The sequence below is a fragment of the Myxococcus sp. AB056 genome (assembly GCF_006547365.1).
GTDB classification, from domain to species: Bacteria; Myxococcota; Myxococcia; order Myxococcales; family Myxococcaceae; genus Myxococcus; species Myxococcus virescens.
On record NZ_VHLB01000009.1, the window covers coordinates 114676 to 155887 of the forward strand.

Consider the following 41212-nt stretch of genomic DNA (forward strand, 5'->3'; position numbering starts at 1 on the left):
GCGACGTGGAGGCGGATGGCGAGGAGGCCCTGGCGGAACAGCTGGGCCCGGTGACGGTGATGAAGGCCCCTCACCACGGCTCACGGACGTCCTCCACGGAAGCCCTGCTGGCGCGCACACGCCCACGGCACGTCGTCTTCTGCGTGGGCCGGCGCAACCGGTACGGCTTTCCCCACGACGACGTGGAGGCGCGATACCGGGCGCTGGGAAGCGAGTGCTGGAGAACGGACCAGCATGGCGCCATCACCGTGGAAAGCGACGGCCAGGACGTCCGCCTCCTCAGCTTCCTGCCCCACGAGCCTTCTCCCCGGGTCACACCGGTTGCGCGGACTGGGGGCCCATCACCAGATTGGGGCCGATGATTCCAGAGGATATCGACCTCCAGCAGCTCACCGCCGACCTGAAGAACGCGCTCGGCCCGGGAGAACCCATCGGGTACCTCCGTGGCAAGTCCGTGATGCGCAACCTGCTCGTGGACATGCGCGGCTTCTCGCAGTTGGAGGCGGAGGAGCTCATCGACACGATGGAGACTCGCGGCTTCCTCCGCTTCCTGGGGGACCCCACCGAGCGGTCCGTCGCGGACGCGCACTGGGACATCAGCCCCCACGCGTGAGCACGGGCGCCCTATTCGAACACGAGCCAACCGAAGCGCGGCAGCGCATGGAAGTCGCCGACGAAGAGGGGCGAGAAGGACTGCCCCTCCACCACGCGGCGGTCATGGTGCTCCAGCCGGTAGAGGTTGAAGCGCCAGCGGTCACCCGGCTGGGGCGGGATGTGCGGGACTTCGGCCAGCCGGTCGAAGGGAATCTGCATCTCCACCGACCAGCCCTCGTCGTGGTCCGAGGCATCATCCAACGTGCCCCGCACCTTCACGGCGGACGTCATTCCTGAATCCCAGGAGCGGTCCATGCCCTGCCGACGGGCGGGGAAGTACGCGTCGAAGATGACGTTGTGCGGTGACACCTGGAGCTCGTTGTACGTGCGGCCATCCGCGTTCGCGTCGAGGAAGATTTCCACCACCTCCTCCTCGTAGATGGGGTCATCGCGCTTGCGCAGCGTGCCCCACACGTCCGGGTCATCCATGTCGAAGGCCACGTAGAGGAACTTGCCGTCATGGACGAGCCGCGCCTCGGTGCGCTGGCGCGCGGCGCTCCCGTCGAAGCTCCGGCGCAACACCACCGGCTTGGACAGCTTCCACGCCGCGTCGTCGAGCACGCCGTCGATGGTGGGCGGCTGGCTCACGCGTGGGACGGAGTACTCGGGCAGCTCCTGCGCGGCCCCGCCCAGCTGAGGCCCCAGCATCCGCTGCGAGCCGTCATGCGCATTGGCGTCGTCCACGGGCAGCCGGGAGTTTCCCCGCCAGAAGCCGAGCATCACGCGCGCGGGCGTACCCGGCATGGGCACCGAGTGGACGTCCTCGATGACCTTGCCCACCGGCCATGACGCCAGCGGCGCGGCGCCCCCCTGCACCTCATGGTCCGCGTTCGTGAGCATGCCGCCACTGGCCGGGTCCACGACGTGAACGAAGAAGGCGAAGCCCTGCGGCGGCGGACGAACCGCTTGGAAGTAATGGGCCAACCTCACCTGCGTGCCGGGCGCGGCCTTCTCCGGTGACACCTTGGAGCCCAGGTACACCACCGCGCCACCGGCGAACGTCGCGCCGCTGCGGAACGTGAGGTCCGCGGGCGCCGCGTCCAGGGTGCGGAGCTGCGTGGGCGCGGGAATGCGAGGTGTCTTCTGACGCGGCCCGGCCTGCTCATCACGACAGGCGGTGACAAGACAGGTGACGGCCAGCAGCGGAGCGAGGACGGAGGACGGGAGACGCATCGGGGCCGCGCATCCTAGCGGGCTTCGCGTCCAATGGGTTCACCACGAGGTGGGCGAGCAGGCAACCATCGTGCCCCTCTCGCCCTGAAGTCCCGGCAATTGTCATGCCTAGCGGTGGCTCCCATCTTCTCGCCTCAACCAGCGGTTCAGGCCCAAGGGAGGCGCGAATGAAGACTCTACTCAAGGTGGGTGCGGTGGTGGGTGTGCTGGGAGCAGGGAGCGCCATGGCACAGGAGCGGCTGGAGTCCTCCGCGGACATGCGTGGACTGACGTTCCTGGTGGGCGGCGGTGTCGAGGGCTACACGAGCGCGCTGGGCTCCGACATCAACCCGGGCCTTGGCTACGGCGTGACGGTGGCCATCAAGCCCACGAAGGTGCTGGGCATCGAGCTGGGCTACTCGGGCGCCCTCAACGAGTTCGACCAGCGCGTGGTGACGGGCGCCCGGAGCGGCCCGGACCTGGTACGAAACGGCGCGCATGTGGTGGCCACGCTGGGCCTGGGTGCCGCGCCCGTGCAGCCCTACGTCCTGGGCGGCGTGGGCATCAGCCGGTACAACGTGCGGGCCCCCACGGTCGCCTTCGCGGATGACACAGCGGGCAACATCCCGTTGGGCGGCGGCCTACGCGTCCACATGGGCAACTTCACCGCCGATGCCCGGCTCCAGTACAGCTTCCTCCTGGACCAGCAGTTCGCGGCGAACGCCCCGCCCGGTGACGTCACGATTGGCGACCGGAACTTCAGCAGCGGCGGCAGCTACGCGGGCACCGTCAACATCGGCGCGACCTGGTAGCGACGCGGCCACCTGTGCCTGGGCATGGAGCGAGCCCGGACACCCGGCCTCCGCCGAGCGCCCCCCGTCGCAGAATGCCGGCTTCTGCGAGGGGTGAGCGCGACGCACGCCCGCCGTCAGACGGGGTGGCGCTAGGAGACGACGCCGCATTAGGACGGAGGCATGCGCCCTTTCCTCACGGCGGAGTGGCGGTATCTCGTCATGCTCAACTACGAGGTGGACCCGGAGGTACTGCGCCCCCTCGTCCCTCGTGACACGGAGCTGGACACCTGGCAGGGCCGGACCTTCGCCAGCATGGTGGGCTTCCGGTTCCTCGACACGCGCGTGCGGGGACTGCCCGTGCCGTTCCACCGCAACTTCGATGAGGTGAACCTGCGCTTCTACGTGCGCCACCTCGGCCCTGAAGGCTGGCGGCGAGGCGTGGTGTTCGTGAAGGAAATCGTCCCGCGACAGGCCATCGCCACCGTGGCGCGCGTGCTCTACAACGAGCCGTATGTCGCGCTGCCCATGCGGCACGTCGTGGAGATGGAAGGCGCGCACACCGGCGCCCCTGGCCGCGTCGAATATGCGTGGAAGGCGGGGGGAAAGTGGCAGCACCTGGCGGCGACGACGCTCGGTCCGCCGCAGGCCAGCGAGCCTGGCTCGGAGGCGGAGTTCATCACCGAGCACTACTGGGGCTACACAGCGCAACGGGACGGCGGCTGCGCGGAGTACCGCGTGGAGCATCCCCGCTGGTCCGTGTGGCAGGTGGACACCACCGCGCTCGATGTCGACGTGGAAGGCATGTACGGCGCGAGGTTCGTCCCCTTCCTGCGCGGCAAGCCCAGCTCCGCCTTCGTCGCGGACGGCTCGGCCGTGGCCGTGTATCCCGGCACACGAACGGGCTCCGGTGCCAGCCAGTCGCCAGCCGCCGAGAAGCCGCGCGCCGCCTGAGCCAGGTCCGCGTTTCCTCCGCGGGTGTCTCGCGCTTCGGACGGCCCCATCGCCACCGGGACGCACATGGACGGCAAGTCCGCGGAACCCTGGCCTCCTGGGACGGCCGGCCCGTTGCTTCCGGGCTGCCCCATGCGCTTCGAATTCGAACACCTGGGCTCCACCACCCCCTTCGAGCTCTCCGATGGCATCCACCTCCTGGGAGGCGGCCCGGATGACCACATCCGACTGGAGGGCCTGCCCCCGAGCCTTCTCAGTCTGCGCATCGAGGCACAGCGGCTCATGGTCGAGGCCGCGCGCACCTTCTCCGTCAATGGCGTGCTGGTCCCCCCGGGTGTCCCGAGGCTGGTGATTCCCGGAGAGGCGCTCGGCCTGCCCGACGACATGGGACTGCGCGTGCTTCAAGAGGCCGTCAGTGAGCGCGGGCTGGGCACCGTGGCGCTCCTCAAGGGACTGCTGACGGGAACGGATGAACCGGCCCCATCGCGCGCGGCCACCCTCACCTGCCTCACGGGACTGGATGTCGGGCGCGTCCATGCGCTCGCCGAGGCACAGACGGACATCGGCCGGGGCAGCGACGTGGCGATGCGGCTGAGAGACCGGGCCGTATCCAGGACGCATGCGCGCGTCCTCCACCGCGAGGGGGGATTCTCCCTGGAGGACCTGGGCAGCCCCAACGGCGTCTTCCTCAATGGCCAGCGCGTCGAATCCCGGGTTCCGCTGGCGGATGGCGACGTCATTGAACTGGGCCGTTCATTGCTCCGCTTCCAGGCCGCCGTGGAGGAGCCCCCTCCCGCCGCCGCGCCTGCTGGCGAGCAGGAATCGTCCGCTGGCGCGGTCAGCCCTACTCCCACCGAAGTCACGGTGGAGTGCACGCCCGAGGCACCTCCCAGCGTGCCCAAGCCTCGCGGCGAATGGTGGCTGATTGGACTGGGCGCGGTGGCCGCCTCCGTGGGCGTGGCCGTCACGTGGCTGCTCGCAACGGGAAGCTGACGCGGGGCTCAGCCTGGAATGGGGCCCAGCCCCGCGCGCTCCACGAGGAGCCGCGCGAGCTGCTGATGGTGCCTGAAGAAGCTGGTGAAGTGGACGAGGCCCGCCTTGCCCCGGATGGCGTAGACCGTCACGGGCCCAGGCAGGACATCGAGCTTGCGGATGTCCGCGAAGGTGAAGCGCCGCGTCCGCACCATGCCTCGGTAGGTCAAGCCCCGGGCATCCACCACGATGTGCGTGCGCCCGTAGTACATGAGCGACACGGCGAAGAAGAGGACGAAAAAGCCCGCTGAGAGGAAGGTCTTGAGCGGGACCTCATCGAAGAATCGGAGGAGGTACACCAACACGGCAACCCAGAGGAGACCCGCGGCGGCCATGGCCGCTGCGAGGACCCGTCGGGGTCTGAAGACCTGCCGTCCGTTCGGTTCCGCGTCGCGCCCGGTCATTTATGGAAGCTAATGCTTGGGGCTGACACGGTCCACCGACCCACAGGCGTCCTGCCTGCCGGTCAACGCAGGCGCGCCGCTTTCTGTCGGGATTCCTCCTGAAGCTGGGGGCGGACGTCCGCGGAGGAGGAAGCGGCATAGCGCTCGTAGAGGTCGCGTGCCTCCAGCGTGCGGCCCATCGCGCGGAAAGATTCGGCCAGCCCGTAAAGCGGAGACGCCGAGCCGGGCTCCAGCTCCAAGGCGTACTGATAGTCCGCCGCGGCTTCCGCGTAGCGACGCAGGCCGATGTTGGCGCTGCCTCGCGCGACGAAGGCCACGGCCAGCATGGGCTCGAGTTGGATGGCCTGGGTGAGGCTGGTCAGCGCGCCACTGAAGTCCTTGCTGGCGATGCGCTGTACGCCCTGCTCATACGCCCGGCGCGCCAGCGCGCGCGTCGTGTCGGCCACGGGGCCGGAGCCCGGTGCCTGTCCCGCGGCCTGGGGAGAAACGCCCGCCTGCGCCATCTTCGCCCGCGCGCGGTCGATGTTCTCCTTCGCGCTCTGCTGGATGGCCGCGTCCTTCGTGAGCGCGGTGGCCCGCTCCCACTGCGCCACCGCCTGCCCGTAGTAGCCCAGCACCGCCAAGGCGTTGCCCAGCTTGAACAAGGCCTCCACATGGCCCGCATCCGCGTGGGACGCATCCAGGAAGGCGAAGGCCGCCTCGCGGTAGCGGCGCTCCTTCATCAAGGCGTCGCCGTCACGGATGCGCGACGCCGCCAGCGCCGGATTGGACGTCACGGATTCCACGGCGGGCGCCGCCGAGGGCGTCGCAGCGGCCGGCGCGGTGGCCACCGCGAGCGGCTCTGCGCCCATGGCCTTCAAGTGTTCGGTCGCCTTGCGGACCCAGACCTGCTCCCCCTTGCGCTGCTCACGGGCGATGTACGCCTGGTACGCGGGAATCGCCTTGTCCTTCTGGCCGAGCTGCCGGTAACTCTCCCCCAGCCCGTAGAAGCCGTCCGCGTCGCCGGGCTCGAGCTCGGTGTAGCGCTCGTAGGCCTGTGCCGCGGTGGCCGCATCGCCCGTCTTCCGCGCGGCATAGCCCAGGTTGAACCAGGCCATCTTGAAGCCAGGGTCGGCCTTCGCGGCGTCACGAAAGAGCGTGAGCGCCTCCTGCACCTGCCCCTTGCGGAAGAGCACGCTGCCCAGCCCATTGAGGGCGGAGGGATAGCCGGGCGTGTCAGCCAGGGCCTCGCGGTAGGCGGTGGCCGCGTCATCCCAGCGGCCACGCGCCAGCGCCGACTCCCCGCGCAGGAATGCGGCCCGGGCCGCGGCGGATGGCTCCGCGGCCCCCAGCAGCATTGCCGCGGACAGCGCGATGACGAAGCTGCGCAAGACGACCATGACGGCTCCCGGGGTATCGATCCGGAAGCCGTAGCAGAAAAACCAGGGCCGCGTCAGCACGCCCGCGAGCGACGCCAGCCCTTCGCCTCCGCTCAGCTCCGGAACGGGTTCTGGAGCAGCACCGTCTCACCGCGGTCGGCGCCCACGGAGACGCACACCACGGGGACGCCGCTGACCTCTTCCACCCGGCGCACGTAGCGCTTGGCGTTCTCCGGCAGCTCGTCGAAGGTCCGCACACCGGCGATCTGCTCGTCCCAGCCCTGGAGCGTCTCGTAGATGGGCTTGACGCGCGCGAGGTCCTCGTAGTCGCCGGGCAGCTCCGTCACCTTCTGGCCGTCCAGCTCGTACGCGGTGCAGATCTGCAGCGTCTTGAGGCCGCTGAGCACGTCCAGCTTGGTGAGGGCCATGCCCCACAGGCCGTTGACGCGCGAGGCGTAGCGCAGCACCACGCCGTCCAGCCACCCGCAGCGACGGGGACGGCCGGTGGTGGTGCCGAACTCGTCGCCCATCTTGCGCAGCTGGTCGCCGATGGCGTCGTGCAGCTCCGTGGGGAACGGACCGCCGCCCACGCGCGTGGTGTAGGCCTTGCTGATGCCCATCACCTTGTCGATGGCCGTGGGCCCCAGGCCCGAGCCCACCGCCGCGTTGCCCGCCACGCAGTTGGAGGACGTCACGAAGGGATAGGTGCCGTGGTCCACGTCCAGCAGCGTGCCCTGCGCGCCCTCGAAGAGGATGCGGGCGCCGCGGCGCACCTGACCGGACAGATAGAGCGAGGCGTCGTGGACGAAGGGCTTGAGCCGCTCGCCCAGGCCGGTGAACTCCGCCAGTATCTGCGGCACCTCGAGCTGCGGCACCGGGTCGCCCGCCTGCGCGCACAGGTCCTTCAGCTCGTCCAGCGCCGCCGGCAGCCGGGCCTCGATGCGCGTGCGCAGCCGGTCCGCGTTGAGCAGGTCCCGCACGCGGATGCCGCGACGGGCCACCTTGTCCTCGTACGCGGGGCCAATGCCCCGGCCCGTGGTGCCAATGGCGCTGCCGCCGCGCGCCTTCTCGCGGAAGCTGTCCAGCAGCTTGTGCCACGGGAAGATGACGTGGGCATTGTCGGAGATGAGGAGCTGCGCGTCGTCCTTCAGGAAGCCGCGCACCTTCAGCGCGTCAATCTCCCCGACGAGGACGGCAGGATCCACCACCACTCCGTTGCCAATCACACACGTCTTCCCAGGGTGGAGGATACCCGAGGGAATCAGGTGGAGAACGGTCTTCTGCCCACCCACCACCAGCGTGTGGCCCGCGTTGTTGCCGCCCTGGAAGCGGACGACGACCTGGGCGTGTTCGGTGAGCAGGTCAACGACCTTGCCCTTCCCCTCATCTCCCCACTGCGCTCCGATGACGACGACGTTCGGCATGGTGCTCGCCGCTTAGCACGCGCGGGGGGCCGGGTGACAGTGTTCCGCGAAGCCACAATGCAGGGCCTGGCAGGCTGCCTTCTCCCTCCCATCCCATTCACCCCTCGCTTCACCGCGTGCCACGGCCCGTGCTGCCCCCGCGAGCCGCCCGGCTGCCTCCTCCAGGCCCCTCGTCCCGGACAGCCACTCAGGCTCTGGCTGGGACTCTTTCAGGAAGACGACTCCCACCCGCACCGGCACCCCTTCTCGCACCATCCGCCGAGCCACCAGCCCCAGCGCCGCCAGCTCGTAGGTGTACGCGGCCGCTCCCAGCGGATGACGCCCGCCGTGTTTGAAGGTCACCACCACGGCCTCCCCTTGGGGTGACTCCCACAGCAGGTCCACCGCCCCCTCGACACCCACCTCGCCCTCCAGGGCAAGCATGAACGGAAGGCTCCGGTGAATTGTCTGTGACGGCGCGCTCGCCAGTTGACGCGCGAACGATGACGTCAGGAAGCGCTCCACGGTGCGCAGCACCTCGCCCATGCCCTCTTCGTCCGGCAGCGCGCCCGCGTCACGCAGCAGCGTCTCCAGGTGAGCACTGCGCTCCGAAGTGTCCACATCCGGCGCCGCGAGTCGGAGGTCGACGCCGCGAAGCAGCCGCTGCACCAGGTCCTCCGGACGCTCGACAGGGAGCCAGCCGTCGGGCTCCACCAGGGGCGGCGCGCCACGGGGTGGCACCTCCCAGGGCCACGGCGCACCGCGAAGCCCCAGCCTGTGCACGTAGTGGAAGCGGCGCGGACAGGCAATGAAGTCCTGCAACGCCTCCGCGGAAGCCACGGCCGCACCCAGTGATTCGGCGTACGCGACATGCTGCCCCCGCACTCGCAGCAGCGCGGCTTCGACGCGCGCCTCGGCGAGCAACAAGGCCTCTGGACCGGGCGGCTCCGGATCCGCTGGCGGCGGGAGCGAGTCGACGTCCAGGTCATCGACAAGGCCCCGCAGCTCCGCGTCCACGTCCAAGCGCCCGTCGATGAGGTGCCACCAGGAGTCCTTGCCACCGCTTCGCTCCGCGCCGCCCGCCAGCACCAACATGTCCTTGGCGCGCGTGAGCGCGACGTAGAGCAAGCGGCGGTACTCGGCGCCCTCGCGTGCCTTCAGCTCCGCGCGCACCGCCTTGAAGCGGCTGGAGGTGTAGTCATCATCCAGCGAGTCCGGCACCCACGGCTGCAGGGAGATGCCGTGCGTGCGCTCGAAGTGGACACGCCCCGAGGTGCCACGCCTCCGGCTGCCCATCGAGGGCACCACCACCACCGGCCACTCCAGGCCCTTCGCGCTGTGGATGGTGAGGAGTTGCACCGCGCGAGGGTCGCTCGCGTCCAGCAGGTCCGCCTGGGCCTCCGTGGGGTTGTTCTCCGCCAGCATTCGCAGCTCGCGCGCGAAGGCCACGCAGCCTCCCGTGCCGCGCTCGTCCCGGCGTGACGCCAGCGCCAGCAGCTTCTCCACGTTGGCGCTGGCCTGCTCCGCGTAGGGCGAGCCCGCGAGCGCCTCGCGGTAGCCCGTCACGTCCAGCGCGGACACCAGCAACTCGCGCACGCCCAGCCGGTCGCGCTCGCGTCGCAAGCCGGGAAGCGCGGCGAGGAAACACTCCAGGCGCTGACGCTCTCGCTCGGACAACGACGCCAACACCTCCGGGTCCGTCAACCGGGGTGACGACAAGGATAGGGGCGCGTCCCCCGCCAGGAGGAACAGCGACGAATCCTTCAGCCCCACCAGGGGCGAGCGCAGCACCGCCGCGAAGGCCAACGCATCCTCTGCATCCGCCAACAGCGCGAGCAGCGAGGCCAAATCCAGCACCTCCTGCGCGCCGTAGAAGCCACGACCGCGCAGCACGCGGTGCGGGACACCGTGGCGGATGAGCGCCTGCCGGTACACCTCCAGGTGCGTGAAGGTCCGGAAGAGCATGGCCACATCGCCGCCTCGGGCGGGACGCAGCCCTTCGCCGTCCTCGCGCGCCACGGACGGTGGTGCCCCTGGCGCCAGCAGGCACCGCAGCCGGCGGGCAATCGCATCCGCGTCCAGCCAGCGCAGGTCCGCCGACGTGTCCGCTTCTTCCAGTTGCAGCCGCTCCACCACCGGCGCGTCCGTCAGCGACGACCTCGCCGCAGAGAGGTCATCCTGCTCCGGGACGTAGATGACTTCGAAGGGCCGAGGCGCCCCGGAATCGGCGGCGACGAGCACCCCCGCGAAGGCGCGGTTGAAGAACGACAGCAGCCCGGGCACCGAGCGGTAGTTGTGTTGGAGGAACCCGCGCGTGCCGCCCTCATCCACCAGCTTCGTCGCCAGCACGGAGAAGACGGATACGTCCGCGCCACGGAACTCGTAGATGGACTGCTTGCGGTCACCCACCGCGCAGAGGAAGGCGGGCTCCAGCGGCAGCGCCGTCACCAGGTCCACGTCCGGCGCCAGCTCGCGCGGACCGTCTTCACGCCGCTCCGCCAGCAGCAGCACCAGCTCCAACTGGAGGCGGTTGGTGTCCTGGAACTCGTCCACCAGCAGTGCGCCGATGCGCTCCTGCACCTGTCGGCGGAACTCCGGGTGCGCCCGGAGCAGGTCGCGCGACTTCACCAACAGGGACGTGAAGTCCAGCACGTTGCGGCGGGACAGCTCCGTGTCGTGCCGCGTCTCCACGCGCGTCAGCAGCTCGCGGAACGTCACCTCGAAGGGCGCGGTGCGCCAGGCGGCCCAGGCATCATCCAGCCGGGGCACGGAGCCATCGCTCTTGCCGAAGATGCGCCAGTAGAGCGCTCGAATGGGCCCCGCGGCCCCCTTGCTGAGCCGCGAGAAGTTGCGGCCGTCCGCCTTGAAGCACGCGCGCAGCCAGGGGTAACGCTCGCCCTGTCCGAAGTTCTCCGGCGTCATGCCGTTGAGCCCGCGCTCCAACCCACCCAGCAACCGGCTCCACTCGCCCTTCGCATCCAAGCCCCGCGCCTCGGCGCACAGCTCCAGGCACTGCGTGATGGACGACTCCAGCTCCGCGCGCGCTTCGGCGGCGTCACTCACGGCGGCCTTCTCCGCGCGCAGCCCTTCCTCGCGCAGCTTGCCGTAGACGGACATCAACGCGGCCACGAGCCCGTCGGAGAAGCCCGAGCCGGAGAAGCCCAGCTCCTGGCACAGCTCCCGGACCTGCGCGTCACCGACCTCCAGCGCGTCCAGCACCACGCGCTCGCAGACGTCCTGCACCAGCCCCGCCGCCTCCAGCGAGTCCAGCACCTCGAAGTTCGGGTCGATGCCCACCGCGGGCGGCGCGCGGCGCAGCAACTGGCCGCACAGCGAATGGAAGGTCCCCACCGTGGCCGCGCCCAGCTCCTCACGCAGTTGCCGCCAGGCATCTGGAAGGGGAAAGGGCTTGTCCAGGCGCGCCAGCGACGCTCTCAGCTCCGCTTCCTGGTCCAGACGCGTCTCGCCCTGGGCCAGCGCGTCCAGTCGCTGGCGGACGCGTGAGCGCATCTCCGCGGCGGCCTTGTCCGTGAACGTGAGCATGCACAGCCGTGACGGGCGCACCGCACCGCCGGCCTCGCGCGCGCCAGCCATCAGGTGCAACGTCATGGTGACCAGGCTGTAGGTCTTGCCCGCGCCGGCGCCCGCCATCAGGGCGAGGTTGCGCTCCAGCGCGAAGAGGGACGGCTCGCCGCTCATCCACCGTCCTCCGTGACGCGCCTGTCCGTAATCCGGCACACCGCGCGATAGCCACACGTCCCGCAGTCCTGGGGCCGCGCGGCGAACTGGCCCTGCCGCAGCGTGCCCACCAGCGCCTCCACGGCGTTGGGCAGGTTGAGGCCCTCCTTCTCCGCCACCTTCGCGCGGACCTCGGGGTCCTTCGACAGTAGCTCGTCCAGCTCCGCGTCGGAGATGACCTCGGACAAGCGGATGGCCATGCCCGTGCGCAGGGAGAACCACGCGGCCTGTCGCGCGTCCTTGTGGCCACTCTCGCGCGCCGCATAGAGGTACAGCGGGAGCTGGAAGTCCGACGTCAACAGCCGCTCCTTCAGCAAGCGCCTGTCCAACTTGCCCGACTTGTAGTCGATGACGCCCACCTCGCCGCCCGACTTGTCCAGCCGATCGATGGTGCCCTCGAAGTACACGGGCTCCTCGCCCGCGTGCAGCACGACGTTGCTCCACTTGTCGTCACGGGCGGCGGGGCCGAAGCGGAACTCGAAGTTCTCCGGCGTCATCGCGTCGAAGGGCAGGCCGCGCCGCTCGTCCACGAGGATGCGGCGAGCCATCGCCCGGGCCCGCTCGTGCGCAAGCTTCCACAGCTCGGGGTGTCCCACGTGGTGCACGCGCTCGAAGTCCTTGATGGCGGCCTTGAGCGCGGCGTCCAGCACCTCGTCAGGGACTTCCTCCGGCGCCTTGCCCAGCAACTGCTTCTCCTTCAGGGCCGCGAAGACCTCCTCCACCACCTTGTGCCAGAAGGTGCCACGGCCCCGGGCGTCGAACTCCTCGCCCGGCACGTCTGGTTCGGCCACCTTCAGGCCATACGAGAGGAAGCCCTGGAAGCCGCAGTTGCCAAAGCGCGCCAGCGCCGACGCGGAGAGCGGCCGGGTGATGTCGAAGCGGAACGTCTCGCGCAGGGACTCGCGCTGCGTGTCGAGGTCCACCGAGCCGGAGTACGGGCCGGGCTGCACTTTCGGATCGCCGAAGAAAAACAGGCGCTCCATCTCCACTTCGGACAGCTCGCGCGCGCCCGCGTACCAGGCCTCGGACGCGAAGCGGCGCCGGAGCACCGAGGCAGCGGCGTCGGGCTCGGTGACCCGCAGCTTGGGCTGGGACAGGGCTTCCAGCGCCACGCAGCGACGCAGCTCGGACTCGGTGAGCACCTCGTCCAGCGGTGGAATGGGTGACAGCGAGCGCGGCTCCCACTTCAGCGCGGTGAGCCGGCGCACCTCTTCCAGGAACGCCGACGGCACCTGCTCCTGGCCTCCCGCGGACTCCACCGCGAAGGACAGGCTGACGGTCGCCTCGGCGGCGGCCAACGCGCTGGCGAACAGCAGCCGGTCCTCGGTGAGGCGCCAGGCCGCGCGCTCGTCGAATTCGCCGCCCGTGAGCCGAAAGACGTCGCGGCCCAGGTGCTTGTTGAGCGCCGCGCGCTCCGCGTCCGCCAGCAGCGGAGACGGTGCGTCACGCCCGGGGAAGCGGCCTTCCGTCAGTCCCGCGAGGAAGAGGTGCTGGAAGGAGCGGCCCGGCAGCTCGGCCACGTCGAGCACCTCGACCGCGGCGCCACGGGGCCCACGCGGAGGAAGGTGCGCGTCCGCCATCGCGTCACGCAGCCAGCGACCAAACGTGCGGCGGCGCATCTTCGGTCCGCCGCCCACCGCCTTCATCATCCGCGTCAGGCCCTGCACCCGAAGGCGGAGCGCTTCACGGGCGGCATCATCCCGTGCCCGAGCATCCGCCGCGCGCGCCCCCAACCCACCCTCCTCGCGCGGCGCCAACGCGCCTTCTGAGTCCACGAGGCCCAGCCGCTCCACCACCTGCCACCACGCCGCGAGCAACTCCACGGCAATGCCTTCTTCGGGAATGCGGCGGCACGCTTCCACCAACAGCAGGCAACGCTCCCGCAGCAGCTTCACGGCGTGGACGCGGCTGCTGTCCTGCGCCTTGCGCGTACCGCTGAGCGCGAGCATCCGCCGGGCCAGCCCGTCCAGCCGCACGTCGTAGGCGCCCCGGTTCCGCAACGCACCCAACCGGTCATCACGCACGGCGGCCTGGGCGAAGAGCGTCGCGGGCGCGTCCGGCCCTCCCTGAGACAACGTGGGCGCATAGCGGCTGCCCATCAGGTCCGCCATGCGCTCCACCGGGAAGCCATCCTCCACGAGCAGCGGCAGGTCCAACGCCAGACGCACGGGCCCGGCGAGTCCCAGCGGCTCGCCGAAGGGCAGGCGCACCGGCACGCCCAACTCCCCCAGCGACTCCGCGAGCCAGCCCGCCTCGGGCCCCAGCTCGCGGTACGCCACCGCGATGTCGCCGGGCGCCACGCCTTCGGCCAGCAAGCGCCGGACGTCCCGGGCCAACAGACGCGCCTCGTCCCTTGCCGTGGCCACCTTCCACACGCGCAGGGACGGCACCGCGTCCTTCAACACGTCGCGCGGCGCCCTAGGTGAAAAGAGGTGGCGCCCCAGGTCGATGAAAGGCCGGCCCTCGAAGGTGACGTCCGCCTTGAAGAGGTCCACGTGCGTCATGGAATCGCCGCGGTTCTCGAAGGCGCGGAACAGCGCCGTCAACGCCGCGTCCGCCGCGGGCGAACCACCCACCGGCGTCTCCACGCGCAACGTCACCCGACGGGACTCACACGCCGCCGCCAACGCCAGCAACAACTCCAGCCCCGACGGCCGCACGTCGTACACGCCGTGCAGCACGAGCGTGCTCAGCCCCTCCCACCCCACGGGCCATGCGCCTCGGCCCAGCGCCTCGCGTGCACCGCGCAGCACATCCTCGCGGTCGGCGAGACAGAGCTCCGCCATCCGCTGCTCGTACAGGTGGTACAGGCGCGCAATCACGCGGATTCGCGTCCTGCGCTCCTGCGGCAGGACTTCCACTGCGTCTTGAAGCTCCCGAGCGGACAGGCGCCCGGCCTTCAGGTCCAGCACCACGTCCAGCGCGGCGCGCGCGAAGGCGGGCTCTCGCACATAGTCGCCGAAAGGCGTGGGCCCCAGCTCCAATCCCAGGGAGGCCACCACCGCTCGCGCCGCCACCGCCGGGCACGGACGCCGGTTGAGCTCCCGCGCGCCGCCCAGCGCCTGCAGCATCTCCTCCCAGGTCAGCAGGTGCGCGCCCACGCTCAACCCGCTGGCGTCGCCCATGGCCCGCAACGCGGCCTGGCGCCGGCCGGCGTCGGGGAACACGTGGAGGGTGTGGCCAGAGCGAAGGGGCATGCGGGGCGGATTCTAGAACGACCGGGCGGGTGACTTTCATGCTCCATTCAAGGCCCGCCGCCCAGGTCCTTTCCGTGCCTGCCCGGCCGCTGTCCGCGTATTCCCGGCCAGTCCATCGATATTCGCGCCGGGCCTCCCGGATTCACAGCGAGTCGCGAGGGCTCATGAGCGCACCTCCAGTGGCAGCTCCAACTCGAGCTGTGTGAGCGGAGTCGCCCCCAATCCCGCCCCCAGGAAGAAGCGCGCCAGGGGGCCTTCCGGCACGACGGCGCTTACGGCCAGCGGCTTCCCGGGCCACCGGGCGGCCAGGGCCCCCAGGAGCCTGCGGCCAGCACCCTGCCTCCGGGCCGAGGGCTCCACCCCCACGGACCGGACGACCAGCGTGGGCGCCGACACATCCGCCACCATCGCCACCGCGGGGCCCAGCCGGAACGCACGCGCGGGCAACGCCAACCCCATGACTGTCGCGGGAGCCAGTTGCCAGGGCAATCCCTCGGGAAGCAGCCGCGCGCACTCCCACGGGTCCACTTCCTCCAGCGCGGAGGCCCCCACCCAGGGCTCGGGCGTCCCCATGAAGCCCACCAGCCGGCGCACGCGCTGGAAGCCCAGCCGTTCGTAGAGCGACACCGCGGGTGCGTTCTGTTCGATGACCTCCAGAAGCATCCGGGTGTCGCCACGTGCTCGCGCATCCTCCAGCAGTGGGCGCAGCATGGCACCTCCCAGTTTGCGATTCCGCCAGGTGGGAACCACCCCCATGCCCGCCACGCGGCTCTCCCGTCCCCGGCGCGCCATCAACACGAGCCCCACGGGCTCCCCATCCACGCGCGCGACGCGGCTCTCCTCGAGCGAGATGTGCTCACTGCGCACGCGTGCATCGAACAGGCTGGGGGCATCCGGCACCGTGACGAAATACCCCTCGAAGGCGCGAGCAAACAGCGTGGAGAGGGTGCGCAGCGGCAGTTCCGAGGCGGGAGTCAATTGCATGAGGGGGCACGCATCCAAAAACCTGCGGGTCGAGTCAACGCACGAAGTCACGGGACTTCGCTGGAACCCGAAGGGTTTGCGCCCCTATGCTGCCAGCCGTGCGCCTCCCTTATCGAGCGTTTGCCATTGCCGTCCTGCTGAGCGTCGTCCCCTTCGCCCCCGCCGCCGCGCAAGGCGGCTCGGACGAGCCGCGGCTCCATGAGCTCCGCTTCGACTGGACCCGGGATGGCGTCAGCACCGGCGTGGCGGGCGTGCTGTGGATTTCCAGCGAGGCGTTCTTCAAAGACAACCTGGCCCCGGCGCAGTGCCGCTGGTGCGACCGCGCGCCGGATGGGACGGACCGCCTCAACCGGCTGGACCGCTGGGGACGCGGCATCGTCGGGTCGACGCCGTCCGCTCGCAAACGGGCCCACAACTGGAGCAACATCGTCGGCTTCGGCGCGCTGCCGGCGGGAGTGCTGGGCATCCAGTACGCCATCGGCCATGGCTCGGGCGCTCCGAGTCGCTACTTCGCCCAGGACGCCACCATCATCGTCCAGAGCGCGTTGTTCGCCTCCCTGGCGAACCAGACGGTGAAGTTCATCGCCGGTCGCGAGCGACCCTTCGTCCACATCCTGCCCGAGGACCAGAAGGCGCTCACCGACCATCCCAGCGACAACAACCTGTCCTTCTACAGCGGCCACACCAACCTCGCCTTCTCGCTGGTGGTGTCCGCGGGCACTGTCGCAGCGCTGCGCGGCTACAAGCACCAGGCGTGGCTCTGGGCGGTGGGCCTGCCCGTGGCCACCTCCGTGGGCCTGCTGCGCATGGGCGCCGACAAGCACTACCTCACGGACGTGGCCACCGGCGCATTGCTCGGCTCGGCGGTCGGCGTCGCCGTGCCCCTGCTGCTCCATGGCCGGAAGGGCGAGGCCACGCCGAACATCCAGTCAGGGCAGATCCAGATGGCGCCCGTGGCCAGCGCGCGGATGATGGGCATCTCCGGCACCTTCTAGTTCCGCGCCGGCATCGCCTCTCCGAGGCCAAACTCCGCGGGGGCGCCCTCTCCCTCTGCGGCCAGCGGGGGCAGCGAGCTCATGTCCCAGCGCTGGCCGGCGGTCCATGAGACGGCGCCCGTCACACCCCAGCCCGCGCGCAGGGCCTGACGGTCCTCGTACTCCAACCAGAAGATGGACTCCTGGGCCCTGGCCGCCTGGTCCAGGCAGGCGATGCGGGTGGCCGGACGTCCCGGGCCCTCCAGCGTCACCGCGAAGCCCTTGTGCGAGTGGCCGCACAGCATCCACTTCGGCAACACCGTGTCCACGAGCCGCCGCGTCACGGGATTGCCAATCCAATACGAGGGCAACGGCCTTGGCGGTGACGGGTTCTCCTCCCTCGCGCGCTGGACGATGCCTCGCGGCCATTCGTGGACCAGCATCAGGTCCACGTCGCGGAGCTCCGCCACCTGTTCGACCTCTGGCGTGCGGAAGTAGCCGGCCTGCTTCACCATGTCCGGCGTGGAGGGTGGCTTCAGCGGCTGGTCGACGAAGCGCGGCGCGTGGATGCCCGACAGGTACGCCACCCGCAGTCCGCACAGCTCGCGAACCCCGGCTCGGCCCAGGTACGTCACGTTCGGCGCCAGCGTGCCGCCCAGCTGGAGGTCGTGCAGCGCCTCGAAGTCCTCGTTGTTGCCCCCGATGAAGTACAGGGGCCGCTTCACTTGCCGGAGTCCATCCGCGTATTCCGCGAACTCGGCGGGCATGGCTCGCTTGGCGGCCTTGCGCCGGTGGTCATCCGCGCGGCGGAAGGCTTCGACGTCGCCTACCGCCAGCACCAGGTCCACCCGGCGGCCACGAGCCTGCTCAAGCGCGTCCAGCCACGTCTCCACACGGTGGAAGCGGCCATGGATGTCGCCCACGGCCGCGACAAGTAGGGGTTCCGGCATCTTGCTTGAAAGGCTGCACGCGCCGTACCGCCCTGTCGAGTCGAGATCATCTCATGTCGCCAATGCCTGACAGAACGCAACCTCCCCAGGCGGCCAAACCCCGGGCGCGAAGGATGACGCACCCCGTCCAACCCGTGCCATTGAAGTCCGAAAGCGGCCAGACAGCGGCCACCCGGTATGGGAGTTTGCCCTCCATGAACGGCCTGGACGCCAGCGCGTGCTACCGCGCGATGCAGACCCGAGATGCCCGCTTCGACGGCCGGTTCTTCACCGCCGTCCGAACGACGCGCATCTATTGCCGACCCATCTGCCCGGCCCGGACGCCCCGGTTCGAGAACTGCACCTTCTATCCGAGCGCCGCCGGGGCCCAGGAGGCAGGCTACCGGCCCTGCCTGCGCTGCCGCCCGGAGACGTCACCGGACCTCGCCTTCTGGCGGGGCACCTCCAACACCGTCGCCCGGGCCCTGGCGCTCATCGCCGAGGGCGGCCTGGATGACGACGGCGCCGGGGTGGAGGAGCTCGCGGGCCGGCTGGGCGTGGGCGACCGGCAGTTGCGGCGGTTGTTCCAGCAGCACCTGGGGGCCTCGCCCGTAGCCGTCGCCCAGACGCGGCGCGTGCTGTTCGCCCGGCAACTCCTGCACGAGACGACCCTGCCCATGGCCGAGGTGGCACTGGCCTCGGGGTTCCGCAGCGTCCGCCGCTTCAACGACGTGTTCCGCGCCCTCTACGGACGGCCGCCCAGCGCGCTCCGCAGGAGCCGGGCGCCAGTGGCCGAAGCCGCCGCGGGAGTCACACTCTTCATCCCCTACCAGCCCCCCTATGACTGGGAGGCGATGCTGGCGCACCTGGAGGCGCGGGCCCTGCCGGGACTGGAGCACCTCGAGGCCGGGCGCTACCGGCGGACGGTGGCGACCGCAGGCGGTCCCGGCGCCGTCGAAGTCTGCCGAGCCCCTGGACGCGACGGGTTGCTCGCGACGCTCCGCCTCCCCCAGGTCCAGGCCCTGCCCACAGTGGTGGGGCAGGTCCGGCGCGTCTTCGACGTGGGCGCGGACATGGACGTCATCCGGGAACACCTGTCCCGCGACGCCTGGCTGGCGCCGCTGGTGGCCCTGAGACCGGGGCTGAGGGCACCGGGAGGCTGGGACGGCTTCGAGCTCGCGGTCCGGGCCGTGTTGGGACAGCAAGTCACGGTCGCCGCGGCGCGCGGCCTGGGTGCGCGGCTGGTCGCGGCGTATGGCGAGCCCGCTGGCGTCGAATCGACGGGAGACGCGCGTCTGACGCACAGCTTCCCTCGGCCGGAGAGACTGGCGCGGGAGGACTTGAGCTCGCTCGGGATGCCCGCCGCAAGGGCCCGGACCTTGTCGAGCCTGGCCGCCGCGGCCGTCGCGGACCCGAGACTGTTCCAGCCGCGCGCCACGCTCGAGGAGACCGTGGAACGCTTCAAACGCATCCCCGGCATTGGAGACTGGACGGCGCAGTACATCGCGCTGCGCGCCGTGCGCGAAACGGATGCCTTCCCTTCGGCGGATGTCGCGCTGCTGCGCGCGCTCACGGGCGCCGACGGCGTGCGTCCCGCTCCGGATGAAGCGCTCCGCCGCTCCGAGGCCTGGAGCCCCTGGCGAGCCTATGCCGCGCAGCACCTCTGGGCCGCGGATGCCGCTCGGCCCGGGCCCGTCCCCCACCTTCCCCGTTCCCCTACGCGACAGAGAGATGACGATGCCCCCGCCGCTGCGTTTGCTCATGGACCGCGCCCCCACGCCCATCGGCTTGATGCTGGTCGTCTGTGACGAAGCGGGCTGCCTTCGCGCGCTCGACTGGGAGGAGTACGAGCCTCGGATGCTCCGGCTGCTGCGGCTTCACTACGGCGAGAATGGCTATGTGCTCGTTCCCGCGAGCGACCCGTTCGGCAGGACGACGGCGATGCAGACCTATCTGCGCGGAGACATCAGCGTCATCGAATCGCTGCCCGTGGCCACCGCGGGCACGCCCTTCCAGCGAGAAGTCTGGCGCGCGCTGCGTGACATCCCCGCGGGCTCCACGACCAGCTACGGCCAACTGGCCCAGCGAATCGGACGGCCCAAGGCCGTGCGCGCCGTGGGCATGGCCAACGGCGCCAACCCGATCGGCGTGGTGGTCCCCTGCCACCGGGTGGTGGGGGCCAACGCGTCGCTGACGGGCTACGGCGGGGGCCTGGAACGCAAGCAATGGCTGCTCGACCACGAGCGCCGCCATGCATCGCGCGGGACGACGCAGCCATCAACGCGCTGATGCCGTCGGACGCCTCGTCCTGAAGACAAGACGCCCGGCGGCATCACGCTCGGCGCGGGCTCAGCCGCAGCCCAGCGGGTACGTCACCTCCACCAACGAGCCCGCCTCGGGGGCCGAGGCACGGTCGAAGAGGATGGCATTCTCGCGGGCGTCGTACTCCCAGCCGGACGTCACGCGGACGCCGTCCACATCGACGACGATGCTGCCCGGATCTTCCGGCGTCTCGGACAGGGGAAACTTGCGGTTCGCGCCAAAGGTGCTGTCGGACAGCTTCTCCAACGAGCTGGCCCAGTTCGGCGTGCAGATGCTTTCCACCACGCCGCCCGTGGCCTCCGCCAGTTGGATGTAGCGGCTGCCCGAGCTGCTGGACGTGGGGCACCGGGCCAGGTCCGCTGGCCCGACGATGGCATTGACGCTCAGCTTCGAGCGGTCATTGCCCTTCAGCGCCAGCAGGTACGTCTCGTAGAAGGACACCGGCTGCGCGCTGAAGTCTTCCTCGTCCGACACGAAGATGATGGCCAGGCGGGCATCCTCGCGCAGGAAGCCCGCGTTGCCGTCGTTGGGCTGCGCGGTGCGCGGGTCATCCTCGTTGTAGAGCAGCGGGTCCGCCAACGCGCGGTAGGCGGCCTCCAGTCCCTGCTCGTTCCAATGGCAGACACCCACGCGGGTGTTGCTGGCGAAGACGCCCGCGGCATCCGGCGTCGCCGGGGTGATGATGCGCGGCCGGGAGCCGTCCACGGGGAACAGGCGGCCATTGTCTCCGCCCTGCGAGCCGCCCGGGCACTCGGACCAGCCGCCCGGCGACGGGTCCAGGCCCGTGGTGGTGACGCCGATGCGGTAGTCCACCGCGGCGCCGTCCGCCGCGCTCAGGAAGGCCGCGAAGTTCTGCCCCAGGCTCTGCTGCTCCTCCATCATCGACCCCGAGTTGTCGACCACGAAGAGCACGTCCACCTTCGCCTGTGACTCCTGGAAGAAGCGGTCCGTCTGCTCCGCCTTCGTCACGCCCTGTCCGACCATGCCCACCGTGTAGACGGAGCCGTCCGCCAGGGTGAAACGCAACGCCGCGGTGTCAGCACCGTCATCCACCGGGGCGTACGTCGCCGACAGCGGACGCGTGCTCTGGCTCGCCAGGGTCCACGGGGCGTTGCCGCCACCATCCAGGGTGAACTCGCCCGCGCCCGCGTCGAACGCCACCTGGCTCACCTGGATGGGCCCGACGCACGAGTTCACGGCCACCAACTCCCGAGTGCGCGGGCCGCACGCCAGCTTGGTGAGGCCGAAGTCCACCGTGGTGGGCTGCACCGCGAAGCACCCCACGACGCCCTCGCCCCGCAGCTCCACCAGCGGGTGTCCCTGCGTGGGGCTGTTCACCCAGGCCTCGGCCAGCCCCGAGAAGCCTCCTTCTTCGGACGGCTTGAAGCGGACCAGCAGCGTCGCCTTCGCGCCCGGCTCCAGCACGCCGTTGCGCACGGGAGACGCGGAGAACACCCCGTCCGAACCCTGGGCGAGCTGCATCGACGCCAGGTAGCACGCCTCCGTGCCCGAGTTCCGCAGCGTCACCCCCAGCGCCACCTCCGCGCCCACCGGCACCTTGCCGAAGTCCAGTTGCTGGGGCAGCACGTACTGGCACGGCGCGAACACCCGGCTGCGCCCCTCCAGCGCCACCGCCTCCGTGGCCGCGGAGCCGCTGTCACGCACCGTGACGGAGAGCTGTCCCTGGCTGGCGCCCGTGTTCCCCGCCTTGGGCCGGAAGGTGACGCTCACCCGGGCATTCTGCCCCGCGGGCACCATCACGCTGGCGGGCGCCTGGGCCAGGGTGAAGTAGCCGCCCTGGTGCGTGTCGAGTTGGAGGTCGGTGACGCTCACGTCCTCACGGCAACGGTTGTAGACGGTGACGTCGCGCGTCGCCGTCATGCCCTCCGCCACCGTGCCAAAAGCCAGTCGCCGAGGCAGCACCGTCACGCACGAGCCGCCACCTTCACCCGCCAGCGACACCTTGGGGCCCGGCGCGCTGGAGCCCTGCTCGCGCACGCCAATCTCCACCCGCCCGTCACGCACCTTGCCCACCGCCGCTGGCGTGAAGGCCACGCGCAGCTCCACCGCCGCGCCCGGCGCCAACTGCCCGTTGGCCACCACCGGCTCACTGGCGATGTGGAAGACGCCCTCCGAGCTGTCCACCAACTGCGAGCCCGAGAAGCTCAGCGGCTGCGTGCCCTGGTTGCGCACGGTGATGACCTGCTCCGCCGTGGCCCCCAGCGCCACGCGCCCGAAGTCCACGCGCAGCGGCGTCACCTCCAGCCTGGACGCCACGCCCGTGCCCGTTAGCGGCACCACCGCCGGCGCACACCCGTCACACACCACCACGTGCAGCGCCGCCTCGGCCGCGCCCAGCCGGCGCGGGGCGTAGGCCACAGGCACCACCAACGCCTCGCCCGGAGCCAGCGAGGAGGGCAGGCCCTGCCCGGCGGTGAACTGGTCGGCGTCCGTGCCCTGCACCGACAGCGTCAGCGGACTGTCCACGTCCGATGGGTTGCGCACCGTCACCTCGCGCATCTCCACCAGGCCCATGGCCACGTTGCCGAAATCGAGCGCCTCCGAGGGCACCTCGATGAAGGCCTTCACGCCGCGCCCGGACACCGGCACGCGCCCACCGACCTCCGCGTCCGTGATGATTTCCACCACGCCCTGAATCTCGCCCTCTACCTGCGGCAGGAAGTGGATTTCGATGTCCTGCTCGCCACCCGCGGACAGGATGAAGGGCTCGAAGGGGGGAATGTTGACGTTGGGCACGCTGGAGACGGCGCCTTCCACACGATAGGAAGCCCGGCCCGCATTGGCGATTCGCAGCTTGAACGTCTTGGTATGCCCCAGCGCCGCGGGACCGAAGTCCACAGTCTCAGGCCGGACGACGAAGGCGCTCTTTGCCCTCTGAGAGGCGGGCCGTTCACACGCCCCTCCCGCCACCATCACCGCTACCAATGCCACCAGCCCAAACGCCCTGCGCATAACGTCCTCCCCGCCCCACCGGGAGACGCCAGGAACACACCCTGGTTCACCTCACGGCTCAGCGGGGGGCCCTTTGCAACCCCGGTGCCCGGTCCGCCCACAGAGAGGCGAGGGGCGCTCCCACGCGGCACCCCTCTGACCTCGCAGGGAAACGCCAGAGCCCACCCGGGAAATGCGGGTGTCCTTTCGCAGGACACTCCTGAAATTCCTTCAGGAACTCCAGGTGCCACACAGACGAATCCTCCGTCTGGGCGGGGCAGGCAGCCAGGCGTCGCGGCTTCGCCCACTCTGAGTGGACCCGGAGGGGCCCGAGGATTTCAGGGACGCCTCCCCGCCTGAGGGGTCGCCAGATGTGGGATGCGGAGCGCAACCCAGGACGTTCCCCTGCATCCAGTGCGGTTCCGGCATGTTTCCCCCTACCGGAACACTTATTCAGTGGTAGATCGCCCGCCCATGTCCGAGCCCGACGTCATTTCCCTCAGAGGCGCCAAGGAGCACAACCTCAAGAACGTCTCCTTGGACATTCCCAAGAAAAAGCTCGTCGTCTTCACCGGCGTGTCTGGTTCGGGCAAGAGCTCGCTCGCCTTCGACACCCTCTACGCGGAAGGCCAGCGCCGCTACGTGGAGAGCCTCTCCGCCTACGCCCGGCAGTTCCTGGGGCAGATGGAGAAGCCGAAGTACGACACCATTCGCGGCCTGTCGCCCACCATCTCCATCGAGCAGAAGGCGGCCAGCAACAACCCCCGCTCCACGGTGGGCACCGTCACGGAAGTGCACGACTACCTGCGGGTGCTTTATGCCTCCATCGGAGTGCAGCATTGCCCCAACTGTGGCGTGAAGGTGGGCAAGCAGAGCGCGCAGCAGATTGTCGATGAAATCCTCAAGGCCCCCGCGGGCACCAAGCTCCAGGTGCTGGCGCCGCTGGTGACGAACCGCAAGGGCGAGCACAAGGACCTGCTCGCCGAGGCCCAGAAGCGCGGCTTCTCCCGTGCCCGCATCGACGGCGCGCTCAAGAGCCTGGAAGAGCGCATCGAGCTGGACAAGAAGTCCAAGCACGACATCGCGCTCGTCATCGACCGCGTGGTGCTCAAGCCGGACGTGAAGACGCGCCTCACCGACTCCGTGGAGACGGCGCTGCGCGAGGGCAAGGGCACGCTCATCATCACCGACGAGAAGGGCACGCTCGCCTCCGACCGGGTGATGTCCGAGCTCAATGCCTGCGCCAAGTGCGGCCTGTCCTTCGGTGATTTGACGCCCGCGTCCTTCTCCTTCAACAACCCCCTGGGCATGTGCACGGACTGCAACGGTCTGGGCACCAAGCCGGAGATGGACCCGGACCTCATCGTCCCGGACACGTCACGCAGCATCCGCGATGGCGCCATCGAACCGTGGGCCGGCAGCATGAACCGCGGCGAGGGCTGGACGGCCGACTTCGTGGAGAGCCTGGCCAAGGCCTTCAAGATCGATCTGGACGTGCCCTACGCGAAGCTGAGCAAGCGCGAGAAGGACACGCTGATGTACGGCGCCAGCGGCAAGTCCTTCACCGTCGCGTGGGGCGAGGGCGGCAAGTACAAGATGGAATGGGAGGGACTGGTCGAGCGCATGATGCGCAACTTCAAGACGACCACCTCCGAGGCGCGCCGCACCGAGCTCCAGAAGTACTTCAGCGACAAGCCCTGCCCGTCCTGCAAAGGCGAGCGCCTGAAGCCGGAGAGCCGCGCGGTGAAGGTGCACGGGCGCAGCATCGTCGAGCTGAGCCGGCTGACCATCTCCGACTCACTGGGCTTCCTGGGCGACATGGCCCTGTCCGCGCACGAGCGGAAGATCGCCACCGAGCTGCTGAAGGAGATTCGCAGCCGCCTGTCCTTCCTGGTGGACGTGGGCCTGGGCTACCTGATGCTGGACCGGACCGCGTCCACCCTGTCGGGCGGTGAGAGCCAGCGCATCCGGCTGGCGTCGCAGATGGGCAGTGAGCTGACGGGCGTCATCTACATCCTGGATGAGCCCTCCATCGGCCTGCACCAGCGCGACAACGGCAAGCTGCTGCTGACCCTCAAGCGCCTGCGGGATTTGGGCAACTCCGTCATCGTCGTGGAGCACGACGAGGAGACGATGGAGGAGGCGGACTGGCTGGTGGACTTCGGTCCGGGCGCAGGCGAGCTGGGCGGCCAGGTGGTGGCCCAGGGCACGCCGGAGCAGGTCATGGCGAACGAGGCCAGCTCCACCGGCGCGTACCTCTCCGGGCGGCAGGAAATCGAGATTCCACAGGAGCGCCGCAAGCCGGACCCGAAGCGCAAGCTGGTCATCCAGGGGGCGCAGGAGAACAACCTGAAGAACGTGGACGCGGAGATTCCGCTGGGCGTCTTCAGCGCGATTACCGGCGTGTCCGGGGCGGGCAAGTCCACGCTCATCAACGAGATTCTCTTCCCGGCCCTGGCGCGGCACCTCTACGAGAGCCGTGAATCCCCGGGCAAGCACAAGGCCGTGCTGGGCATGGAGCACCTGGACAAGGTCATCGACATCGACCAGCGCCCCATCGGCCGCACGCCGCGCAGCAACCCGGCCACGTACACCAAGCTCTTCGACAACATCCGCGAGGTGTTCGCGATGACGCCCGAGGCGCGCGCGTTCGGCTACGGGCCGGGCCGCTTCAGCTTCAACATCAAGGGCGGCCGCTGCGAGGCGTGCGAAGGCGACGGCGTGAAGCTGGTGGAGATGCACTTCCTGGCGGACGTCTACGTGCCCTGCGAGGTCTGCGCCGGCAAGCGCTTCAACGAGGCCACCCTGCGCGTGCGCTACAAGGGGAAGAACATCGCCGAGGTGCTCGACATGAGCGTGCGCGAGGCGATGGAGCACTTCGGTGCGCACCGCGACATCATGCGGGTTCTGCAGACGCTCCATGACGTCGGCCTGGGCTACATCCGCCTGGGGCAGCCCTCCCCCACCCTGTCCGGCGGCGAGGCCCAGCGCATCAAGCTGGCCCGCGAGCTGGCGCGCGTGGCCACCGGCCGCACCCTCTACATCCTCGACGAGCCCACCACCGGCCTGCACTTCGAGGACATCCGCAAACTGCTGTCCGTGCTCAACCGACTGGTGGAGGCAGGCAACAGCGTGCTCGTCATCGAGCACAACCTGGACGTCATCAAGAGCGCGGATTGGATCATCGACCTGGGCCCCGAGGGCGGCGCGGGCGGCGGCAGGATTCTGGCCGCTGGCACGCCCGAGCAGGTCGCCGAGGTCGAAGGCAGCCACACCGGCCGCTACCTGGGCCACGTGCTGACCAAGGCCCGCAGGGCCCGCGTGGGCGTGCGAGTGGACGACCCGGTGCCCGTGAAGAAGGGCGCGCGGGGCTGACGACGCACCGCGCAATGCCTCCTGGGAAAATGGAGCGGGGGGACGGGGGTGCCTTCATTCACCCCCATCCCCTCGCACCACCTTGGAGGAAAGACATCATGGGAAATGATAGGGATATTCCAATGCCTGTCAAACTCAGCCAGGCGACTTGAGTTGTATCAACAAACACACACGCCCATCGGAATGACGCAGGCAGTCGTGCGGGAGATTTCCGGCGTGGGTGCGGCCAGGAAAGCGCCGGGTGGCGCGGCGGGCCCCTTTCGTTCGGTGGAGTCCCGGCGGCCCGTTGGGTAGGGTGCGACTTCTCGGAATCTAGGAGCCCCCACCTTTCGTCACGAGGGAGCACCCCGTCGTATGGCCCAGGCACCCGCCGCGCAGAGCAACAAGTTCCCGCCGCAAATCCCCTTCATCATCGGTAACGAGGCGTGTGAGCGCTTCAGCTTCTACGGGATGCGGAACATCCTCACGGTGTTCCTCATCGACTACCTGCTGCGCACGCAGATACCGGACAACGCGCTGCGCGAGGCCGAAGCGAAGAGCCTGATGCACACGTTCATGGCGGGCGTGTACTTCTTCCCGCTCATCGGCGGCTACCTGGCGGACCGGTTCTTCGGGAAGTACCGCATCATCCTGGGGCTGAGCCTGGTCTACTGCCTGGGCCACGCGTGCCTCGCCGTCTTCGAGAACAACGTCACGGGGTTCTTCACGGGCCTGGCGCTCATCGCCATTGGCAGTGGCGGCATCAAGCCCTGCGTGGCGGCCATGGTGGGGGACCAGTTCAATGAGTCCAACAGCCACCTGGTGAAGAAGGTCTTCGCCATCTTCTACTGGACCATCAACTTCGGCTCGTTCTTCGCGTCGTTGTTCATCCCGCTGCTGCTCAAGCACTTCGGGCCGTCGGTGGCCTTCGGCATCCCCGGGGTGCTGATGTTCATCGCGACGTTCATCTTCTGGGCGGGCCGTCACAAGTACGTCCGGGTGCCGGCCACGGGCGCCAACCCGCACAGCTTCTTCAAGGTGGTGGCCAGCGCGCTGCGCAACCGCGGCCAGGGCGGCGGCTGGCTGGACGGCGCGAAGCGGGAGCACCCCGAGGAGGCCGTGGACGGCGTGAAGGCGGTGTTCCGGGTGAGCGCGCTGCTGCTCCCCTTCGTGCCCTTCTTCTGGATGCTCTTCGACCAGAAGGCGTCCACGTGGGTGGTGCAGGCCCGGTCCATGGACCCGCAGGTGGGGCCGTTCACCTTCCAGGCCAGCCAGATGCAGTTCATCAACCCGCTGCTGGTGATGATTCTCATCCCCTTCCTGACGGCCGTCGTCTACCCGGCCTTCCAGCGCTTCGGCTGGGAGCTGACGCCGCTGCGGCGCATGCCCCTGGGGCTGGTGGTGGGCGCGCTGTCCTTCATCATCGCCGGCATCTTCCAGGTCACCATGGAAGGCGGCACGACGCTGAACATCGCGTGGCAGATTCTGCCGTACATCGTCCTGACGCTGGGCGAAATCCTGATGTCCACCACGGGCCTGGAGTTCGCGTACACGCAGGCCCCGCGCGAGATGAAGGGCACCATCCAGAGCGTGTGGCTGGTGACGAACACGCTGGCCAACGCGGCGGTGGCCATCACCGCGAAGCTCAACGTCTTCACGGGCTCCGGGCAGTTCTTCTTCTATGCCGGCTTCGCCCTGGTGGCCGCAGTGGGAATGGCCCTGGTGGCCCGCCGCTACGTGGTGCGCGACTACTACCAGACGTCCGCGCCCATCCCCACCGAGGAGCGCTCCGCTGCCGGTGTGACTCCCGGCTCGGCGAAGTCCGCGTAGCCAGGCGGTCAGCCCGCGCAGTGAACGCCGGTGCACCCATGAGGTGTGCCGGCGTTTGTGTTTCAAACGTGGCGCCAGCGGTCCGCGAACAGAAACGCCGGCGCCCCCATCGGGACGCCGGCGTCTGGACTTCAATCAGCGGGGAGTTCGCGACCGCTCAGGCCGCCGCCACCGAGCTGCCCTGCTGCTCGGGGGTGGGCGCGGCGGGCTTCACCTCGTCCGTGCCGTGCATCATCCGCTTGAGGATGGGCGACACGACGAGCAGCAGCACGCCAGCGATGCCCGTCCCCACGGTGATGAAGAGGAACACGCGGAACTCGCCCAGCCTCCCCGAGTACCCGCCGAAGACGCCGGCCAGCTTGTTCGCCGCCGCGTTCGCGAGGAACCACACGCCCATCATCGCGGAGACGATGCGCGCCGGCGCCACCTTGGTCACCATGGACAGGCCCACGGGCGACAGGCACAGCTCACCCATGGTGTGCAGCAGGTAGGCCATCACCACCCACCACGCCGCCGCCTTGCCCGTCGAGGCGCTCTCGCTGGAGGCGCCCAGCATGAAGAGGAAGCCGGCGGAGAGGAACAGCAGGCCCATGCTCATCTTCACCGGGATGCTCGGAGCCTTGCCGCGCGCGGACAGCCAACTCCACAGGCCGGCGAAAACCGGCGCCAGCGTGACGATGAAGATGGAGTTGAAGTTCTGGAACCAGGTCGTGGGCACTTCCCAGCCCAGGATGCTGCGGTCCACCTTCGCGTCCGTGTAGAGGTTCATCAAACCGCCGGCCTGCTCGAACCCCGTCCAGAAGGCGACGACGAAAAGCGCCATGATGAAGATGACGAGGATGCGGTCGATCTCTTCGCGGGTGAAACCCTTCTTCTCCGGAGTGCCCGGCGTCGCCTCGGCGGCGGCCACCATCTTCTCCGGCACCAGGCCCACCGTCCCCAGCAGCTTGCTCTGCAGCGACAGGAAGGCGACCAGGCCCAGGAACATGCCCACGCCGGCGGCGCCGAAGCCCCAGTGCCAGCCCACGCGCTCGCCCAGCGTGCCGCAGATGAAGTTGCCGAGCACCGCGCCCAGGTTGATGCCCATGTAGAAGATGGTGAAGGCGCTGTCGCGGCGGCCATCACCGGGCGCGTACAGCCCGCCCACCATGGTGGAGATGTTCGGCTTGAAGAAGCCGTTGCCGATGATGAGGAATCCCAGGCCCGCGTAGAACATCGTCACGCTGGGGAGCGCCAGGACGAGGTGGCCTATCATCATCAACACGCCACCGAGCACCACCGCCCGGCGCTGCCCCATGTAGCGGTCCGCGATGAAGCCACCGGCGATGGGCGTCAGGTACACCAGGCCCGTATAGGTGCCGTAGAGACTGAGTGCATCCGCGTCGGACCAGCCAAAGCCTCCGTTGACCTTGCTCGTGAGGAAGAGCACGAGCAGGCCACGCATGCCGTAATAGGACATGCGCTCCCACATCTCAGTGAAGAACAGGAGGTAGAGCCCTCGCGGGTGCCCCTTGCGGGCGTCAACCGCGGCTACGGTGCCTTGCATGCAGGTCGTTTCCTTGAAAAAGGAGAGGTGCGACGAAAAAGGAGCGTGACTGTAGCAGACACGCGGGCCGTGCCCAGGAGGACACCTGAGCGGGTAGGGAATTCCCCTTCTCCGTCGCCCGGACGCCGTGGGCTCGGGCGGGGCCTTTGCGTCCTGCGTCAGCCCAGGCGGCCGACGCGCGGCTCGGACGCGAGGTCGGGCATGCCTCCCGTGACACGGGGCGCCACGGGGCGCAGCGGCAGGCGGACCTCCACCTGCGTGCCCTCCCCCGGAACACTGCTCAGGTCGATGGTCCCGCCGTGCTGGATGATGATGCGGCGGCTGAGCGCCAATCCCAACCCCGTCCCCTCGCCCGCCGCGCGGGTGGAGAAGAAGGGCTGGAAGAGCCGCTCCATGTCCTCCGGGCGGATGCCCACCCCGTCATCACCGATGGTGACGATGGCCTCCTCCGCCGTGCTGGCCGTGGAGATGCGCACGCGGCCCTTGTCGCCCACCGCGCGCAGGGCGTTGTCCAGGAGGTTGAGCCACACCTGGTTCAGGGCGCCTGGGTTGCCCCGGATGGGCTCGCTGCAGTGGTACGCGCGCTCCACCTTGACGCCCGACGGCACCTTCCACGCCAGCACGCTCAGGGTGGAGTCCAGCGACGAGTCCAGGGACAGCACCACCGGGGACTCGCTGGTCCGCGTGAAGGAGAGCAGGGACTCGGCCAGGTGGCGGATGCGCTGGCCACACTCCTCCACCACCTCCAGCATGGCCTTGCTCAGCTCCACGTCGGCGGAGCCACCCGTCAGCATGTCCTTGAGCGGCAGCAGCGCGTTCATCAGCCCGTTGAGCGGATTGCGCACCTCATGCGCGAAGCCGGACGTGAGCAGGCCGATGGCCGCCAGCCGCTCGTTCTCCGCGGCGCGCACGGCCGCCTCGCGCAGGCGCAACTGGGTTTCGATGCGCGCCAGCAGCTCGTTCGGGCTGAAGGGCTTGCCCAGGTAGTCATTGGCCCCGGTGCCCAGGCCCTCCACCTTGGCCGTCACCTCCTGGCGCGCGGTGAGGAGGATGACGGGGATGTCCACCGTCTGCGGGTCATTGCGCAGGGCGGTCAGCATCTGCAGACCGGACATGACGGGCATCATCACGTCCGACAGGATGAGGTCCGGCCGCTCGCGCAGCGCGCGCTGGCGCCCGTCGTCGCCGTTGATGGCCTCCATCACCCGGTAGTGCTGGGCCAGCAGCCGGGCGAGGAAGCTCCGAATCTCCGGGTCATCCTCCACCACCATGATGCGGGGCGACTCGGGCCCCGGCCCCGCGTGGTCCCTGGCCGGAGGAGGCGACGCGCCCAGGACATCCGCCCCCGTCGGCTCCAGCGAGGGGAAGGCCCCGGAGATGCGGCGCTCGCGCCGCACGGGCATGACGGCCTGACGGCGCTCGCGCAAATCCTCGCGGATGTGCGCGGTCCCCTTGGGCAGCCGCACGTGGAAGACGGAGCCCTGCCCCAGTTCGCTCGTCACGGAGATGCCGCCGGCGTGCAGCTCCAGCGTCTCCTTCACCAGCGCCAGGCCAATGCCCGAGCCACCAAAGCGCCGGGTGCCGCTGTTATCCGCCTGGGAGAAGCGGTCGAAGATGACGGGGATGTCCTGCGGGGCGATGCCCTGGCCGGAGTCCTCCACCTCGACGTGCACCTCCAAGTCGTCCTCGCGCACGCGCACCGTCACCCCACCCTTCTGGGTGAACTTCAGCGCGTTGCCGAGCAGGTTCTGGAAGACGATGTCGATGCGCTCGTGGTCCACGTGGACGGGCGTCACCGTGGAACCCTCCAGCCGCAGCGTCACGCCCTGCCGCTCCGCCATGGTGTGGAACGGCGGCACCACCGTGCTCAGGAAGCCGAACAGCTCTAGCGGCTGGTAGCGCAGCCGCGCCTTGCCCGACTCCAGTTGCGCCAGGTCCAGCAGGTTGTTGATGAGCCGCAGCAGGCGCTGCGCGCTGCGCTCCATGTTCGTCACCAGCGGAGGCAATTCGGGCGGCAGTGACTCCGCCTCCTTCGCCAGCGCCTCCAGCGTCAGCAGGATGAGCGTGAGCGGCGTGCGCAGCTCGTGGCTGACGTTGTCGAAGAACTCGCTCTTGAGGCGGTCCAGCTCCTGCTGCCGCGTGAGCGACGCCTCCAACTTCGTATTGGCCTCGGACAGCTCCTGCGTCCGCTCGGCCACGCGGTCCTCGAGCGCCTTGTTGGCGGCGAAGATTTCCTCGTTGCGCCGCTGCAGGTCCTCCAGGGACGTCTGCAGGCCCTGGTGCTGCTCCGACAGCTTCTCGTCCTTGCGCAGCAGGGCCGCCCGCGTGTCCAGCCACGCCCCCGCCGCCACGCCCACCATGCCCAGTGAGCTGACCGCGAAGATGGGGGGCGCCAGGTTCAACGTGCCCGACACCAGGCCGGCCACCATGCCCGCCATGCCGCCCACGATGTAGCGCCACGCCAGGGGCGGCAGGCTCTGCCAGCGGATGTCGTACTCGCAGCAGTCCGCTCCATCCACCTGGCAGCGCAGCTCCTTCACCTCCGCCAGGGGCAGGTTCCAGATGGCGGGGAACGCGGACAGGTTGCCCTGGCGCGCGCGGCAGAAGTTGCGATCTCTTTCACGGATGCGGCTGACGTAGCGCACCTTCACCCGCGAGTCGGTGAGCGTGTCGATGTGGAAGCCGCCCACCCGGTTGTACGTGTGGTCCAGCTCCAGCGCGCGCTCGTAGACGCTGCGCGGCGTGGCCAGCGCCTTCATCATGTAATAGAGGAAGCCCACCGCCTCCGGACTGGCGATGCTGCGCCCCGCCTTCGTCATGAAGTCCGGATCACCGGAGTCCTTGTCGAGCACGTCGAAGAGGCGCTCGGTGAACCCCACGGAGACGAAGTTGGTGAGCGTCTCCACGTACGCCAACGTCAGCGGCAACGCCTCGCGCTGCCACACTCGCACCAGTCGGTCCCGGCCGTAGGTCCGCTCGTAGTACAACATCACGCTGCGCAGCATCCGGACACTCAGCTCGGGTGTGTCGGGGGCTGACGGTGCGGAGGCCAGTTCCGCGGGGACGGTCAACGCTTCACTCCTTCGGTCGTCAACACCATCGCATATTTGAGGGTGTCGGCGTCGTCCAGGAGTGCGAGGAAGCGTTCACAGAAAGCGTCATAGGGGCCGGCGCCCCCGAAGAAGGGCTCGGCGAGCGGGCGCAGCGTCCGGAAGCGGATGACCCAGTCCTCGCGGAGCCGCGCGTCCACCGCGCCCGCCGCCACGTAGAACGGGGAGATGTGCACGCGCACATCCACCAACCCGGCCTTGCGGAACAGGTGGAACAGCTTGCGGCCCGCGTGCAGGTCGAAGCGCGCCGCGCGCAGGGCGGCGAGCAGCTTCTGGCTCTCCTCCTGGAGGTCCTCCGGAAAGGGCCAGTTCCACAGCCCCACCCCGTCGATGTCCGCCACCACCACGCGCCCACCGGGGCGGACCACGCGCACCAGCTCCGCCAGCGCGGGGCCCGGCTCTCCCAGGTACTCGAAGACGTACTGGCACCAGACGTAGTCGAAGTGGTCGGCGGGCAGATGTGTATCCGGCAGCGCGCCCTGACAAAGCTCCACGTTGGGCCTGCCCGCCAGCAGTCCCCGGGCCGCCGCCAGGTGTGCGGGCTGCGGCTCGATGCCCACCACGCGGCCGTGCGGCCCCACCACGTCCAGCATCTCCGAGGTGATGACGCCGGGACCGCAGCCCACATCCAGTGCGGCGTCCCCGGGCCTCAGGCCGGTGAGCCTCAGCCGCTCCGCGTAGGAGGTGGCGCTCGCCTGCGCTTGCAGGCGATGCACCTCCTGGGCCGACTCCATCAGGTAGGTCATGCCGCGATGTCCTTGTCATCCACCCGGCTCCCCCCCCGGCCATGGACCGCCAGCCGCTCGAAGACGGCGAGCAGGTAGGCATTCCAGTCACGCACGAGCCGGCGGTGGGCCGTGAACTCCATCACCTTGCCCAGGTTGTGGAAACCCAGTGCCTCCAGGGCGGGCAGGTCCGCGTCCGAGGCCAGGCACTCCGCGGTGGAGCGGCCCCGCCGGGCCGAGTTCGCCACCGCGTGTGTCACCAGCGCCTGGCGCACGGCATCCGCTTCCCGTGCATCCGGCTCCACCATGACGAGTGAGAAGGCGTTGTACCACTCCGCCCAGAAGAGACCGGGCGACGAGTCCTCCATGAGGACGAACCCCTGGGGCCCGTCCTTGCCCTCGACCATGGCGATGCTGCGCGAGCGCCGCAGCCGCGCGTCCGAGTAGCGCCCGCCCAGCGTCCCCATGGTCATCTCGCCCTCCACCAGGTCCGAGCTGCGCAGCCGCACCACGTCCTGCGTCTCCCGCAGGTGCTGCTCCAGCCAGCGCAGGTCGGACGTCTCCGCGGGGCGCACGCGCAAATCGCTCCGAGGCGGCGGCAACGCGGCGTCCACGGGGAGCCGGCACGGCGTGAAGGCATGCAGGCAGCTCAGGCCCGGGCGCTCCAACCGGCTGGCGATGGCGCCGTAGATTCGCGACGTCCACCGGTTGCGGCAGCGCCACAGCGCGCGCAGGTACTCCACGTCGTCCAGGCTCTCCGCATAGTCGGCCGCGAGCGCCACCAGTTCCTGGGAGATGGATTCGTGCCGGTGGTAGCCCGGCCGCACCACCAGGTGCTGCGACAGCCAGGTGCGCGAGTAGATGCGCAGCCCGGAGATGTGGCCGTAGAGGCGGCCCTCGCGCTGATAGACGATGGCCTTGGACAGGCCGTGGATGCCGTTGCCCAGCCGCTGGTGCGCGTCCACCAGCGGCTCGGGCGTCGCCGTCTCGTGGAAGGGGTAGTCGGGAAAGCGGACGTCCGCGGAGCGGAACAGGTCCCACACGTCGGAGAAGGGTAGTTCGGACGCATCACGCGCGTCGGGACACCGCGCCTTGATGAAGGCGTCCAGGATGGCGGCGCGGGCCTCCGGCGCCAGCTCCAGGATGCGCAGGCCGCAGCGGCGCGGGCGGCTCATGCTGGCGCCCTCCTCCGTCACCGTGAGCTGCCCGGTGTCCTGCACCTGGGCGCGGCAGCGCGAGCGCGTGCCGTCTGGCAACTGCAGCATCACGTCGTCCAGCACCAGCCCCGGCGGAAAGGCCTCCCGGCCCGCGTCGAAGGGAAAGGCAAAGCCGCCGGTGTGCAAATCCAACAGCGGGCGGACGATGGCCTCCCCCGTCAGCGGCGAATTGAAGGACACCGCGAAGGGCCGCTCTGCGGAGGAGCGGAAGCGCAGGCTGTTGCGGCGGTGGTGCAGGCTCAGCGTGCGCGGCAGGGCCACCTCCACCTGGTTCGGCTCCGAGTTCAGCACCGCCGTGGTGCCCACATGGCACACGCCGCCAAAGTCCAGGCACAGCCGCACCACGTCTCCTGGATGGAAGAGCGTGCCCGGCTGCGACTGCTCGCACAGCACCAAGCGAGACTCCTCTGGCAGCACCTCCGCGCGGGAGAAGTCCACCAACCGGTTGCCTTCGTGCGTGCGCAGCCCGAAGCCCACCCCCGCGCGCACGGCGCGGCGCAGCAGGCCGCGGATGCGCACCGAGTCGTTGAGCAGCGGCGCGGCGGAAGAGCGCGCGTGCTCCACGGGGCGCTCCAGCGACACGCCCAGGTGGAAGCCCTGGCCTTCGTGCGCGCGCAGCGGGCGCACCATGCGCACCGTGGCATGGCCGGCGCGCAGCACCAGCGTGTCGCCGCGCAGCACCTGGAGCCCTTCCAGCTCCGTGCCCGGCGTGAGCCGCTCGATGCGCACGCTGGACTCCAGGCGCAGGCCCAGTCCTCCCGTGGCCACGTCGAGAAGCCGCGCGCGGAACGTCGTGCCATCCGCCGTGAAGCAGGCCTCCAGGACGCCGTGCGGCTCGCGGCGCTCGGACTCGCGAAGCTCCAGCAACTCCTGGACGGCGCGGCGCAGCGCCGGGCTGGGGTCATCCTCCAGCGTGAAGAACATGTGCCCCGCGGCGGCCACGTCCACCAGGCTGTGGTGGGCCTGCGCATTGTCCCTGGGGCAGAGCACCGCGCGGATGGAGCGCGGGGTGTAGCGCTCCAGATCCTTCAACAACCGGGGAAAAATGTCCGGATGCGTCAACACCAGCGCGGGAGCGGTTTTCGTGAGGAATTCGACCGCCTCCTGCCGGTTGGAGGCCTCGAGCACTTCGTAGCCATCCAGCAAGGCGCGGAGCCGTCCACGACGCTCCGCCTCCGGATGCACGACCAGCACTGCGCGCGTCGTCACGGTCATATGTCCTCCTCCACCGGGTCAGAGCCGCCTGCCCCCGGATGAACCACTTCACGGGTCGGAATGTGACCGCCAGCCTCCACCGCCCCGCCGGAGCTTCCGACGGCGACCCCTCACATTCCCCCCCGTGGTTCGAAGTTCCCAGATGCAATGGCCGAACCGCATGCGCGGCGTCCGGCCCGGCTCGCCATCTTACCGGACCTCATGGGGAAGGGAGTGCCCCAGCATGAGGACAGGGCGGATGTTGGAAAAGGGCCGCCCGCCTGATTCGCGGCCACCCGGGCATCAGCGAAGTGGGGCAAACCGCACCCTGGCCGGCACTTCAAGTCCCGGTTAAAGGTGGGACTCGGGAGGTGCCATGCGCGCCGAAGTCGACTACGCGAAGGAAATCCAGGAGTTCAAGCGTTCCATGAACGCAGTCATCCTGGCGCACTATTACCAGGAGAGCGAAGTTCAGGACCTCGCGGACTTCGTGGGAGACAGCCTCGCGCTGGCGCAAGCCGCGGCGAACACGAAGGCAGACGTCATCGTCTTCTGCGGCGTCCATTTCATGGCGGAGACGGCGAAGATTCTCAATCCGTCCCGGCAGGTGCTGCTGCCGGACCTCAAGGCCGGCTGTTCGCTGTCGGACCGGTGCCCGCCGGGAGCCTTCAAGGCGTTCAAGGACAAACACCCGAACGCCTTCGTGGTGAGCTACGTCAACAGCTCCGCCGCGGTGAAGGCCATGAGCGACGTCATCTGCACGTCGTCCAACGCGGTGAAAATCGTGAACCAGGTGCCGAAGGACCGGCAGATTCTCTTCGCGCCGGACCAGCACCTGGGCCGCTACGTGATGAAACAGACGGGCCGCGACATGGTGCTGTGGCCGGGCAGCTGCATCGTCCACGAAATCTTCAGCGAGAAGAAACTGGTACAGCTGAAGGTGGAGCACCCGGAAGCGGAAGTGGTGGCCCACCCCGAGTGTGAGCAGGCGGTGCTGCGCCACGCGGACTTCATCGGCTCCACCAAGGCGATTCTGGATTACGCGGTGCGTAGTCCGAAGCAGCAGTTCATCGTGGTGACGGAGGCGGGCATCATCCACCAGATGAAGCGGGCCGCGCCGAACAAGACGTTCATTCCCGCGCCGCCGGACAACGGCTGCGCGTGCAATGAGTGCCCGTACATGCGGCTGAACACGCTGGAGAAACTCTGGCGATGCATGAAGGAGCGCACGCCCGAGCTGACCATGCCCGAAGACCTGCGCGAGGGTGCTCGCGCGCCGCTGCAACGCATGCTGGACTGGTCTCAGTAGTCTGCGGATGAACGGCAGCAGCGGACATTTGCCAACTCGCGTCTTGCACCCCGCGAAGCACAATGCGATGGAGCCACCGTGGCCTTCCGATTCCTCGCAGTCCCCGCGCACCGACTGGTGAACTTCCCCCAGACGTTGCCGGACGATGAGCGCCTCGAGCCGGAGCTGCCTCCGGTCCATGAGGCGGTGGAGCGCGCGCTCACCGGCGCTGAATTCCGAGACATGCGAGCCAAGGACAGGCTGCGCATCCTGCTACAGGGGGACCGCCCTCCGTCGCTGGGCGCGCCCGAGACGGGCTTCGGCCCATCCGCCATCTTCGCGCATCCTCCCCAGGACCTCCCGGCGCTGCTGCGGCTGGCGGACGAGTTGGAGAACCTGGCGCGCCGCGAGGCGGGTGAGCGCGCCCTGGTGTGGAAGTGCGGAGATTGCGGCGCCCGGTACGCGGTGCCGGTGGCCCTGGTGCGCCAGGTGTCCATCCGCTGCGAGCGCTGCGGCACGCCGGTGGAGCTGGCGGCCACGCGCAGCCTGGGTGAGGAGTCCCTCATCGACCCGTTCCTGGGCGCGGTGAATCACAGCCGCAAGGAGCTGGCCGCCTTCTTCCGCGAGGCAATGGCCCGCGGCTGGCCGGTGCTGGTGGCCGAGGACAAGCGCGTGCCACGCCCGCCGCCCTCGGCCTGACGGCGGCCGGCGGAAAACGGGTTCTCGCGCCGCACGGGGGACGGTAGCCTTGCCGGCCCCATGCGGCGCGCGCTCGTCCCTCTCCTGCGATGTCCCCGGTGCCGGCGTGGCGCCCTCCAGCCGGAGGTAGACGCCCCGGTGCTCTTCTTCGGCCCGCTGCGCTGCCAGGCGTGCGGCGCCAGCCACCCGGTGGCCGAGGGCGTCGCCGACCTGGTGGTGGACCCCGCCGCGTCCGGCCCGCTGCAACGTGGCATGGAGCAGCGCTGGGTGGCGCGCTCCTATGAGCGCTACATGCGCCCCGTGCTCCAGCGCGCCCTCACCCGCCAGCCGCTGGATGGCGACAGCGAGTTCGTCCTCTACCGCAGCCTCCTGGGCAAACCCGAAGGCACCGTGTTGGACGTGGGCTGCGGCACGGGGCTGCTCGCGCGGCGGCTGGCCCATGAGCCCGACGCGCCGCCCGTGGCCGCGCTCGACGTGTCCCGCGCCATGCTGGAAGAGGGCGTGGCCCAGGTGCGCGAGGCCGGCGTCGCCGTGGACTTCCTGCGCGCCGAAGCCCCCTACCTCCCCTTCCACGACGGTGTGCTGGGCGCGGTGCTGATGAGTGACGCGCTGCCCTTCGTCGCAGACCTGCCCCGGATGATGATGGAGGTCCACCGCGTGCTGCGTCCCGGAGGCCGCTGGGTGGCCAGCACCTACGCTTCGCCGGGAGCGCCTCGGGCGCTGCTCCACCGCGGCGTGGGCCTGCATCCACGTGGGGAGGCCGAATTGCGCCGGGAGGCCGCGGCGGCGGGCTTCGTGCGCTTCGAGCGCGTGTCCCTGCCGTCGCTGCTGGTGGTGAAGGCGGAGAAGGGCTCCGCCCAGACGCCTAGATGAAGATGCCCGCGGACGCGTCGTAGCGCGCCTCGTCAAGCTGCAGGTTCGCGGGCTGGCCGCGCAGCGCGTCCATCACCTGGCGCTTGGGCTTCTTGCACTTGCTGCAGTCGCACGAACCCTTCTTGCACGTGCAGTCCGCCTTGCTGCCGCACTGGCACTTGGCGGCCATGAGCGAGTCCAGCACATCCAACGGGCGCTCCACGCCACTGGTGGAGGGGTCGACAGCCTTCGGCGTGGCTTCCGCGGCCTTCGCTTCCGGGGCCGGACGCCGGTGGGCCTCGCAGGCCTCCGCCGCGCCCGGTGCCAGGAGCAGGCCGCTCGCCATCAGCCCTCCGGCCACCCACATTCCGATGCGCGTCATGTTGCTCTCCTCGGGGCACTCCAGGCGCCCCTGCTCAAACGGCGCCTATACCGCAGCCCTCCCCGACTGCCAAGGCCGACAGCCATACCTTTGTCTACCTGGAAAACAGGCGCTGGCCGGGTTGCAAGGACGGCTCGCCGTGCAGGGAGGCGCCGCGTACAGTCCGCGACGTCCGTGACGCCCCGACACTCCCGCCTCGTCCATGCCGCCGCGCTCGTCCTGGGGGTGCTCCCCCTGTGGGTGTCGCGCCACCTGCCCCTGGTGGACCTGCCCCAGCACCTGTACCTCATCTCCGTCCTGCACCGGCTGGATGACCCCACCACGCTGTACCCGCAGCTGTTCGCCGCGCGTCACGCGCTGACGCCGTACCTGGGCTACTACTACCTGGTCAGCGGTCTCAACTGGCTGCTGCCGCTGGAGATGGCCAACCGCGTCTTCCTCTCCGCCTACGTGGTGGGCCTGCCGCTCAGCCTCGGATTCCTGCTGCGCAGCCTGGGCCGGCCCACCTGGCCCGCCCTGCTGGCGCTGCCCTTCGCCTACGGCGACAGCTTCAACTGGGGCTTCATCAACTACTGCGCCGCGCTGCCGCTGACGCTGCTGTGCTGCGGCCTCTTCGTGCGGACGCTGGAGGACACACCCCGCCGCCGGACGTGGGGCATCGGGTTGGCGGTGTGCCTGGTGGCGGTGCTTCTCTTCCACGTGCAGGCCTTCGGGTTCCTCGCCTTCGGGCTACCCTTGCTGCTGCTCACCACGCCGGTGCCCGAGGACGCACAGGCCCGTGGGCTCGCCGCGCGGCTGCGGCCTCGCGTGCCCGCGCTGCTGGGGGTGGTGCCCGGGGTCGCGCTGTTCCTCGGCTGGGTGGTGCTTCGCTTCGGCGAGCCCGCGGACATCCAGCCCGGGGTGCCCTGGAAGGCGTGGGGGCCCACGTTCTCTCCACAGAACCTGGCGTGGAAGGGCTTCGAGCAGAACCGCGCCGAGTTCTTCCAGGTGCTCGCCAACACCTTCCGGGATGGCTCGGACCGGTGGGCCCTGTACGCCGTGGGCGCGGTGGCGGTGGCGGGCTGGGTCGCGGGGCTGCTGCGGCCGGAGCGCTCCGCCACCCAGGGCCTGGTGGCGCGCTCGCGGCTGATGGGGCTGGGCCTGCTGGCCCTGGCGCTCTACTTTCTGCTGCCCTTCGACATCCGAGGCTACGTCTACTACCTCAACACGCGCTACGCGCACCTGGCCGCCGCGCTCCTGGTGGCCACCGTCCCGGCGGCCATCCCCGCGTGGCGGAGGCCCCTGCGCGTCGCCGCCCTGGCGTGCGCACTGGTGCTGGCTTTCGTCATGGCGCGCGGCTACCGCGCCTTCTCTCGGGAGGCGCAGGCCGAATGGGGGCCGCTGGTGGCCGCCACCGCCCCGCGCCCCCGTGTCATGGGGTTGATGTTCGACCCCGGCTCCCGGGTGGTGCGACAGCCCGTCTTCATCCACAGCGCGGCGGTGCTGGCCCGGGCGCGCGGTGGCGTGCCCAACTTCACCTTCGCGTCCACGCCGCACTCCCCGCTGCGCTACACCGGCGAGGAGCCCCCCACCTTCCCCTCCGAATGGCGGCCGCAGCAGATGGACTACGAGCGGCAGGGCGTCTGGTACGACCACTTCCTCGTCCGCGGTGCGTCGCCGTCGCGAGTGTTCGGTCCGCGGCTCCAATCCGAGCTGGCCGTGGTGGCGGAGCCGGGCAAGAGCGCGCTGGTGCGCCGGCGCTGAGTCCTCCGCCGCTCGCGGCACTGTGACCTGGTGGGCGCAATCCCCGCGCGGGGCATGCCCCGGGGCGGGCGCCGTGCAGTAGAAGGTCCGGTATGAGTTCCTCCTCTTCGGACCCTCGCTCCCTGCTGGACGCCTTGCGCTCCGGCGCGCCGCTGCCCGCCTTTCCCGCCGAAGCGGTGGAGTCCGCCCGCGCTCTGGCGCGCGACGTGTCCCAGGCCGCCCTCGCGCGCGTGGAGGCCCTTCCGGAGCCCCTGGCCCTGGCCGTGCTCGAGGCCGCCGTGTCGGACGGGCACACCGTCCTGCCGGAGGCCCTGGCGTCCTCGTCGGTGAAGCCCCTGGCCAAGGCCGCGAAGAAGGCGCTGTACCAGCTTCGCTCGCGGGGCGTCGCCGTGGCCGGGCCCGCGCGTGCCGCCCCGGCCGAGCCGCCC

The 41212-nt window shown here is 69.8% G+C and carries 28 protein-coding genes and 1 pseudogene (1 of these 29 cut by a window edge); 15 read left to right on the forward strand and 14 right to left on the reverse strand.

Annotated elements, in window-relative coordinates; all coding sequences use genetic code 11:
* Both FMP39_RS06470 and FMP39_RS06475 read left to right on the forward strand, forming a co-directional pair.
* On the forward strand, nucleotides 1-362 hold the end of the coding sequence (locus tag FMP39_RS06470; protein ID WP_141589103.1) for a DNA internalization-related competence protein ComEC/Rec2. The gene continues 2107 nt to the left of window position 1, outside the view; the window shows 362 of its 2469 coding nt (coding positions 2108-2469); the start codon falls outside the window, past its left edge; the stop codon is at nucleotides 360-362.
* Nucleotides 359-613 (forward strand): hypothetical protein, encoded by a 255-nt coding sequence (locus FMP39_RS06475; RefSeq protein ID WP_194858264.1) that lies wholly within the window; start codon nucleotides 359-361, stop codon nucleotides 611-613. The genes FMP39_RS06470 and FMP39_RS06475 overlap by 4 nt, the downstream gene beginning before the upstream one ends.
* Nucleotides 614-624: 11 nt before the next feature.
* Here FMP39_RS06475 and FMP39_RS06480 read toward each other — a convergent pair whose 3' ends face one another.
* Nucleotides 625-1827 carry a carbohydrate-binding family 9-like protein gene (locus tag FMP39_RS06480; RefSeq protein WP_141589105.1) on the reverse strand — a complete coding sequence of 401 codons (1203 nt, stop codon included), beginning with the start codon at nucleotides 1825-1827 and terminating at the stop codon, nucleotides 625-627.
* A gap of 167 nt (nucleotides 1828-1994) precedes the next feature.
* On the opposite strand from FMP39_RS06480, the gene FMP39_RS06485 reads away from it, so the two are divergent.
* From FMP39_RS06485 to FMP39_RS06495, 3 genes are all read left to right on the forward strand, one after another.
* The gene (locus FMP39_RS06485; protein ID WP_225909932.1) at nucleotides 1995-2618 is read left to right on the forward strand and encodes a hypothetical protein; all 624 of its coding nucleotides are present in this window, start codon (nucleotides 1995-1997) and stop codon (nucleotides 2616-2618) included.
* A 162-nt stretch (nucleotides 2619-2780) separates the two neighbouring features.
* The gene (locus FMP39_RS06490; protein ID WP_141589106.1) at nucleotides 2781-3551 is read left to right on the forward strand and encodes a YqjF family protein; all 771 of its coding nucleotides are present in this window, start codon (nucleotides 2781-2783) and stop codon (nucleotides 3549-3551) included.
* A 132-nt stretch (nucleotides 3552-3683) separates the two neighbouring features.
* A complete protein-coding gene (locus tag FMP39_RS06495) occupies nucleotides 3684-4544 on the forward strand; it encodes an FHA domain-containing protein (RefSeq protein ID WP_141589107.1) in 861 nt (286 codons plus the stop codon).
* An 8-nt stretch (nucleotides 4545-4552) separates the two neighbouring features.
* Here the strand turns inward: FMP39_RS06495 and FMP39_RS06500 are convergent, their stop codons facing one another.
* From FMP39_RS06500 to FMP39_RS06525, 6 genes are all read right to left on the reverse strand, one after another.
* The gene (locus FMP39_RS06500) at nucleotides 4553-4987 is read right to left on the reverse strand and encodes a PH domain-containing protein (RefSeq protein ID WP_141589108.1); all 435 of its coding nucleotides are present in this window, start codon (nucleotides 4985-4987) and stop codon (nucleotides 4553-4555) included.
* Nucleotides 4988-5049: 62 nt separating this feature from the next.
* Entirely contained in the window at nucleotides 5050-6366 is a 1317-nt protein-coding gene (locus FMP39_RS06505) for a tetratricopeptide repeat protein (RefSeq protein WP_194858265.1), read from the reverse strand.
* 92 nt (nucleotides 6367-6458) lie between these two features.
* Nucleotides 6459-7769, reverse strand: a complete 1311-nt coding sequence (locus FMP39_RS06510; protein ID WP_141589110.1) for an adenylosuccinate synthase — start codon at nucleotides 7767-7769, stop codon at nucleotides 6459-6461.
* Between the two features lie 12 nt (nucleotides 7770-7781).
* Complete coding sequence (locus tag FMP39_RS06515) at nucleotides 7782-11447, reverse strand: UvrD-helicase domain-containing protein (protein ID WP_141589111.1); 3666 nt, start codon at nucleotides 11445-11447, stop codon at nucleotides 7782-7784.
* The gene (locus FMP39_RS06520; protein WP_141589112.1) at nucleotides 11444-14683 is read right to left on the reverse strand and encodes a PD-(D/E)XK nuclease family protein; all 3240 of its coding nucleotides are present in this window, start codon (nucleotides 14681-14683) and stop codon (nucleotides 11444-11446) included. Before FMP39_RS06520 ends, FMP39_RS06515 begins: the two co-directional genes overlap by 4 nt.
* Nucleotides 14684-14845: 162 nt before the next feature.
* Nucleotides 14846-15667 carry a GNAT family N-acetyltransferase gene (locus FMP39_RS06525; RefSeq protein WP_141589113.1) on the reverse strand — a complete coding sequence of 274 codons (822 nt, stop codon included), beginning with the start codon at nucleotides 15665-15667 and terminating at the stop codon, nucleotides 14846-14848.
* Nucleotides 15668-15753: 86 nt separating this feature from the next.
* Here FMP39_RS06525 and FMP39_RS06530 point away from each other — a divergent pair, with 86 nt between their 5' ends.
* Complete coding sequence (locus tag FMP39_RS06530; RefSeq protein WP_141589114.1) at nucleotides 15754-16662, forward strand: phosphatase PAP2 family protein; 909 nt, start codon at nucleotides 15754-15756, stop codon at nucleotides 16660-16662.
* On the opposite strand, the gene FMP39_RS06535 is transcribed toward FMP39_RS06530, so the two are convergent.
* Nucleotides 16659-17591 carry a metallophosphoesterase gene (locus tag FMP39_RS06535; protein WP_141589115.1) on the reverse strand — a complete coding sequence of 311 codons (933 nt, stop codon included), beginning with the start codon at nucleotides 17589-17591 and terminating at the stop codon, nucleotides 16659-16661. The two genes, FMP39_RS06530 and FMP39_RS06535, sit on opposite strands and share 4 nt — an antisense overlap.
* A 194-nt stretch (nucleotides 17592-17785) precedes the next feature.
* On the opposite strand from FMP39_RS06535, the gene FMP39_RS06540 reads away from it, so the two are divergent.
* Both FMP39_RS06540 and ogt read left to right on the forward strand, forming a co-directional pair.
* Entirely contained in the window at nucleotides 17786-19378 is a 1593-nt protein-coding gene (locus FMP39_RS06540; RefSeq protein ID WP_141589116.1) for an AlkA N-terminal domain-containing protein, read from the forward strand.
* Nucleotides 19332-19859 (forward strand): methylated-DNA--[protein]-cysteine S-methyltransferase, encoded by a 528-nt coding sequence (gene ogt, locus FMP39_RS06545; RefSeq protein WP_141589117.1) that lies wholly within the window; start codon nucleotides 19332-19334, stop codon nucleotides 19857-19859. The genes FMP39_RS06540 and ogt overlap by 47 nt, the downstream gene beginning before the upstream one ends.
* A gap of 60 nt (nucleotides 19860-19919) precedes the next feature.
* Here the strand turns inward: ogt and FMP39_RS06550 are convergent, their stop codons facing one another.
* Complete coding sequence (locus FMP39_RS06550; RefSeq protein ID WP_141589118.1) at nucleotides 19920-22865, reverse strand: choice-of-anchor D domain-containing protein; 2946 nt, start codon at nucleotides 22863-22865, stop codon at nucleotides 19920-19922.
* A gap of 453 nt (nucleotides 22866-23318) precedes the next feature.
* Here FMP39_RS06550 and uvrA point away from each other — a divergent pair, with 453 nt between their 5' ends.
* Together uvrA and FMP39_RS06560 are read left to right on the forward strand one after the other, a co-directional pair.
* Entirely contained in the window at nucleotides 23319-26219 is a 2901-nt protein-coding gene (gene uvrA / locus FMP39_RS06555) for an excinuclease ABC subunit UvrA (protein ID WP_141589119.1), read from the forward strand.
* Nucleotides 26220-26573: 354 nt separating this feature from the next.
* Nucleotides 26574-28028 (forward strand): POT family MFS transporter, encoded by a 1455-nt coding sequence (locus FMP39_RS06560; protein ID WP_141589120.1) that lies wholly within the window; start codon nucleotides 26574-26576, stop codon nucleotides 28026-28028.
* A 157-nt stretch (nucleotides 28029-28185) separates the two neighbouring features.
* Here FMP39_RS06560 and FMP39_RS06565 read toward each other — a convergent pair whose 3' ends face one another.
* From FMP39_RS06565 to FMP39_RS06580, 4 genes are all read right to left on the reverse strand, one after another.
* A complete protein-coding gene (locus FMP39_RS06565) occupies nucleotides 28186-29574 on the reverse strand; it encodes a peptide MFS transporter (protein ID WP_141589121.1) in 1389 nt (462 codons plus the stop codon).
* 158 nt (nucleotides 29575-29732) lie between these two features.
* Complete coding sequence (locus tag FMP39_RS06570; RefSeq protein WP_141589122.1) at nucleotides 29733-32645, reverse strand: ATP-binding protein; 2913 nt, start codon at nucleotides 32643-32645, stop codon at nucleotides 29733-29735.
* Complete coding sequence (locus FMP39_RS06575) at nucleotides 32642-33430, reverse strand: methyltransferase domain-containing protein (protein WP_141589123.1); 789 nt, start codon at nucleotides 33428-33430, stop codon at nucleotides 32642-32644. The genes FMP39_RS06570 and FMP39_RS06575 overlap by 4 nt, the downstream gene beginning before the upstream one ends.
* A complete protein-coding gene (locus tag FMP39_RS06580; protein WP_141589124.1) occupies nucleotides 33427-35841 on the reverse strand; it encodes a hypothetical protein in 2415 nt (804 codons plus the stop codon). The genes FMP39_RS06575 and FMP39_RS06580 overlap by 4 nt, the downstream gene beginning before the upstream one ends.
* A 355-nt stretch (nucleotides 35842-36196) precedes the next feature.
* Between FMP39_RS06580 and nadA the strand changes: the two genes are divergently transcribed.
* From nadA to FMP39_RS06595, 3 genes are all read left to right on the forward strand, one after another.
* Entirely contained in the window at nucleotides 36197-37129 is a 933-nt protein-coding gene (gene nadA, locus FMP39_RS06585) for a quinolinate synthase NadA (protein ID WP_141589125.1), read from the forward strand.
* Between the two features lie 78 nt (nucleotides 37130-37207).
* Entirely contained in the window at nucleotides 37208-37807 is a 600-nt protein-coding gene (locus tag FMP39_RS06590) for a hypothetical protein (protein ID WP_141589126.1), read from the forward strand.
* A 60-nt stretch (nucleotides 37808-37867) separates the two neighbouring features.
* Nucleotides 37868-38680 carry a class I SAM-dependent methyltransferase gene (locus tag FMP39_RS06595; protein ID WP_228557721.1) on the forward strand — a complete coding sequence of 271 codons (813 nt, stop codon included), beginning with the start codon at nucleotides 37868-37870 and terminating at the stop codon, nucleotides 38678-38680.
* Here the strand turns inward: FMP39_RS06595 and FMP39_RS06600 are convergent.
* Entirely contained in the window at nucleotides 38673-39041 is a 369-nt protein-coding gene (locus tag FMP39_RS06600) for a metallothionein (protein WP_141589127.1), read from the reverse strand. The genes FMP39_RS06595 and FMP39_RS06600 overlap by 8 nt on opposite strands.
* Before the next feature lie 174 nt (nucleotides 39042-39215).
* Here FMP39_RS06600 and FMP39_RS06605 point away from each other — a divergent pair, with 174 nt between their 5' ends.
* A complete protein-coding gene (locus FMP39_RS06605) occupies nucleotides 39216-40784 on the forward strand; it encodes a hypothetical protein (RefSeq protein WP_194858266.1) in 1569 nt (522 codons plus the stop codon).
* Nucleotides 40785-40876: 92 nt separating this feature from the next.
* Nucleotides 40877-41212 (forward strand): annotated as a pseudogene (locus FMP39_RS06610) (hypothetical protein); the annotation flags it as partial.

Coding starts and splice junctions, on each gene's coding strand:
- FMP39_RS06475 (WP_194858264.1), top strand. CDS start 359: ATGATTCCAGAGGATATCGACCTCCAGCAGCTCACCGCCGACCTGAAG.
- FMP39_RS06480 (WP_141589105.1), bottom strand. CDS start 1,827: ATGCGTCTCCCGTCCTCCGTCCTCGCTCCGCTGCTGGCCGTCACCTGT.
- FMP39_RS06485 (WP_225909932.1), top strand. CDS start 1,995: ATGAAGACTCTACTCAAGGTGGGTGCGGTGGTGGGTGTGCTGGGAGCA.
- FMP39_RS06490 (WP_141589106.1), top strand. CDS start 2,781: ATGCGCCCTTTCCTCACGGCGGAGTGGCGGTATCTCGTCATGCTCAAC.
- FMP39_RS06495 (WP_141589107.1), top strand. CDS start 3,684: ATGCGCTTCGAATTCGAACACCTGGGCTCCACCACCCCCTTCGAGCTC.
- FMP39_RS06500 (WP_141589108.1), bottom strand. CDS start 4,987: ATGACCGGGCGCGACGCGGAACCGAACGGACGGCAGGTCTTCAGACCC.
- FMP39_RS06505 (WP_194858265.1), bottom strand. CDS start 6,366: ATGGTCGTCTTGCGCAGCTTCGTCATCGCGCTGTCCGCGGCAATGCTG.
- FMP39_RS06510 (WP_141589110.1), bottom strand. CDS start 7,769: ATGCCGAACGTCGTCGTCATCGGAGCGCAGTGGGGAGATGAGGGGAAG.
- FMP39_RS06515 (WP_141589111.1), bottom strand. CDS start 11,447: ATGAGCGGCGAGCCGTCCCTCTTCGCGCTGGAGCGCAACCTCGCCCTG.
- FMP39_RS06520 (WP_141589112.1), bottom strand. CDS start 14,683: ATGCCCCTTCGCTCTGGCCACACCCTCCACGTGTTCCCCGACGCCGGC.
- FMP39_RS06525 (WP_141589113.1), bottom strand. CDS start 15,667: ATGCAATTGACTCCCGCCTCGGAACTGCCGCTGCGCACCCTCTCCACG.
- FMP39_RS06530 (WP_141589114.1), top strand. CDS start 15,754: ATGCTGCCAGCCGTGCGCCTCCCTTATCGAGCGTTTGCCATTGCCGTC.
- FMP39_RS06535 (WP_141589115.1), bottom strand. CDS start 17,591: ATGCCGGAACCCCTACTTGTCGCGGCCGTGGGCGACATCCATGGCCGC.
- FMP39_RS06540 (WP_141589116.1), top strand. CDS start 17,786: ATGAACGGCCTGGACGCCAGCGCGTGCTACCGCGCGATGCAGACCCGA.
- ogt (WP_141589117.1), top strand. CDS start 19,332: ATGGACCGCGCCCCCACGCCCATCGGCTTGATGCTGGTCGTCTGTGAC.
- FMP39_RS06550 (WP_141589118.1), bottom strand. CDS start 22,865: ATGCGCAGGGCGTTTGGGCTGGTGGCATTGGTAGCGGTGATGGTGGCG.
- uvrA (WP_141589119.1), top strand. CDS start 23,319: ATGTCCGAGCCCGACGTCATTTCCCTCAGAGGCGCCAAGGAGCACAAC.
- FMP39_RS06560 (WP_141589120.1), top strand. CDS start 26,574: ATGGCCCAGGCACCCGCCGCGCAGAGCAACAAGTTCCCGCCGCAAATC.
- FMP39_RS06565 (WP_141589121.1), bottom strand. CDS start 29,574: ATGCAAGGCACCGTAGCCGCGGTTGACGCCCGCAAGGGGCACCCGCGA.
- FMP39_RS06575 (WP_141589123.1), bottom strand. CDS start 33,430: ATGACCTACCTGATGGAGTCGGCCCAGGAGGTGCATCGCCTGCAAGCG.
- FMP39_RS06580 (WP_141589124.1), bottom strand. CDS start 35,841: ATGACCGTGACGACGCGCGCAGTGCTGGTCGTGCATCCGGAGGCGGAG.
- nadA (WP_141589125.1), top strand. CDS start 36,197: ATGCGCGCCGAAGTCGACTACGCGAAGGAAATCCAGGAGTTCAAGCGT.
- FMP39_RS06595 (WP_228557721.1), top strand. CDS start 37,868: ATGCGGCGCGCGCTCGTCCCTCTCCTGCGATGTCCCCGGTGCCGGCGT.
- FMP39_RS06600 (WP_141589127.1), bottom strand. CDS start 39,041: ATGACGCGCATCGGAATGTGGGTGGCCGGAGGGCTGATGGCGAGCGGC.